Genomic DNA, 57,116 nt, shown 5'->3' on the forward strand with positions numbered 1-57,116 from the left:
ACTGTCCCTCGATCATTACCCGCATCTCACTGATCCGTTCTCTCAACGGGCGCGGCATCTTTCATGCCACCTCCTGTTCCCGGCATCTAAGCCGAAGTCAGGCAGAAATTCCACTTATCCGTCCTGTCCAAATTTCCCGAGCCAGCTCTTGCTATCGTCACGTAGTTGCCGGGCGAATACAGCCAAGACCTCACTGAATTAGAGGAGGACAGTCCTAACCTCCTCGGTCGTCGATATCCCGCGGCGAGAATTACATCCCCTGCCCTCCGTGATTGTATTTCGGATGCAAAAAGGTCGGGTGACTGTTGGCACCCGACTTTCGACTGTCGCGAAAGCACCCTAATTCAATAGAGAGCGAACTGCATTTGATAAGTGGTCGGGAACTCAATTCGAGTTTTGCACGGACGCGGGGGTAGACACTTGTCCGGAGCCCGCCGATCCGCCCGGGGTGGGTGATGTTGGGCTCAGAGGCGTGAACAGAAGAAGAACCGCGATCAGTCCAAGGAAAACGACGGCGGCGGCCAATCCCAACCGCGACCTGTCCCTGAGCCGCCGTGACACAGCTGGCTTGGTCGCCTCATACGTCGTGGCCTGATCAACAGAACCGTCGGGATCACCTCTTTTGATAGCCATAACTGCCTCCGTTACGCTAACGCCATTTTCGGACCGCAGTTCCCTTGGTGCCGCTGATCTTCGAGGTAATCGCTCCGAGGCCGGATGAGCAAAGCAAATGCGGTCGCGCGAACACCCCGAATTGGGGTCCAGTCGAGTGAAGCACCCTGTCGCTCGTGACATCGGTTCATCGAGGCGCTCAGGCTCGTCGAAAGTCCTGCTGTGCACAACTTAACGGCCGTAATTGCAGCTGCCGCGAATTGTAATATTTTTGTGAACTTAGACGGGCCTCGCTCGTTGAGTCGCATTCGATCCACGGGATAGTGCCAGCATGCCGTATGAAGATGGAATGCAGATCGTATTTGACCTGGTCGACAGAACGATCGTCGTTGCGTTCCGTGACGAGGTTAAAATGCTTGGGCCGTTCAGAGATCAGAAGACAGCCGTGCGCGCTGGCGAGCAGTACTGCCGTGATCGCGGCTGGGATGATGCTGAGACATCAAAACGGCGACCTCACTAGGTTGGTACGTCGGCGTCATTCGGAAGAAATGGCCGCAACTGCGCGGGCATGGGTCAACGCTGCTCACCGGTCGTGCCCCTACAAAAATCGACCTATGCCGCGTCCGGTAACGTCCTCAAAAGCGCGCTTTCCTCATAGGGCTTGCTCAGGAAGGTGATGCCTTCACCAATATCCGATGCGCGCAGCGAGACAAGTCCCGAGGTCACTATAACTCGCGTTTCAGGCCAGAGCTGTCGGACTTTCGCAGCGAGACCAAGTCCGTCCATCTCTCCCGGCATATTTATGTCGGTGATAACCGCATCGACCCTGTGCTTTCTGAGCCATAGCAACGCTTCCGATGCGTTCGCGGCCTCCATCGCGACATAGCCCGCATCCTCAAGCGTACTTACGGCTGCGAAACGCAAAATTGGTTCGTCATCGACGATTAGGACCTTGCGATGGAGTTCGAGCGCACCCTGGTTGGGCGCGAGGAGTTCCACTCGTGTGGTGAACCGATCCCTCCTTTCGAGTACTTCACGTCCATCCGGCGAGGCGCGGGTCATTTCCATGTGGTCTCTTTCTGAAGCGGCCTGCAGCCAGTATTCTTGATCGCGGCCCCATTGACGTCCGTTTTCTTCCCACAGCCCGTAAGCGCGTTTGCTGATCCACTCGTGACGTTCGTCAGACATGATGACCTCCGCATGTCGAATAGCGAGCGGTTTGACCTGCTCGAAATGTGAGCCCAATGCCGTGTTTGCCGGAAAGTTTCCGTACGATGGCGCACAGATGCACGTGACTGCTCATTCGAGCGAGCGCGACCATGAATGGAGAAATGTCCGGCACCGTACTACGAGCGCAACCGGCCAAAAAGAGAGTACACTCATTGCTTAATCCTCGGTAGTCGCGGCTTGGAAAAGCAATATGCTTATCCGACGCTTGAAGGCGGGAGCATCAAGATGTTGCAATCCTTAATTTCTTTGTCCGACGATGAGATCGAGCTGGTCACAGATGCTGTCAATAAGTGGTGCCGAGCGAACCATTGCGCGATCGACAGCAGCGACGGCCGGCGCGCCCTTACCGCTGCAATCGATCTCGTCCAGTTTAGGCAAGATGACTCCCTTCTCCTGGAGGAGCTCACCTCGCGTTTGCACCCCGACCAGGAATTTCTCAAAGAAACTGTCCATGGCGCAAGCCGAGTTTCGCGATAAACTCGAACTTAACACACGAGATCGCGATCTAGATCATCAAGTCTCAGCGCGACGCTGGGAATGCGAAGGCGGCTCGGCTGCGCGAAATGCGTTGCAAAACGATGCCAAGGCGGCCTCTGGCCCACGAACACGGACAACACCAGGTTTAGCTAGCGTTCGTCCGCCCTTGGCGTTCTGAAGATCTAGCCGCGGTAGCTGTAAAGCTTTCGATTACTCGGCCTGTCCCTCAGCTCTCGACGGCGCTTTTGCGACACCCGCCGCAGCCGCAGTGGAGGCAGGCTGGCATCCAGAAGAGGTCGCCGCTGCAATGATCGAGATTGCCCACGATCACATGCTCCGGTCCTTGCCAACCGCGGCCTCGAGCGCAATCTTGCGATCCTGAAGAAAAGGAGATTGTAAGCGGCATGTGCGGTAGGTTCACGTTCGAGCATGAATGGTCGGCGTTTTTCGATCTCTACAACCTCCCATGGGTTTCCGAACGCGGTCGAAACTTGGCAGCCCGGTTCAATATCGCGCCCACTCAGCATGTTCTGGTGGTTCACAACGACGCGGAAGGCCGCCGACGCCGTTTGTTCCACGATGGCCCCCCCTCCGCGCCGATACCGCACCCTTAATTAGCCTCTCCTCAAAATTCTTCCCATTGCTCTGCCCGAGTTTGCTTGGACAGCGGACGATTGGCGTCCGCCAGAAAAGGCACGCGTGAGCTCGCTGGCCAGTGCCCTGGCTGGCGACGGGACCGAGGTTTCGTTGCGGATCACTACCCTTGCTCCGGGAACTGCGCTCACGTTGACCAATCGAAACTGCTCCACCAACTCCTTGAGCTTCGCGGATTCGGAGGCTAGCGTCGCGCCAGCCGCATTGGCTTCCTCGACCATAGCGGCGTTCTGCTGGGTCACTTGATCCATCTGATTAACGGCCGTGTTCACTTCGGCCAGTCCTATAGACTGCTCACGAGCAGACGTGGCAATCGAATCCATATGGTGGTTCATCGTGACGATGTGGGCTTCGATCGTCCGCAGTGATTCACCAGTCTGGCTGACAAGCCGAACCCCGTTTTGAACTTCGTCGTTCGAGTTCCGGATCAGGTCTTTGATCTCTTTGGCAGCTTTAGCCGACCGCTGAGCAAGTTCACGGACCTCCTGGGCAACGACAGCGAAACCCTTTCCAGCATCCCCTGCGCGTGCAGCCTCGACACCCGCATTAAGGGCCAGAAGGTTTGTCTGGAAAGCGATTTCGTCGATTACGCCGATGATGTTCGATATCTCGTTGGAAGAACGTTCAATCTTGCTCATTGCGTCGACGGCATTCTGCACGACCTCCCCGGACTGGCGTGCACTCTGGTTGGCCTCCATCGCGACAGTGCGGGCTTCCTCAGCCCGTTTTGACGAATTCGAAACGTTCGCTGTAATCTCGTCAAGGGCGGCGGCAGTCTCCTCCAACGCAGCGGCCTGCTGCTCGGTGCGCTTCGAGAGATCATCGGCGCTTTGGCTAATCTCACGCGAGCCGCTCTCGATAGAACTTGTTGCTCCCGCGACTGATGTCAGCGTCGACCGCAACTGCTCAACAGCACGGTTGAAATCAGCCCTGAGTGTTTCAAAATCGTCCGCGAAACGCGCGGTGAGTTGGAAGCTGAGATCACCCGACGCGAGGTGCTTGAGACCGTCCGCAAGGCCGTTCGTTGCTTGCGCCATTTCCTCAGCACGAGTCCGATCTCGCTCGCTAGTGGCTCGCCGCTCGTCTTCCGACATTGCTCTTTGATGTGCGGCGTCTTCCTCGAGTTGGCCGGTGCGCACGGCGTTGTCTTTGAAAACCTGCACGGCGCGGGCCATCGCCCCGATCTCGTCCGAGCGGGTGCTACCTTCGACCGTCGGGCTGAGGTCGCCCGATGCAAGCTTCGCCATCGTCATCGTGATCCGGGAGATCACTCCGCCGAGAGCTCTGGCAAAGAAGAAAAAGCCCAACAGCGAAAGCAGGGACACGACGATGATACCGATAACGGTCATCCTGATCGATGCCGACGCTTCCTGGGCGACCTCACTGACATTGGAGGCAACCTCAAGGACGCCGATCGTCTTTCCGGAGAAATTCTTGAATGGCACGGCGTTGACTAGAAGAGTCTTGCCACCGTTTTCGATCTCAAGCTCCACTGCCTCTCCGTTGAAAGCTGACGTCAACTGCTCCTCAGACGTAAACGGCTTGGCAGCGGTGGATGCCTGGACTGAGAACTTCCCGTCAGCCGCGATATAAACAGTAATGTCTCCATCCAGCTTGGCGGCAATAGGTTCGAAATAAGCGTTCGTCAGCCCGGTTCCGATATCGACAACGCCGACCGCTTTACCGTCGGCGATAATTGGAGCCGACGCAAACATCGAGACGGCAGACTTACCGGGCTCGATCCCAGCAACAAGTTTTCCAGAGGCCAGCGCTTCAACGACGGTCTTGCGGCGACCAGTCATATCGTCTCCGAATTTCTCCGGTGTGTGGATACGAGCGAGAGCAACCCCCTTGGCATCGGTGAACGTAATGTTCTGAAGACCGCCGCTTTCCTTGATCGCCGGCATGGCGCTCACATAGCGAGCGATGAGTTCATCCCGAGAGTTCGAAGCGACCAATCGAGCGACATCGGTTTCACCTGCAAGTGCGAGCGCGAGTGATGAGGCCGCCTTCTGTTGTGCATCCATGTCGGTCCGAATAAGGGCAAGATCGCCGGCGGCTTCGCGTGTCATAGATTCATGCTCGGCTAGGGTCTGCCTGTAAAGGACGCTCGCGCCTATAGCGACGCTCGAGAACAGGACAGCGGCAAAGCCGCAAGCTGTTATTGTGATCCAAAGAGGTCTTTTGACTACGACGTCTTGCATTCGACTCCACCCCACCAAAATTGTGGCTACCAAGTACCGGCAGAACTTCAAATATTTTGTTAAACGTTTAAGCAATTTCCGCTAGGTGACGGCTCGTTGGTCTGTTGGTGATCACCTTTCTCTGTGAAGAATTTTGTGATCGGCCATCTGCGGATTACATGAGTAAGTTCTAAATAATGGGTTGCCGTAAGCGACGAGGATGATACCGTCGAATTGCTTGAGATGACCTCCTTCGACCCCACTGCGGCCTGCGGCGGGGTTTCTTTTGTCAGCTCGCTTTCCTGAGCTCATCCATGTCGTCCGGAAGCACATGCATGCCAGCCGCGTGAGCTGCCGTCACGAAGGCGGCACGGGCCGCTTCCGGCTCTGCCGCAAAGACCATGGCGTCAATTGATCGCGCAAGCGCACTATGGAAAGCGGGCTTCGATTTGTCCGGCCATCGATCTGTGAGGTACATGATTATCTCCTCGACGGTCTCGGCGGGAGCATATTGGCCAATACCGTTGATTTCGACTTCGAGCGGCTCGATCGGTGTGAGGGCATACCGGGTCATGACGCGCAACCTTCCTTGACGGCAGATGCGAGTCAACTGGTGACGAAGTGATTCGTTCCGAATCAAATCAGACAGTTATGGGACTGTGAGGTCTCGACCTCGCCGAAGATTTCCAGCCAGGCTTTCACCCTAATTCGTTCGTCAATGATGTCCATCGTGCTAGACCACAAGGGCGGCAGATCAATCGCCACCTTAGTGACCCATCGCCGGAGGTACTATAGTCCCTCAGCGTCAAATCCTCGAAACATCAGCCTTACGAGCGGCATGCCACGCATCATGTGCGGCCTGCATTCCAGCGGTTCGTTGCCAAACATCCTCCCGAACCGACCCGCTACGCCAGCGCTGACAGGGCGATCCTCGCAGAGAATTTGATAGAGGTGCTGTTGCGACATGCCCAGCGATTTGGCGATCTCGGCCTTAGGCTTTCCGCGCGCTGGAAGAAATCTCATCGCGAAGGAGCGAGCCTGGATGAGTTGGGCATCTCACAAGATCGCGTTTCCCAGTGAACGAGGCCATCTTCAGCTCCAATGCAAGACGCCCATCGCGACGTCGGGATTTCGGTTCGAGAGCCCCGCAAGCCTCTGGACGAGATTTTCTCGAGTCCCGCTTAGGCTGCCTGGATCGTATTATGCCAATAAATCACCTGACAGGTGAACCAAAGAGGTCCCGATACTGTCTTGGTTGGCTCCTGAGATATTGATCGGGAGCTCGCACGGTCTCCCCGAAATGGGCCGCGGCATGCCATGGCCAACGTGGATCATAAAGAATTGCCCTCGCGAGAGCGACAAGGTCAGCGTCACCGGTCGTCAGAATTCCCTCCGCTTGCTCGAACTCCGTGATCAAACCGACGGCGATGACGGGAATGTCGATGGCCTGCTTGACCGCGCGGGCGAACGGCACCTGATAGTTGGGGCCGAGAGCGATCTGCTGATGTGATGCCAACCCGCCTGTAGAAACGTGGATCGCCGAACAACCTCTCGCCTCGAGGGCCTTTGCAAACACGATCGTCTGATCGGTGTCCCAGCCACCTTGGGCCCAGTCGGTCGCCGACACTCGCATAGTCACAGGCTTGTCGGATGGGAACGCCTCCCTGACCGCATCAAATACTTCGAGCGGGAACCGCATGCGATTTTCGAGAGAACCGCCATACTCATCGCTACGCCTATTGGACAAAGGCGACAGGAATTGATGGAGAAGGTAGCCGTGCGCACCATGTAGCTGTACGGCGTCGATACCCAAAGCAGCAGCTCTTAGCGTGGCGTCGACGAACGCGTTTCTGACACGCGAGAGTCCTTCTTTGTCGAGGCTTTTCGGGTGATCGTACTCGTCCTTGAACGGGATAGCGCTCGGCGCGACGGTCTTCCAGCCGTTATCGCTGCCCGGGCTGATCTGATGGCCTCCTAGCCAGGGCTTTCCAGTCGAAGCCTTGCGCCCGGCATGACCAAGCTGGATGGCGATCGGGATGTCGGACCACCTGCGCACGCTGGTTAGCACGCGGGCCATAGCTGCCTTGCATGCGTCCGAGTAGAGGCCGACGTCACCGTATGAAATCCTTCCCTCCGGCGAGACCGCTGTCGCCTCGATAGTCAGAATGCCCGCCCCCGAGAGTGCGAGGTTGCCCAAATGGATTTGATGCCAGTCAGTCATCTCGCCCTCGACTGCGGAGTACTGGCACATCGGTGCAATCACGATGCGATTGCGAAGCTCGAGAGAACCGACACTGACGGGTGAGAATAGTCTGGTCTTCGACATTGCAGCTCCTTCAGGGTCGCTCCACGCATTGGTAATGCTTCTCGACAATATAGCAACGTGGTTCTCAAAGGCATGGCACTTGAGCAGCGTTCTCCTTGGCAGGGGTATTGAGCCCCTGCCAAACTTTACCCGCCGCAGTGGGCCGTGTTCAAGGAACCGTTACCGCGCGTGCTTGTTAAGGTCATGACCAATCCAGGAGGCTTCCATGACCTATGACAGATATCCAATCCCGCCCTACCCCGAGCAGCAGCAAGAGCCGCCCGGCTATACGGGTCAAATGCAACCCACTCCCGATCACGGCGAGCAGTCCTACCGCGGCAACGGCCTGCTCGAAGGAAAGGTTGCCTTGGTGACAGGTGGCGACTCCGGTATTGGCAAAGCTGTTGCGATCGCATTCGCTCGCGAAGGCGCGAATGTGGCGATTGCTTATCTTAACGAAGATGGCGATGCCGAGGACACAGCAAAGTGGGTACGAGAAGCCGGCCGTAAGGCCGTTCTCATTCCGGGAGACCTGACAACGGAGACCCACTGCAACGAGGTGATCCAGCGAACGGTGCGCGAGCTCGGCGGCATCGATATCCTCGTTAACAATGCAGCGTTTCAGCGAACATACGCCGACCTCGGTGACATTTCTGTCGAAGAGTGGGATCGGACGTTCCGCACGAACATCTACGCGCCTTTCTTCCTCTCAAAAGCTGCCATTCCATACATGCGATCGGGCAGCGCGATCATCAATACGACGTCTATCCAATCGCGCCAACCCTCGCCTCAACTGCTGGCCTATGCGTCGACGAAGGGCGCGATCTCGAATTTCACCGCCGGGCTTGCGGGAATGGTGGCCGAAAAAGGCATCCGGGTAAACGCTGTCGCGCCCGGCCCGATCTGGACACCGTTGATCCCTTCGACAATGCCGTCGGAAAAAGCGGCAAGGTTCGGTCAAAACACGTTGATTGGTCGGGCCGGGCAGCCGGCGGAGTTGGCGGGGGCTTACGTGCTGCTCGCCTCCGACCTTGGCAGCTACATGACGGGTGCCGTCGTTCCCGTCACAGGCGGCGAGATCATGATTTAGCGATCAGTCTGCGGCTCGATAGAGCGGAATGTCGAGATGTTAGCTTCACTCGTGCGGCGGGTTGACCGCAGGCTCACGCCCTCACCAGCACAGAGCCGCGACTAACGCCCTGACAATCCCGATTTCCCGCTCGCAACCGTTCGACGCTCACGTAAATGGACTGCGGCAGGAGGTAGCGTTTCGCCGGTGAAGCGTAAGGTAGAGACAGTTGAGCTCGCTGACTGATAGTGAATGAAGCGCCCCGGTTTCGACGACCAGAGCGGCGCGACAATTCAGACTCTATGCCAAGCTGCTGGGAGCCCGAACGACAAAAAGGCCCCGGCCGGAGCCGAGGCAGTTTCCCCTAATCACGTTGTTGCGCGAATGAAACCAACGTTGAAATACTCGCGGTGCTCCGAGCCGGGCATCAGTTGATAAAGCGCACTGCCAACATCAGGCGGTCACCTCGGGTCGGGGGTGAGGCGCGATGATAGCAGGAAGTGTCCTGAACGAACCCTGTTCCCGCCGGGCCTTCGATCGTTATTTCGTTGTCCCTTCCGAACTGCCTATACACGGCCTCTGGCGAGGCTCTCGCCGACCCGAGAAGCATTGTTAAAGGCTTAGACTTGTGCGATCGCTTCATCATGACATGAGCCCCGGAGAAGCGATCGGTATCAGTGATGTAGAAGCTCGCGTACACGAAGCTGTAGCCACCTACATCGTAGTGATAATCGATGACGCCATGTTTCAGCCGCCGGCGCTCCTCGTCGTTCATGGCCGATGCAACACTCCAGTCCAGTATGGTCACTATCTTCCGGGGCTCGTGCCCGAGATATTTCCGCACGATGGACCGAAGAATTGGGTCATCAATCACCTTCTGCACCGCCGAGCATCGCTCTGGCTTGGTGATGCCACCAATCGGCATGAGCCTCCCGTCAGCTGCGACGCCATCCTTGACGTCAGAGTATTGGAACGTCGGCCCGGTTGGATCGTAAATGGCGTGTAATGGCTCCGACAGGGCGAATTCCCTGATTTGATCAACCACGTATCCCGGCAAGTTCAGGCCGATAAAAAACGGCTTCATCACGAATTGATTGCACAATGTCAGGCACATTTGCCTGAGGAAACAAGGTCGGCATGCTCCATCGGCCTAGCGGTTTCCGTTTGAATAGCTCTGCCGCTCCTCTTGCGGAGCTGTATCCAATTCTGACTAATCTGAACCGTCCAAGCATGTAGGCTAAATCCTTGGACTTAATGCGATTAATTATGCCCCCCCCCACGCTTCCGCTCTCTCCGGTTGTTGACCCCGCATTAGCTGCCGCGCATATAGAATACCGACTTGGCGGCTCACGTACACGGGCCGAGGATCGGCATAAAGTGGTAAATCCATTTCGACATATAGCTGAGCTGTTAAAGCCCTGGTGCCAACAACGAGAGCCGCGGCTCAATCAATCACCCGCTCTGCGGCATGTCTATTTAGCGGATGGCTATCCGCGCCAGCGTTCTCAACTGCTCCGGAATTTCTTGACCCGGCTATGGACACCACAACTCTCTTCAGAGCACCAAATCCGCCGTCCTCCCTTCGATTTATCAAGGAACAGCCAGCCGCAGTTGTCGCCCTTGCATTCCTTCACTTGCCGACGCTCGGATCGTGTTGCCAATAGCTCCGCGGCGGATGAGGAAAGAACGTGCACAAGGTCGGCCGGTGTCTCGATTTTATGCGCCCAAGTCCATGCCGCGGATCGTTGCGCGAAAACCTGACGGCCACGAGCCGCCGTTGCCACTGCGCCGATATAAGCGACGTCATCCATCTTGGGTTTTCCGCGCGCGTCCTCATTCAGAAAGACACGGTACACGCATTCGCGGAGTTCCACCGAAGCTTCCAGAGCCGTTGCTGCCGCAGCAGGGTTCTCTTTTGCCATCTGCTTCAAACCAGCCGCTTGCGCGTCCGAAAGGAGATCGACCCGTCTACTGAAAGTAATCAAGTCAACGTAATCGCTGAGGAAATCAGGACCCCATCGATTTCGTCGGCTGTCGACGGTGTTCACAAAGTCGAGCGCGGGATGGCCGCCGCTCAGTCGCATATCTTTTACTGATTTTGCCATATGGAACAGGATGCAGTTGCGTTAGTTGTAACGGTATAAACGAATTATACTCGTTACATAGATCGGGTCCATACCATGTCAGCTTCAAACTATGGGAAATTCGCGATCCTCTGCGCTGTTTGGGGTTTGACCTGGATCGCTGTGAAATTCGGGGTGACGACCTTGCCACCCATGCTGTTCGCGGCCCTGCGCTTTGTTACGGCAGGGGTTGTCTTTCTGTCGATAGCAATCTGGCACCGTTGCTCGATGCGAGCATTGGCTGCCGACTGGTTCCCAATCTTCATTGCCAGCTTGCTGATGATAACCCTCTGCTACGGACCGTTGTTCTGGGGAATGACAAAGGTTCCGTCCGGCACTTCTGCCGTCTTGGAGATGTCTCTGACGCCAGTTTGCCTCTTCGTGTTTGGTATGCTTTTACGACAGGAATCATGGAGTTGGGCAGCGGCCGCCGGCCTGGCCGTCGGTTCCATTGGGCTATATCTTCTATTCGTAGGGGGAGATCGCGCGAGCTACGACGACGGGGCGTGGATAGGCATTATTGCCGTCTGCTGGGCTGCCGCATCGTCGGCACTCGGCTCGGTGTTGGCAAAACCAATTATCGCGAAGCACGGCAGCACGGCAATCGCGGGGGCAACGACCCTCTTGGGCGGATTGCTGCTTGCCGCTGCGGCCTCAATCTGCGGCGAAGATGTCACCGACCTGGCGGTCTCCAAATGGACCATGAAGGCGTTCGGTGGTTGGCTGTTTCTGGTGATCTTCGGTTCGCTGATTGGATACCGACTTTACGTGCAGCTCCTGAGGGATGCGGGGCCGACACGCGCAGGCATGTTTGCCTTCGTATCGCCAGCTATTGCTGTCGCAGTCGGCACCTTCTTGGCAAGGGAGCCGCTCACCGCCACGAACCTCGTCGGGATGGCTTTCATGCTCTTGTCGGCGGGAGTCTGCCTGTACGGTACAAAAGTGCCATCTAACAAGATGTCCAGATAATGCCGCCCCGTGCTGTATGACGGGCCGGCCGCAAATTTATCCCGACGCTTACCGTTGTGCCCCTAAACTAGGTTGTGCTCCGCCTCCCTCTCTAAGTCTCTGATCAAAGCTTCATATTCGGCAACGCGGTCTGTTGGTGAGCCGGTGGCGATCAGTTTCCGCGTGTAGAGGACCGCGAGGCTATAGTGTTCGAAGATTTCAACGGCCCAATGAGACTGAGCGTCAAGTGGCGGATGGCAGGCACTCGCATAGCCGGTAGCGCCCGCTTGGGTGGTGGCGTCGAGCGCCAGCCTAGGACAGCCTTTATGTTCGTCCGGCCTTGAGCGCGCGGACGATGCCGTGTGCGTTCCTCGAGGCGTCTCCCTCGCCACGTCACGAGATTTCATTTCACCGCTGTGGTATCGGGACAGAATTCGTATGGTGCAGACAGAGCAAGAAGCCTCGGACCGGGTTGTCCGTGAGGCCTGAGATGCGCGAAGTTCACGATCACTTGGACGAACGTTCGTCGTCCAAAAGCTGCCTGATTGCCGCCACGCCCTTTGCGGTGTCAGACCATGACTGTCGCCAAATCAGCAGTGAAACACACGCCATCGTCGCAGCCACGAATGGTAATAGGCCAAGAAACCAGAACGTGGCAGCTACCGTAAAGTAATACGATCGGACCCCGACACTGAACGATCTAAGTGCTGGATTGAGGACGAGCGTCAACGCGTGGGTCCAGGCTACAAGGTCGCGCTCCTCTTGGCGAGACGGGCTCGCGCCTATCGCTGCGAGGCAGTAGTTGATCTGACGAACTGCCCAGATGAAGTCCGAGAGCCCTCTCAAAAGCGTCGCAACAACGAGCAATACTTTGCATTGGAAGAACCAAGCGGGGTCCTGAACGGCAAACATTGCTATCAGACCGTGTCCCGATCCGTAGTTCGGCTCAACGAACAACGCGCCGCTCAAGCCCACGATGACAATAAGGTTAGCCGAGCCGAAGAACGACGCCGAGTTGATCGTATGTCAAAGAATGGCGGCGTCGCCGATAAAGTTGTTATCCCTCGTCAGCACCTCTCTCATCCAGGAAGAGCGAATGCGGACCATGTCGATCGAGAGGCTGTCGTTTCTCCTTGGCCAACCGATCGCGATAAGGGGCTCAAAAGTGATCCACACAATCAGGAAGAAAAGAAACGCGAGGGCATTCAGAAAATCCATCGGCGACCTCGAACTATTTATCGTGCCAACTGTAATCGGGGTGGCCGCTACTGCAAGGGGAGCGCGCTCCTGATTTTCAGTCCGCTGAAAAGCGCCTCGATAGCTTCGCAAACAACTTTTTCAAGCCAGGCTCGCCCACGCGATGAGCTGCTTCCGACGCCGAGACCCAAGCCAACTCCCTTTGGCCGCGCTCCGGAAAAATCGATCGGGTCTCCCTCACCTTGATAAGGTGAACCGGCGCCCCTCCCTGCCAGACTGAGTGAATGCCCTACCAACCCCTCTACCACTGGCGCCGCACAAAGCTCACGGTCTTGCCAACTGGACAGCCTGAAGCAGATATCATTGATGACCGACATCGACGCAAGATCCGCGCTCCTGACGCTGCTGAAAGAGATGAAGCTCGAACCTGGGTTTCGCTCAGCCTCTATGAGATCGGCCCGCCCCTCGGCGGCCAAGGCATCAGCCAGGACGCTATCGTCAAAGCGCTGTACGCCATCAAGGATGAAGGCGTGATTGATCTGCCGAGCGGTAATCGGCTCGTCCTGCTGAAGCCACTTACATGAGCAGAACGAGCCCCGTAACTAACTTCGCATCTTGATGTTGCGTAAAAAAGCCGAAGCACAACGCCCCGGCCCTTTGTTGGTGCAGTCAAAGCGTTGCAAAGAACGCCTCACCGGCAGCTTACTTGCGTGCGCCGCCCGGACGGCCCCTGTTCTGGCCGGCGCCACCGGAGGTCTTCGCATCGTTGGACTGGCCAAATTGGGTGCCGCCGAGGTGTCCACCGCCGCTGCTATTGGCAACGTATCGTTCCGTCCGACGCTGAAGCTCGGCTGCATTGGTCTTGCTCATAGGATCTTCCCTTTGTTGAACAGAAATCGCCTCCGGCCGGGCGGCCGGGGTGCGTCGAATCGATTTTGAGAGAAGAAGTCAGCTTGAACGCCTGAGACGTTAAACAAAGCTCGACCAGCAATTTCGATTTGAAAGCTTTGCGCGCTTATCGCACCCAAAGCAAGGGTAGCCCGTCGCCCGCTCGTGAATTTCGGCCCGCCAGCGGGCGACCGGAGCACAAAACCGACTGGTGCGACTGAGACCCGGGAACTCTCCGCCCTTCCATATGTTCGTGTGTGTCGCTGTGAACGGTCTGCAGCCAACGCAGCGGCAAGGCAAAGGGCTTTCGTTGCTGACGGCCCTTCGTCGACCTGTTGCTGGGTCGGCTTTCCGTTACAGTGGCGTTAACATGGCCGACCCAGTACGGGCCGAATGGCCTTGCCACCGTGGAACTTATCGCCGTTTCTGCGTGTTTTACACCGCCGGGATGCATCCCTTGCCGTCACCGGCACGTGGAGGGCCTTGAGCCCCTGTAACTCTCTCGGCTCTCCATATCCTCGGAACATGCGGTCGCTTACTCCGTTTTGAGTTTGACCGCGCTCGCTAGCTTGCCGGCTTTGCCCTGACGCGGTTAAAGGGTGGGGAGCCTTCCTGAGGTTCCCCACTTCCAACCGGAAAGACAGGAGCACCTGCATGTCAGGCTACGGTCCAACCCTTCGCCTTGCCCTACTTCTGCACCGTCTGAACACCGACGAGTTCAAGCCGCTCCCTCCGGGCCTAGGGCGAAAAACGGTGAAAGTTGCGGATGAAGCGGGGTTTGTCGAAGTCAGCGATAGCTCGCGGTTTCCGATGTGCCGGTTGACGGCCGCAGGTCTGGCTTACCGTAAGGCGAACCCATACCGCTTCGACTAGGATCGCAAGACGTGGCGGCCGGGACACCGCAATGACTGGTGTGACTGAGCCTCTTCAGACTTTTGGCTGCCTTGGATGACAGTGGACTTGCCGTAAACTTGCCATTGCATCCTGTGAGTGTCGCTGAGATGAAAACTGAAATCGACCACGTCGCCCATGGCTGGGCTTTGCTGGCGCTACGCAATCCCGAGATCCGCGCGCTTTCTGAGCACCGACAATCGATTGGCGAGATGTGTGAAGCCTACAGCATCGCCGTCCTCCACCTTCGCGAGTTGAGAGCACTTGGCCCCGACACCGATCACATCGCCGAGTATGAACGCCTTATTGCCGAAATCGAGCACGAGACGTCGTATTACTTGACAATGCGCGCTCGATTGTCGGCCTAGATGTGCCGGAGCGATCAGTGGTCCCTGCCAGCGCGGGGCGGCGTAATGATTTGATCGAAAGTGCTTGGCATCAACGTCAAGTCAACCCGATATGGGGGCATCACCTGAGCGTTTCGCAAAGCATTTGGCTTCGACCGGGCTGTGAGCTTGTTGGAAGTCAGAGGTCTCTGGTCGGTTCGCTTGCGAATAGACAGCGGAGGCATTTTTGTTCTCCTTCATTGGCTGTGTATCCCATGACAACAATGGCTCGACGTGTTTGTTCCGATCGGCATTTGGTCAGTCTGAGGCCACGCTCTGGATGCTTAGGACGCGGAACTTATCGCGCTCACCTGTGTTCTTTCCCGCCGAGATAGTCTCCCAACGTCTTGCTCGGCACTTTTGGCTGCCTTGGATGACAGTGGACTTGCCGTAAACTTGCCATTGCATCCTGTGAGTGTCGCTGAGATGAAAACTGAAATCGACCACGTCGCCCATGGCTGGGCCTTATTGGCACTGCGAGTTCCTGAGATCCGTGCGCTGGCGGAACATCGCCAATCGATCGAGGAGATGTGTGAAGCCTACAGCATCGCCGTCCTCCACCTTCGCGAGTTGAGAGCACTTGGCCCCGATACCGAACAAATCACCGAGTATGAAAGCCTTGTTGCCGGGATCGAGTACGAGACGTCGTATTACCTGACGATGCGCGCTCAACTGTCGCCTAACTTTGCGGGAACTGATCCCGCTCAACCGCGTTCTTCCCCGCCGAGATAGTCTCCCAACGTCTTGCTCGGCACGTGGAGGGCCTTGAGCCCCTGTAACTCTCTCGGCTCTCCACATCCCCTTCACTCCGGAACATGTAGACTTCTGGCTCGTTTCGATCCGACCGCGCTGGTTAGCTGTGCCGGCTTTGCCATTGTTGCGGTTGAAAGGTGGGGAGGCTTCCGGGGTCTCCCCCACCGCCACACGGATGGATCAAGCCGTAATGCGCATCTACTGCGTGTGTTAACGATGTCTTAAAGTGCAATTTGACGTCGTACAAATTTCTGCGATTGTCGCCCCGGGCAACTGAGGGGTTAAACCGTGACTGTAGGAATTTGGGCTCGCCGCGCTGGTGCCGTGATGATGGCGCTTGCGCTGGCAAGCTGTACGACGACACAGGCAGAATTTGCGAAGAAGCCGTCTGCCGTGAGCAAGGCAGCGCTTTGCAAAACCGCGTTGGAGACGACAGATCCCGCATTCCAGTTCCAGCTGGTATCCGAGGTGACCCGTCGCGGCATGAACATGTTGCAATGTCAGCAGATGGTCATCCAGCAGCAGCAGGCCGCAGCAGCTCTCGTTGCTATCGCTGTAGTCGGCACCGCCGTCGCGGTATGCGCGAATAACTACTGTGGTGGCGGCAGCTACTACCAGCCTCGGCGCTACCCCGGAAACTGCTATTCGCCGAATGACACGGCGGCCGATGGAACGCGCTGCGGCAACCGAAGCGCGATGTCACGACCTGGTGGGTGGTGATCACTAAGACGCCAATTTGAACACCACCGTCGAAATACAATATTAGACGACCACACTCCATGAGCCTGTCACGCCTTTTTCACGATGCCAGATATTGCGCGAATCGAACCTTGCTGACCTCTTTCAAGCAACCAAAGGAGGTGCTTCAATCTTCCACCTCGACGAAAAAAACGCAGTAGCCTTTACCGAGGGTTCCGTCTCTCGCGCCGTGAAAAAAGCAGGCGTGGAAGTCAAGACCGTCCGTGTCGAGCCTCACGGATCTGTGGTTATCAACGGGGATAACGGGGGGCTTCTGAGGGAGGACATGCCCCGCAAACGCTATGCTTTCACCGTGCAAGAATTCGACCGCTTCGGAAACGAACGCTGGTATTTTCGCATTGGCAAGGGGAAGCGCATCCGGCTCCCGGCACCGTGGGGGTCAAAGGAGTTCGAGGCCGAGTGGCGCCGCTGCATGGCAAACGAGGAGCCCGCCCCTGCTCCAACCACGCAAATGCCTGGGCTACTAATCGCCAGCCGAGGTCTTCATCGCTCATTTGCGCGAAAGCGGCTGATCCCCTACCCTGCAAACGAGGCAGGATGCACTTGGGTTGGGTTCTCCAAACTCGCACACCAGACTCCAATTGAGAAAATCACCGCCAGGACTCATGCGGAAATACACCGAGACCGAAAGGACTACCGACATGCGCGGACCGATTATCGAGAAGCTCTCTGACGAGATCGGTATCTAACCAGCGACTTTCCCCGCGCCTAGTGCTCGTGATCGTTGATCCGATGGGGACACGGCGCGGGAAGACGGTCTCGGCGCCCTTAGGCGATGGGCTTGGCGGGTGGTGCCGCCTCGTGCTTCGATCCTCGATGGGATGGAACTTTCGGCCGCCCGAAGTATTTTGACGGAATGAAACTCAATATCGCAATCGTAACAATGGTAGGCACTGTGTTGGCTGCGTGCAGCCCAGCTGGGCCATCAGGCAATTCATCCGTACCTCAGCCCGCCAAACCTGTCGAACTCAAAAAATACATGGGCCACTGGTTCGAGCTGGCGCGCTACGAGAACCAGTTTGAGCGCGGTTGCGAGGCGGTTACCGCCGACTACTCGCTCCGCGACGATGGCATGGTTCGTGTGCTGAATGCCTGTCGCGAAGGCGGGATAATCGGTAAGCGCAAAGAGTCCGAAGGTAAGGCAAAGATTGTTGCAGACAGCGGAAACGCCAAGCTCAAAGTCTCGTTCTTCGGCCCGTTTTACGGGGATTACTGGATCCTCGATCACGCCAACGACTATTCCTGGTCGATTGTCGGCGAGCCCTCAGGTCGCTATTTGTGGATCCTGACGCGGACACCAACACCCTCAGGAAAGACCAGTGACATGCTTGTCGAAAAGGCGAAGACGCTAGGTTACGATGTCGACATGCTGAGGTGGACGCATCACTGAGCGCACCATGGGCGCTTGCCGCTCTGCAGGGCGTACTTATCAGGTAACTAGGACAGGACTGCAGCGGATAATGCCGGTATAATCGAGTGATGGTCTCCCAGCCCATACCGGGTTTCTCGCCCACAGAAAGGCCGGTGCAGAACACAGCGCATACATTCGCTGAAGCAAATCTCCTTAAGGGGAGGATACTGCTCAAACAGCTGTGCGTACACCAGATCGTTGTCGTCTGGGACATTCTCCCCGAGTTCAACGTGCGAACGAGCGCGCGGCGCGTAGTTTGGAGCAGTCGCGTCAGAACCTCGGCGGCGACGACGGGCCTACGCTCAAAGACATTCGTGATGCCATCATCGTTTTTGAATGCCGTGCATCCGACAGCCGTGACACCTTCGATCGGAAGGTCCTCGTCGCCCAAGTCGGCGCGGCGGCGAGCTTCGCGAAACTACGGCGGAGGTTCACTGTGGGATGCGAGCGGATGTGCGACGTAGATGGCGACAGGTGCGAGACCAAGTTTCCTTGCCTCGACGCGGCGCCCTTGTTGGCGCCGAAGGTCTCTTAGCTCCTAACAGGGCGCGCGCCTCGCCCCGAGCCAGCCTCGGTCCTTTCTTGCAAAGCGAAACCTAACGTGCTCCGCCTGGGATACTATTGACGCGGGTGACCGCATTCAGGATCGGTGGCGCAATGGGTCGTTTCGTCGGCGACGAAGAACCTGATGGGCGCAGGATGCCGATCAGGCGTTGGTCGATGATGGTTGCGGACCGTCGGATCCCGCATTTCTTCGCGACCCGTCTCATGCAAGCCCCCACTCTGGTCGGCTGGGCTTGCGATCTCGTGCTACCTGCGGCGGCCTCCGTCCTGCTTGTAGTTTTATTCGGCGGCCTCCACGCGCTCGGTACGCTTCTACTGTTTCGCGCGATAAATCGCGGCGTAGTCATATCCTGGCACTGGTGTCAGGGTTCGTCAGAACGGAACGAGCATGGATGAGGAAGTCGATGATCTTCCCAGTCTGGAAACGCGGAGCCGCGCGGGAATAAACTCGTGGTTCTTGACCACGACCGCCCGCGCGGCAACAGGAGTTCGTGGAACGAAATCGCCGCTCGCGCATTAAGATGCGTTACCATCCAGGAATATCGATGACAGAACACAATAACAGTCGGCAGGACGCCAGAGACGCCGGTGACCGTCTTGTCGCTGATCACGCTTCGGAAGACCCGTTCGCCGCAGCGTTCAAAGCCACGCGTATGCCGATGCTGATCACCGATCCTCGTCAAGCGGACAATCCGATAATCTTTTGCAACGCGGCTTTCTGCAAGCTCACGGGCTACTCCAACGAAGAGCTCATTGGCAAGAACTGCCGCCTCCTTCAGGGCCCCGAGACCGATCCGGACGCCGTGTCCAGGCTTCGCGAAGCCATTGCTGCCGAAAAAGATCTCGCGATCGACATTCTCAATTACCGAAAAGATGGGTCTCCTTTCTGGAACGCCCTCTTCGTCAGCCCGGTCCGGGATATTTCTGGCACGGTGATCTACTTTTTTGCCTCTCAACTCGACTTCACGAATATCAAAAGCAAGGAAGCCGAACTCGCGCGCGCGCGTCACCTCGCCGAGGAAGAAGTGGGGATGCGAACGGCAGACCTGACCGACGCCCTGCGTGCAAAGACAACGCTGGTCCACGAGGTCGATCATAGGGTCAAGAATAACCTCCTTACGATCGCATCCATCGTAAAGCTCCAGGCCCGGATGACCGAAAACGACATTGTCAAGCGTACGCTGACGTCTGTTCTCAATCGCGTTGAAGCTCTTAGCACCGTCCAGCGCAAGCTTTTGAACGACGAGGAAGTGGGGCAATTCGACGTAGCCGATTTCGCGAACACCCTCATGATCGACAAGATCGGCGCACTGAAGCGCTCCGACATACACCTGACAACGGATCTACACGCGGTTGTGGTGCCTGCTACCAAGGCATCGCCCTTGGCTCTCATTATCAACGAACTAGTCGGCGACGCGATAAGAAGAGGTCTGAGCGACGGCGGTGGCGAGATCCATCTGGAGATCAGACGGCTCAACGGACACTTCCTTATCCGAGTCGTCGATACGGTCACGCCGGTTGACGTAGACAAAGAGGAAGCTGCGTTCAGCCAAGCCATGCTCGAGGCGTGCCTGAAGCAGCTTCGAGCAAAAATCGACCGAGTTGTGAAGGGCCACCGGACAGACGTTACAGTCACGCTGTCCGTTAAGGACTGAAAGGATTTGATTTGAATATTCTGATTGTGGAAGATGAAGTCCTTCTTGCCATGGAGCTGGAAAGCGAAGTGGAAGGCGCCGGGCATCTCGTTGTTGGGACGGCGACCGATAGCCGTGAGGCGATCGAGATCATTGATGCCACCTCGCCGCAATTTGCCTTTGTCGACATTCAATTGCTGGATGGCCCAACGGGTATCGACGTCGGACGCTACCTTTCGGCCAAGGCCATTCCATTCGTGTTCGTATCGGGAAATCTCAAGCGCATACCGGACGACTTTGCCGGTGCGCTCGGGGCGATCGAGAAGCCCTACACGGTTAACGGTCTGCAAAACGCCTTGCAGTTTCTGCAGATCATCATCGATGGCGGCCATGGCTCGCAGGTCGCGCCGCCTAGTCTCGTCCTCTCCCCTGCCGCGCGCGCCACCGTTGCGGCATGATCAACTCCGCGATTTCGCGGTGAAGGAAACCAGTGAGTTCACCATCGGAGCGCATCGGCGCCGTTCGGAATTCAGGTCTGCTTGGCGTTCAGGGCCAGTCCGAATTTCAGGACATTATCGAGGTCGTAAAGGCCGGGCTGGACTGTCCCGTGGCGCTTGTCTCCATTCTTGACGAGGACCGGCAGGTCTTCATCGCTCATCTCGGTCTGCCGGAGAAATGGGCCGAGGCGGCAGAGACCCCGCTGACCCATTCCTTCTGTCAACACGTGGTGCGGGACAATCAGCCCTTGATCATTGGCGACGCGACGATCCATGATCTTGTCAGAGATAACCTGGCCATCACGGATCTGGGCGTGATCTCCTACATGGGCGTCCCGGTCACAATGCCGGAGGGTCTGGTTATCGGAGCGTTGGCGGCGATTGACGGTGAGCCCAGAACATGGACAAGACGAGAGCTCGAGCTGTTGAGCCGCATCGGCAAGGTTGCCTCGAACCAGATCGCTACGTTTCTATCAGAGCGCCGGTGGAGTTCGCTTTTCGAGCAGCTCGAGGAAGGTATCATCGTCGGTTCGGTCGTCCGTGACGTCAATGGAACTATTGTCGATTGGCGACATGACAGCGTCAATCCGGCTTGGAGCAAGCTTGTGGACTGTCCCGTCAAGGACGCCACCGGTCGTATGATGCGAGAGATCTTTCCAAATTTTGGAGAGGAGTGGGTATCGGACGTCGCGCTCGTTGTCGAAAGCGGACAGAGCAGGCGTTTTACTCGGCACATTCCCACCCTCGGACGTTGGTTCGACGGCTACGTGCAGGCGACAGGGGACGACAAATTCATCATCATTTTTGTCGATGTGACAGACAGAATGGAGGCTGTGGAGGCCCTTCGGGACAGTGAGACAAGACTGCGCCTGATCGTCGAGGGCGCCAAGGATTATGTGATCGTGACCATCGATCACGAAAAGCGTATCACGAGCTGGCTTGGCGGCGCAGAGGACACCTTTGGCTGGACCGAAGCAGAGATGCATGGACGACGGTTCGAGGAGATATTCACGGAGGAGGACCGCGCGGTCGGCGTTCCAGAAACTGAAATGCGCAAAGCTGCAGCCGAAGGCGTGGCACTTGATCGAAGGTGGCACCAAGCGGCCGACGGAACACGGGTTTTCCTAGACGGGACCATACGACCGTTTCCAGGCCATTCCGGTCCGGAAGTACCAGGCTTCATCAAGGTGGCCAGAAACGCGACATCTCAGAAGATCGCCGAAAATCGGCAATTGGCATTCCTTGAGCTCGGCGACAAGATACGGGAGCTGGACGATGTGAAAGATGTTGCATTCGCCGCAGCGGAAATCATGGCCCGCAACCTGGAGGGCGCGACAAGAGCCGGTTACGGGGTCATCGATCCCATCGTCGAGACCGTGCAGATGCTACCCGATTGGTGCGCCGAAGGTATCTCGACTGTCGCCGGCTCGCACCAATTCCGGGATTATGGCTCCTATATCGAAGATCTCAAACGCGGCGAGACGGTCATTATTCCAGACGTGGCCAAGGATCCTCGGACATCGGCGTCAGCCGAGCTTTTCCATTCGATCGGGATTTCTGTGCTGGTGAATGTGCCAATCATCGAGCACGGCGCCTTCGTAGGAGTCATGTTCGTTCACTACGACAGACCTCATGATTTCTCGTCGGAGGAACGCGACTTCGTTCGGACGATCGCAGATCGCACACGAGAGGCGATTTCGAGGATTCGCGCGGAGCAGGAGCAGCAGGTTCTTAATCACGAGATCAGTCACCGACTGAAGAATACGATGGCAATGGTCCAAGCGATAGCCACGCAGACCCTTCGCCCTGTCACCGATCGGGCGCCTGTCGAAGCTTTTACGAGCCGGCTTCACGCTCTTTCGAAGGCACACGATGTTTTACTCGGCCAGGACTGGTCGTCGGCGCGGATGATCGCCGTGATCGATTCCGTTCTCGGTCAGCTCTCATTGCCAGAGCGATATTCTATCTCGGGTCCAGACCTGCAGCTTGGACCGCGCTCGGCGCTCTCTCTGGCGCTGCTGATGCACGAACTCGGGACCAACGCGCTCAAATATGGAGCCTGGTCCAACGAAGCAGGCAGTGTCGATGTCTCGTGGATGATCGAAGGAGCCAGCGATGACAGTCTGCTTGTTCTTGCGTGGGACGAGCATGAAGGCCCTCCAGTGACCGCCCCATCTGGCAAGGGGTTCGGATCGAAGCTCATACGTCTCGGCTTGACGGGAACCGGCGGTGTCGACGTTGATTATTCCCCTGATGGGCTGAAGGTTAAGATGCGCGGACTGATTTCGCAGTTGAGGCAGTCGTGATGACCGTGAGTAATATTGCCAAGGACGTCGCAATCGTTCTAGTCGTTGAAGACGAGCCGCTCCTGCGTCTTGCCGGCATAGACCTCATCGAAGCTGCTGGATATGAGGCGGTAGCGGCGTCGGACGCGACAGAGGCGATCGCGATACTTGAGTCACGCGATGACATCCGTGTAGTCTTTACAGATGTCGATATGCCGCGCGGCGTCGACGGAATGCGCCTGGCCGCGATCATTCGAGACAGATGGCCGCCAATCAAGGTGATCGTGGTCTCCGGCCACATCGAGGATCCCGGAGACGTGATCCCGGCCGAGACGGTGTTTTTCTCCAAGCCTTACCGGGAGGAACAGATCGTGGCAACCATCAGGCAGATGCTGTCATGACACGGACCGGACTGAGCCCGCGTGCTTCTGGAGTTAAATCCATCCCTGGGTGTTCGGTGCGTCCGAATTCAGCGTGGCGAAGTCGACGAATGCCCTCAATGGCGCGGGCATGAACCTGCGGGAGAAATAAAGGCGCGGCCCATCGAAAACTCATCCACCAGTCCGGTGGAACTAGCTCTAGTTCCCCCAATGCGACGTGCGGCTCGAACCAGTTATCGAACCTGTATATCACACCGCGACCCGCGCGCGCCCAATCGATGGCGGCAGCCGCCGCATCCACGCCGACGATCAGCCTGCCCTGTGGGTCGATATTGACCGACTGCCCGTCTCTCTCCAGTTCCCATGGCACGAAGGCGCCGCTCGAGAACCTGAGCTGTATGCAGGCGTGGGCAAGCAACTCGTCCAACTGCTCTGGCATGCCGACCTTTGCGAGGTATGACGGCGCTGCGAATGACTGCGGAGGTGTCGAGGAATTGGCGCGAGCACAATGTCGTTGCCGAGGCAGAACGCCGCAGGCATGCGGTATCAGGCGATACTGACGCGGTCGAAGCGGCGGGATAAGGTGAAGGCCCGCCACGCTGACGAAGTGGGCTCAGGTCTCAGTGGCTGGGATGAGTTTGAAAGCAAAGGCCTGCTGCGATAGATGTCCTTTTAAAGTAACCCGGCTAGGGCCACTCGACATCTATTCCGTGGAACTCGTCTCGAAATGATTTCAGACCTTTTTTGTCGGCTGCTGTCACGATCACAAATCGGCGGCCGTCTCCAGGTGGCTCCTGGTTTGACAAGTCGAACATCCAGATCGTTGTCGCGGTTCCCCTAGTGATCTCGATCAGCTTCTTCATGGCTGGATCTTCGACGGCGTCGACGACGAAGCTCATCTGATAAGCAAACGTCTCTTGGCCCGAGCCTCCCTGGAGCTGCTCCCTGAACCACTGCCAGACGTTGGGAAAGTCGACCGGAAACGGAGAGAGGTCCATGTTCACGTGAACAACGTCCCGCGCGAAAATGACCTCACCATCGAAGAAGGCATGAATACCTAGAAAGTATTCGGGGAGGTCCATGTGCGCGGATAGCGCGTCTTTCAGCATTCTCAAATTCGAAGTCTTTTGGAACACGTACTTCCCCATGCGATTGACAAATGCAGTCGAAAAAATCCTTTGTTCTTCTATGGGTGGCGCAGAACCGTTAAAAGTTGGCCATACGATTCAGGCGGGTATTCGTGGAGGTCTCATCGATAAAGATGAGCCGCGACAAGGCCTTGTTGAAGAACCGCTTTCGGCGGTTGATTCAAAGGTCACGGCCATTGGCGATCTCCGGCCTGCGCTGCTCGCTTGCCTTGAGGCCTTTTTTATTGCTTAGCCCAAGCCGGTGCAAAAACCGCCCGACCGTAGCGCGATGGATTTCAATTCCGCGCCCCGCGAGTGCAACGCGCAGCTCATCCTGAGTCGTTTCGTCATGCGCGGACATCCGCTCGCGAACCCAATCAGCATGAGCCATAAGCTTCGCGCCGCCAGGCGGGTGGCCCTGCTCGGCGGCGGCGAGAGAACCGGATGACCGATGCAGGATCATCATGCGGTTGAGGTTCGCTCTGCGCTTGCCAACAGGCATGACACTGCTTCGGAAGCAGGTGAGCCGAACAACACACCTCGCCCGGTCGTGCTGTCGTCCTCCATGCAATTTGTCGTAAGGTGGGTCGGTCAGCCTCCAAGCTGCCCGCCTTCACCTGCTACTGGACCTTCTCGGTTCCATTAGGCGTCGTCACTTGCGTCGGCCCTCCACCGTTCCCAGACGGTGACGGGTTGCGATCGGTAGCCTCCGGAGGGCGGCCACTACCATCGGCCGCGTTGTTGTCGAAGGTACCAGGACCCGAGGGCTGAGCATTGATCGGGTCATTCTTCGTAGCGGTTGCAGGCTGAACATCGGAATCGACGCTCTCACCCCAAATCTCGACGCCGCCCCATACCATCAGCGCGAGGACAAGGCTGCAGACCAGCACCACGAAGACTGGTTTGCCGTAGCTTCCTTGCCGAGCTTCGCTCGCGGTTTCTGTGATCTTATCAGTCTGTCTGCCGTTGAGCTGTGACATTGCGGATCTCCTGAACTTCAATAACCGCCGACGATTGGTAGGATTTCACCTGTGATGTAACTCGACATCTGCGGGGACGCGAGGAACACATAGGCGGGTGCAATCTCCTCCGGTTGCGCCGCGCGTTTCATGACCGCCCCGCTGCCAAATTTCGCGACATCCTCGGCCTGCTTGTCGGAGGGATTGAGTGGAGTCCAGACTGGCCCAGGCGCGACGGCGTTTACTCGGATGCCCTTCGGCACGAGCTGACTCGACAACGCTTTGGTGAAAGCGTGAATGCCACCCTTCGTCATCGAGTAATCGAGGAGCTCCTTGGACCCTTCGAGGCCAGTCACCGAACCAGTATTGATGATGGCGGAACCGTTGGACAGATGCGGGATCGCGGCCTTGGCCATATAGAAGTAGCCGTAGAGGTTCGTCTTCAGGGTCTCGTCGAAGTGTTCGTCGGTCAGATCTTCGATATCCGTGGTGTGGACCTGGAATGCGGCGTTGTTCACCAGGATGTCGAGCTTCGAGAATTGCATCTTCGTCTTCTCGACTGCCTTGCGGCAGAAGGCGGGATCCTTCACATCGCCGCGAATGATGAGACACTTGCGCCCTTCCTTTTCCACCGCGGACTTGGTTACCTCAGCGTCCTCGGTCTCGTCGAGATGAACAATGGCGACATCGGCGCCTTCCCGGGCGAAGAGGATTGCGACCGAACGTCCGATGCCGGAGTCCCCACCTGTGATGAGTCCGACCTTGTCCTTCAGCTTCTCGGAGCCTTTGTAAAACGGCGCGTCGTACATAGGCGCCAGCGGAAGGTCTGCCTCGGATCCGGGTTTGTCCTGATGGACGGCCGGAAACGGGGGCTCTGGATATCGACGAGCGCCCGCCTGCATGGCTCCGTCCGGCTTCGACTTCTTCTTCTCGTCGGCCTTCTTTACCTGCTGCTGGATCTCTCGCTGTTTTTTGGATGTGGCTTCTGACGACATGAGACGATCTCCTTGCTGTTGGAGGCCTAACGTCGGCCGAGGCAAAAGGTTTGCGTTCTTGAAAGAATTCGAGCGCACACGAAAACCTTGTCAAGGCAGCCTGCTGGAGACATCGACCACGCCCCCCGAATTGGCTTCCGTGAGCGTCTGTCGACCGCCCTGCCTGCGCAAAACGGGCGTCTTTTGCCCGGACATCGCTCCCCAAAGCCAAGCTGTTGGCTGGGACGGGGGCGCTTCCGTTAGAGCGCGGTATTTTGCGACGAGTCCAACGCGATTTCGGTACGGCGGTTGAAGCGTGGTGGTTGACCTGGCTGGCGTCGCCCGCTGGCCCTCCACAAAGGCATCGTCCCGGATCCGAAGGTGGCAACCTCCATCATCAATTCCCCAGCGTGATTGACGGATCCTTCATAATGAAACTCCGGGGAAGCAGCCATGCGTACCGAGATGGCTACTCAGCCCTCGCCGTTGAACTCGACTGTGACTTTCCCGTCATCCCTTTTATGACTCGAGTTCCTAACATTACAGTTGCGCGTTTTTGTGAACTCTGAATCTATGGGTCTCCATGATTGGGAGGTCATGGATGGCAGGTGCGTCAATCGAGACGACGTTGGAACTTTTTGCATCGTCGCTGCGCGACGTGAAGGCTCGTATTCGAATTGTTTACGCAGGAGCGCGTTGCGGCTTCGGCGAACCTTTTCCTGGACGGCTTGCTGGGTGACGAGCGCCGCAAGACAGGCTGGATGCGCGCCGAGGCGGCCGGTGATTCCGGTCCCTGGCGGCAACAAGCTATTCTCGGTCGCGGACGCTGGGACATCGAAACCCGCTCATGGCATGGCTGGCACCGCCACGTTTCCCTCGTCATGCTGGCCTTCGCCATGATGGCGGTGATCCGGTATCGCGCCAATGACGCGACGCCCCCAAAAAGACCACGGATTCCGACCATCAGGAGTTGATCCGCTGGTCTATCCAGGAAGTCCGGCGCATCGCCAATAAGCTCGCCCAGCGTCGCATAAAGCACGCCTACGTCATCGCATGGTCGTGTTGGAGACGCGCGCATCAGGCCGCCGCCAGGCGCGCGCATTTGGAAACAAAAATGCAACTGTAATGGTAGGCGGCAAGCGAGTTGTCGCCTAAGCACCAAAGAACCAGGTCAGCCGTTCGGTCGGATGACGACCTTCACGCAACCATCCTGCTTGTCCCGGAACGTTTGGTACGCCTCGGGACCTTCCTCCAGACCGATACGGTGTGTGATGAGGAACGAGGGATCGATTGCGCCCTCCTCAATCAGGTCCATCAGTGGCTTTAGATACCGCTGAACGTGTGTCTGGCCCGTCCTCAGCGTCAGTCCCTTGCCAACGACGGCGCCAAGTGGAGTGGGCACGGCAGGCCCGATGAACACGCCCGGCAGGGATACAACGCCGCCAGGACGGCAAGCCCTGATAGCCTGGCTCAATGCGTACGGACGTTCGGTAGAGGTAAGCTTGGTTTGCATCGTCTCCATGACACCGCCCGCGCCGTGGCTCTCCATGCCGACCGCCTCGATGACCGCATCAGGGCCCTTGCCGCCGGTTAATTCAAGGATGCGCTGTTGCAGGTCTTCGTCGGTGTAATCGAGCGCTTCGGCGCCGGATTGCCGGGCAAGCTCCAGCCGTTCCGGCACGGTGTCGATTGCGAGGACACGCTCCGCGCCGAGAAGGAAAGCGGACTTGATCGCGAAGAGACCGACAGGGCCGCAGCCGAACACGGCGATGGTCTGGCCCTGTTTGATATCGCAGTTTTCCGCCGCCATGTAGCCCGTCGGGAAGATATCCGACAGAAAGAGGACCTGCTCGTCGGAAAGTCCGTCCGGGACCTTGATCGGACCGACGTCCGCATAGGGTACGCGTAAATATTGCGCCTGCCCGCCGGGGAAACGACCGTATAGTTCGGAGTAGCCAAAGAGGCCCGCGGTCGGATAACCGACCTGCTTGGCCTGTTCGGCGCCGTTCGGGTTAGAGCGCTCGCAGAGGGAGAATTGGCCCCACTTGCACTGACGGCATTCGCCGCAGGATATTGTGAACGGAACCACGACGCGGTCCCCTACCTTCAGTTTCGAGTTGCCGCGGCCGACCTCGACCACTTCGCCCATCGTCTCATGGCCCATGACGTCGCCGGCATGCATTCCCGGCACGAAGCCGCCATAGAGATGGAGGTCGGAGCCGCAGATGGCGCAGCTCGTCACCTTGATGATTGCGTCGCGGTCGTGCTGAATGATCGGATCGTCGACTTCCTCACACCGGATGTCGCCGCTGCCGTGCCAGGTAAGTGCTTTCATGTCTTTTGTCCTTTGGATTGAGTTTCGATGATGCTGGCGGGTTACGGCTGCCACCGCCACCCGCCGCGCCGTAGACCTGCCCCGTCGCGTAGCTGGCCCGAGGATCGGCAAGTTGGACGTGGATCGATGCGAGTTCGGCGGGCTGTCCCGGGCGGTCCATTGGCGCGTCGCCCCCGAACTTCTCGAGCTTTTCCATTGTCGCGCCGCCGCTGACCTGAAGCGGCGTCCGGACGGCAGCCATCGCCTATGCCCGCGAGGGCGCGGGCGTTGCCATCAACTACCTTCCCGACGAAGAGCACGAGCGTCGCGCTCGCCGCGGAAAATATTGATCGTCGGCTGATCGAAAATTTAGATTGAAATGTCATCTTCATCCCGTCGGCATGTGGGCGGACATGCCCAACTCGCTAACCTCTACCGCCGGGTGTTGTTCCCGCTAAATCAAATCGTGGCAGGAATTGCCGTGGCGGAGGGAACAGAGGTTCAGGACGCTGCCGGCCCCAAGGGCGCCTCCGATGGAAGAGGCTCCGGTCTTTCAAAGAAGAGGCGGAAACGGTCGAAAAAAGTGGGACGGCAGCTTGCTAAACCATGATCTTGTAAAATGGGATTTTTGTCCCACTCGGGGTTAAGCAGATGATTTTCTTGGAATTCGGCAGACCCTCAAAGTATGCTCTCGCCAAGCCTTCGATCCCAGGGCCTCCCAGTATGAGATCGCTGCGGACAGATCGCGCGCTGGGCTGCCATTTCGTTAGCCATGGCGAGAAACCGGCAAAACCACCATGTTCACCATCCCTGTCGCGTCCGGTTAGCACGCTCGCGATCTCGAATTTGGAAATGCGGACCTGGCCCTGATGTTCCCCCAACCCCCGTGTACGCTAAGGTACAAAGCATGCAAGATGGGTCGGATCTTGCCTGAGAATTGGAACCTCCAGCTGCCCGACGTGTTTTCAAACGTCATTTCATAGGAGGACACGATGGCTACCACCAAGACCAACACGAAGACACTTGATGATTTGTTCCTTGATACGCTGAAGGATATCTACTTCGCCGAGAAGCAGATTTTAAAAGCTCTACCAAAGATGGCCCGCGCTGCACAGTCCGAAGAAGGCAAGGCGGGTTTCCTTCAGCATCGAGATGAGACGCAGGGTCAGATCGAACGCCTGGAACAGGTTTTCGAACTCCTTGGCAAGCCCGCCCGTGGCAAGACGTGCGAAGCGATCCAGGGGATCATCTCCGAAGGCGAGGAAATCATGGAAGAGTTCAAGGGTTCCCCTGCCCTTGACGCAGGATTGATTTCATCGGCTCAGGCTGTCGAACACTACGAGATCGCTCGTTACGGCACGCTTATAGCCTGGGCGACCCAGCTTGGCATGAAGGATGCAATCCCGCTGCTCCAGGCAAACCTCGAAGAAGAGGAAGCGACGGATCAGAAACTAACGCGGCTTGCCGAGGCGGCGGCGAACGCCAAGGCCACGAAAGCAGCCTAACGCTTGGTCAGGGCTGCCCCAAAAGGGGCAGCCCTATCGTATGTCGGCCAGTAGCCGTCCTCCGTGATGTTCATTGGGGTCGGCGAAAGTCTCGATAACGCTTCCACCGTAAACTCCACCTGCAGCATGAATGCCCGCATCGGGCTAGGCATAGCGATGCCAGTGAGTTTCTCGCGTGCCAGAAAACGGCCCACGCCCGCCTCCCGCAGACGCCTTTCCCCCTCGGCCGCGATCGACGCATTCTTGCTTTGAGCGACAGACTTGGTTTCGGTTAGGCCACCTTCGATTACCCTGAACATCCCATTGCCCTGATTACGTTTTGCAGCCTATCTCAAAACTTACCGCGATTCCTGGCAAGTCTTCCGACATTCAGCGGTAATAACTTTCATGCCGCGTGACAAATTCGCGACAACACTCGTCTCTGATAGCAGGAGCAAGAATCGGCCACGGGCTAGCTTTTGGTCTGAAGGATACGAATGCGTTACGCTGTGGTCGATATTGATCGCCGGAGCAAGGCAACTTGGGTTGTTGTACACCGACCCATTTATCGAAGACGGCGGCGCGGGGCCGAAAGTCATGATTGGAAAGCTGCCGAGGCTGTTCGCGTTGAGCCAATTGTCCTTGGCATCGAAGTTCCAATGTATGTGCCCACCAAACGCGACATCCGAGCAACGATCCAACAGCTCCCTGGCGAGGCAGGCCATGGAACGCGGGGGGCGGGCCTAGTGTCACGGCGATGGCCCTGGCCCTGGTGCTCGCGATCTTGGATGGGCTCGCATCAAACCCGCCAGGTCTCAGTGCTTGCAGGGTTGGGCTCCGAGACCTCAAAGTCTCGGCGACATACTCGTGTTTGAAGCATTCGTCGCCCTGGCGCGTCTGATGGGCACGGCGGATGACGCGACTTGCCGCTTACGCAGCACGGGAACGACTGGCCGGGGTCGATGTAACCAGCGCTCTTGGTCCGGAATCGTGCATGAGCATGCCGGGTGCCGTACTCATACATGCCGATCTTTCCGACAACCTTGAAGAGCTTCGTCGGCAATGCCTTGTGGTAAGGCTCTCCAAAACAAGAAGGCCCCCGACCGCTACTTAGCGCTTACCGCCCGAGCCGTCCTAGCATCTCACCGTCCCAAGTTCGTTACCAAAACTGACCTTGACAACGCGCCCGGGCAAGGCGGTCGGAAGTTAACCCTGCGAGCGCCGGTCAGAGACAGCTTACTTCTTCCAAGGTTCCCTATGTCGAACTAGATCGAAGTCATCATCGTTCTTTCCGTCGTCGCTGTCCCTGTATTTATAGCTATCGAGTCTCCGCTGCCCCACTTCGTCCGATTCTTAGGAACTGATGTGGGAACCGTCAGCGACCTTCTTGGTTTGCGTTGGAGCAAAACCGGAGATTGATATGACCGAAGAAGCACGTCGCCCGACGCCACCCTACCCCAAGCAGCATCAGGAACCGCCAGGCAAGACCGAGGCGATGCAACCGGTTCCTGACCACGGTGAGCAGTCATACAAGGGCAGCGGCAGGCTTGAGGGTAAGGTCGCCCTGATCACCGGCGCGGACTCAGGCATCGGCAAGGCGGTAGCAATCGCGTTTGCTCGCGAAGGAGCAGATGTCGTGATTTCCTACTTGAGCGAAGACGACGATGCCGCTGATACTGTGAAGTGGGTTGAGCAGGCAGGCCGTCGAGCAATTGCCGCCCCGGGCGATATCACCTATGAGGAGCATTGCCAGGAACTCGTCCAACGAGCTGTCCGCGAGTTGGGAGGCATCGACGTTCTCGTCAACAATGCCGCCTTCCAGCGAACCTATTCCGACATATCGGAAATACCCGTCGAGGAATGGGACCGGACGTTCCGCACGAACATCTACGCACCTTTCTTCCTGTCAAAGGCGGCAATCCCGTACATGCGTCCAGGAAGCTCGATCATCAACACGACGTCGATCCAGTCGCGGCAGCCCTCACCGCCGCTGCTGGCCTACGCGTCCACGAAGGGCGCGATCTCAAACTTCACGGCGGGTCTCGCTGAAATGGTTGCCGAGAAGGGTATCCGAGTAAACGCGGTTGCACCCGGGCCGATTTGGACACCGCTCATCCCGTCGACGATGCCAGCGGAAAAGGCTGCCAAGTTCGGCCAGCAGACCCTGATCGGTCGCGCGGGGCAACCGGCTGAGTTAGCTGGGGCTTACGTTCTGCTGGCTTCAGAACTCGGCAGTTACATGACCGGCGCCGTGGTCCCGGTGACGGGTGGCGAGATCATGATCTAGTGCTCTTCGTCGGCTTGGCTCACCACCGATTGGCAAACACCAAGTATGCGGGTCGTGCCCGCGAGTTGGCTTGCTTTTGAGATTGCGCCCAGCTTCATTGTTGAGGTGGCATGCGAGGGCCGGGCCTTCGCCGCGGGGCGGTAACCACTCACACTGTCCTGATTGCAGCTTTCCGAAGCCGTTGAACTGCATCTGGACCGCGACCAGGCTCAGTTGGATCAAACCATTCCCAGCCAAACTTCGACATGAACGTGTACGCTTCTGGCCGGGTTGCAAAACAGTGGATCCTGCAGAGGGCCTTCGTGGGTTAAGGACAGGACCTCGGCGCAGTGCGGCTTAATAACCGGTTGCAGAAGAGTGCCTGCTCTTCCGATATATTGTCATTGGAGAGGTCCATGCGGAGCACGATTTGATGAGAAATCAGCAAGAGCGGTTCGGTTGAGCGTATCTTGGCAGCTATGGGAGACGTGGCTGTCAGCAGCCAGACCCTCGACAAGCTGAAGGCCAAGCGACCGGTGGTTCCTTATCAAGGCGAGGAGCATTGTTCCGTGGTTGGACGGATGATGGCGATCCGCGCCACGCTTCATACAACGGCCTTCGTGAGGTCCAGGATAGCACTGCGATCTTCGAGATTGATAGCATCGCTTAGAGGAGATGCATCTCTCCAGCGCCGTCGGCACTGGCGCCGTTTAGCCGCGCGCCGTCGAATAATGCGGGAAACGAGCCAAGCACGGGGAGCTTAAATGCGTTAAGAGATGACCGCGTCCTTGCGCGGCCACCTCAAATCAACTGATTAAAATCTTTACATCACCAGCCTGTCGCGGAGTTCCAAGCGCGTCCTTTTGATGCGGCGTCGGCCTTTTCCAGCCCTTGCTTAATTCGATCATCGGAAAATGGCTTACCAATTATGTCGACCGCGCCATCCAGGCCATGCCCCACGTCACCCGGAGATGCCGTAACGAAGACCACGCTTACTCCAAAACGGTCCGTGAGACGACGGGCAAGGGCTGCTCCACTCATGCCATCGGCGAGCCCCAGATCCACTAACGCCACATCAACGCGGGGTGCGTGAGCAAGAGCCTGCTCCACGGTAGTGACAGGCCCAACTGCTGTGTGCCCCACTTCGGCAACAATTCGCTCAAGCTCCAAGGCAATAAGCGCTTCGTCCTCGACTATTAAAACTCGCATGACACTCTCCTAAAAAAAGCAACTATTTAAATCGCCCTCTGTGAAGTTCGAGGATTTTCACATGTTATTGAAGGCTGCCTTCCCTTGGCTGACCGAGACGAGAGGACTGTACAATTCTCCCGCGATGGACGTTGACGATGGAGCGGATCGGCCCTCTGATCCACGCCATCAAGAGGGCGTCACTCAATTTTTCCGCTAAGACCAATCAGTGGAGGACCGCCCCGACCGGGTATCGTGCATGACGGCACTGAAACGCAGTCAGCAGGCCTAGCGCACGCAGGACCACGCTCTCGGTTAGGATGATATCCGCCACAGCAAGTTCGCCCGCCGCTGAAGACATCGCGCTGCTGACGGATCGCAGTATCATCCCAAGGGCATCGTCGCCCTTTTCCGTCGCTACATCCGCATTACTTTCAATTGGCGTGGCAAGCAGCTCAATGATTGCCTGGCGCTCCGGTACGGTCATGTATCTGACGTCAAGTGTTGAAGCGATCATGATTGCCCTCCGTGGTTCCGCCTTCGAACAAAACATAGACTACGCGATCAAGCCCCGTTCGAGCCCAAGCGTACGGTGGCGAACAATGAACTTACCATTCGAGGGACGCGGGGACGCGCGCGGCATGCCTGCCAGTCATCGACCATGCCGGGGACCTTGCCGCACCTGCGCCAGCAGTTCGGCTTTCAGGCGGCTTGGGCCGCGGGGGGGGGCGGGTTTCCGTTGCCTTAGATGTCGATTTGGGTCCGGGGGAACCGGCAGTTCTTGCCGACAACTTCGAGCTTCCAGTGATCCGTGGAAGCGTCGATGACGGCAAACGCGAAATCCCCAGGTTGTCGGACCTTTTCAGTAGCCTCGAAGGCTTCTGGATCACAGCATTCAGCCGCGCGTCAATGATGGACAAATGCCAGTGACGGAAGAACTCGAATCTGTTGCTGGAACGGTGGTTGTGTCAAACTCGATCGCACACTTCAAGAATGCGCCCCCGCTCGGGCCCAACTCTGACCGTCCCACAACCCGAGCATCCATGACGGCTCTCCTGGAAACATGAAAACGTATCGACGCAGGCTGTGACGCAGCATCGTACGGCTCTTTTCCGGGGGCGGTGGCACGACGACAATCTAACCCTTAGTTGAGTGTGATGTAACTATCGTTTGCGGACTGGGAGACGTATCGCCGTGGGACGCAAGCAGACACTCGTGCAGCCGGAACCAGCCCTCCTTGTCGCCGACGCGTTATGGTAGCATTCGAGGCGCGGGAGCGCGAGACGACAAGACGTTTGGGCCACGGCGGATGCTTGGAGGCGATCCATCCTCCAGCAACAGTCCGGCGCCGCTATACCTCGCTTCGCTTCAGCAGGTAGTCCAGGCCACCTGCCCGATACCAGCGAAACCCATAGGGCTCTAGCACTATGTGATGCTCGTAAGTTCCCGTTGCCTGGCTGTCGTGTCCGTCGAGAATGTCAATCAACATTCCCGGATTGCCCTTATTGTTGAGGCTGAAACTGATTTCGACGGGCTTGTCGTGGAAATTATGGATGATGACGACGACGTTTTCGCGCCATTCGTACCGCATGATCAGAACACCTGGATCCTGGCAGTCGATCACGGTGCAAGTGCCCCATCCGATCTCTGGAGCTTCCTTGCGCATTCTTATCATTCGCTCGGTCCAGTTCAGCATCGAGTCACTATCACGGCGCTGAAAAGCCACGTTCACATTCTCGTACCCGTATGGACCCTGTGAAATCAGCGGTAATACGGGTTTCTGACCTTTCGTGAAGCCACCTTGGGGCTCGTTTGACCACTGCATTGGAGTACGCGCGCAGTTACGCTCGGGCAGCGATAAGTCATCGCCCATGCCAATCTCATCGCCGTAGCGAAGAACCGGTGTGCCGGGCAAAGAGTACATGAGGCTGTAGGCGAGCTTGAGACGACGGATGTCTCCTCCCAGCATCGGAGCTAGGCGTCTGCGAATTCCGCGATCGTATAGCTGCATGTCCTCGTCTGGCCCAAAGGCGGAGAAGACTGCTTCCCTTTCATTCTTTGATAGCCGCCCAAGATCAAGTTCGTCATGGTTGCGTAGAAATACGCCCCATTGGCCAGTACGCGGGAGCTTCTCCGTGTCCCGCATTGCCCTTGCAAGCGGACGGGTGTCCGCGCTCGCTAGCGCATAGAAGAGCGACTGGTTAACGTGGAAATTGAACATCATCTGCAGGCGCTCGCCGTCGTGCCCGAAGTACTGCATATTTTCCCTCGGGACGACGTTGGCTTCCGCCAGGATGATGCTATCGCCCTTTCGCCACTGAAGAAATTCGCGAAAAGCGCGCAGCATGTCGAAGTATTCCTTGGGCTTTTTCACGTCCGCGCCCTTTTCGGCGATTACGAAAGGCACGGCGTCCATTCGAAACCCGGAAACCCCGAGTTGGATCCAGAAGCCCATGATTTTAAGGATCTCGGCCTGAACAAGCGGGTTGGCGGTATTAAGGTCAGGCTGGAAATCGTAGAAGCGGTGGAAGTAATATTCGCCGGAATGCGTGTCGCGCGTCCAAGTGGATTTTTGTACACCGGGGAAGACCATGCCCTCGCTTGCGTTTTTCGGCTTTGTCCTGGACCAGACATACCAGTCCCGGTACTTTGAGGTTTTGTCAGCCCTGGCCTCCTTGAACCAGGGATGTTCGTCTGAGGTATGGTTGACAACAAGGTCGATGAGAACTCGGATTCCGCGCTGCTTTGCGCCATGCGTGAACTCGACGAAATCCCCCAAGGTCCCATAGCGCGGATCAACGTTATAATAGTCGGAGACGTCGTAGCCGTCATCGCGACCAGGCGATGCCTGGAATGGCATCAACCAAATCGCGGTGACGCCAAGCCCAGCCAAGTAGTCCAAGCGACGTTGCAGGCCTTGGAAATCGCCGATTCCGTCTCCGTTGGAATCCATGAACGTCTCCACCGATAGGCAGTAGACGACCGCGTTCTTGTACCAAAGGTCGTTGATCAAGGCGTTGCTCCCATCAGCAGATTGATGATGGTGGTGGAAGGCATCGGCAACGGAAAGGTTCCAGGGTGTGAGCTGCCCGCGAGATTTTGGCAGCGGTTTCGACGAGGTTCTGGGAGCCAGTGTAGTTGCCGCTACATACCAGGGACGTGCAATCTCCCGCGGGCCTTGACCCTCGTGCGTCCTTCAGGGCCGACCGATGCCTTATCTGCGCGCAACAATCTGGTGGGCTCTTCCCACGCCGAACAGGAGCGCCAGGAGTAACCGGGGCGAAGACTTCGCGTCACCGCGGGTGCCACGTCATGGGAGGCAGAACACGTGAAGAGTGAAACCACCTCGCGGTTTGCGTGGAAGCGTGATCGGCGGGCGTCGAAGTCGATGACATCTCGAGTCCCACCACTTGAAATTAGAGACGATGGCGATAGTTATGTCCGCTAACGTACAAAGCTCGCGCTAAGTCTCGGGAGCATACTCTTTCAGAGAAGCGAGCCCCGCATGCCCACGGACCAGATAGTCGTGCTTGTCGTGGACGACGAGCTTATTCTTCGCCTGTCGATCTCGGCCGAGTTGGAAGACGAGGGCTTCGTCGTGTTTGAAGCTGGCACGGCGGACGAGGCGATAGCGACCCTCGAGCGGCATCCGGAAATCCGGCTCGTGTTCACGGACGTCGACATGCCAGGAAGCATGGACGGGCTGAAACTCGCAGCGTTCGTACGCGATCGTTGGCCGCCGATCAAAATCATCGTGACGTCGGGCTACCGCCAGCCGGAAATTGGCCAGCTTCCGCAGGGCTCGCCCTTCTTGACAAAGCCTTATGCTTCCACCGACGTCGCGACTATGATCCGTGGGCTATTAATGGGTTGACACGGGCTTGGCCGTAGAAAAGCCATCAAGCCATCAAGCCATCAAGCCATCCAGCCGCTATTCGCGCTGGTCAAGCGTCGTCGATGTGACCCGCGTTTTCAGTGAACTCTCGTTCCTTGGCTAACCGCACGTCAACGGACATCTTTTCGCTCTTGTATGGTCCGAGTGACCCGGTGGCGCCGTCGTTGTTCCATTCCACCCAATGACCCTTGTAATCGGATCGAACGACTACGGATAGTGAGTGCTTCTCTTCTGACATGACTAGGTCCCCTACTGTCGCTACCACAGCTGGAATGATGGCAATGCGCCGCTGGAATTCGCGATCGAAGCTAGCTCAGCGAGTTTGATCGCTGGCCTCGTCACGCGCGATCCGCGCTTCGCGAAGCCGTTGAGTCTTAGCTTGTCGCGCCTGTTCCTCGGTCTGAAGTTCCTCGACGGCTTGACCGTGTGCGAAGAATTGGGATTGGACGCGGTCGAATGCGGCTTCGGCCTGCTGCCTGGACTTGCTGTGGGTCATGAAACCTCCTTGGGTTTCGGGGCTATGAAGCGAAAAGGCCGGACAACATTGCCCGGCCCTTCAGACGCGCTGCCCCATTGCCAGTACATCCGTGGTCAATGGGGCGGCCCGTTCAATCATGCAGCTTGCAGGTTGCAGGCAGACATCTTGCCGGACTTGGCGTCGCGCTCGAGATCATAGCCGATCTTCTGGCCCTCGACGATTTCGCGCATTCCCGCACGCTCGACGGCGGAGATATGGACGAACGCATCAGCGCCGCCGTTATCCGGCTGAATGAAGCCGAAGCCCTTTGTGGAATTGAACCATTTTACTGTGCCCGTGGTCATAATGAACCCTTTCAAAGCATAGAGTGAGGGACCGCGGAAGCGACGCTTCGCGGACGGTGATACGACTATTTTTGAGAGAGAAGGTTCGAATAGAGCGCGGTGCCAATCGCGCGGTAGACAAAGCTCGGCAAGCAAAAGATCGATGAAGTCATAGTTAGAGGCTTTACGCCGAAAGTCAACCGATAGTTTTCCAGGGACCGGTCGCTTCTCTTTTTTCGATTTGGCCTCGATTGATGGTGTGGATGGCTCCTTCTTCCGCCGGCGTATTCCGGCATGGTTTCGGTGTCATTGCCTGAAGCAAAGGAGCGATCCATGTCAGAACTTGCCACAGTCGGTATCGACCTCGCAAAGAGCGTCTTCCAGATCCATGGTGTAGACGAAACGGTCTGGTCCTTGTGCGACGGCAGCTTCGCCGCAGCCAATTGCTTGCGTTTTTCCAGAACCGTCCCCGGTGCCTCATCGGCATGGAGGCTTGCGCTGGTGCTCATGACTGGGCACGCAAGCTTCAGTAACTGGGACATGATGTCCGGCTGATGCCGCCATCGTAATGTAAAGCCCTACGTCGCGGAAAGACCGACGCCGCGGACGCGGCCGCCATCTGCGAGGCTGTGACGCGGTCCTCGATGCGGTTCGTCGCCATCAAGAGCGAGGCCTGCTCGTGGGTAATGGTTCTTCACCGCACGCGGGACTTTCTGGTTCGCCAGCGCACGCAAATCGGCAATGCGATCCGAGCGCATATGACAGAATTCGGCATCATAACCGCGAAGGGCGTGCAAAATGTCGAGCGGCTGAAGGAACAAGTGGATCAATTACCGCAAGCGGTTCGGATGCCCTTGATCTTACTATTAGACCAAACGTCCGAGACGAACACGCGGATCGAGCGGCTGACCGACGAGATCGAAGAGACCCATTCGCAAAGCGAGACAAGTCAGCGTCTGGCGACGATCCCCGGTGTGGGGGTACTGTCGGCGACGATTATCGCGGCAACGACCTCTGATGTCGACAATTTCGACTGCGCGAGGGATTATGCCGCTTGGCTCGGCCTCGCGCCCAAGCCTCATTCCGCCGGAGGCAAGCAAAGAGTGGGCGCTGTATCGAAGATGGGTAATCGGTACATGGGGCGCCTGCTGTATCTCGGCGCCATGGCGCGGATCATGCTCCGACGTCGCCTCAAGCGGGAGCCAGGAGCGGACTGGCTGTCGGGCATGCTCATGCGCAAGAAGACGAAGATTGTCGCGATTGCCTTGGCGCATCGCATGGCACGAATGATTTTTGCCGTCCTCGGGGACGGGTCTCGATACGAGCCGCGGGTCGCCTGACGGCTCCTGGAATGGTCAGGGCAACGTGAGGTGATGGCAAACAAGCGGAGAAGAAGAACCAGGACACCCCGATGAATCCGAAGCTCTTCGAGAGCGCTCGATTGAGTGGGACCTGTTCTCCAAGCGGATATTCATCAGGGCTCGCAGCGGTTTCGCTGCATATCAGACGCCGTATACATGGCCGGAACCGACCTATTTACCGGAACCGATCTTGTCCTTTGCTCGCAGGAGCCATCCATACAGGGATTCAGGTCGGCGCCGATGCGATCGCTGTATTTCTTACGCGAGGTTACCAACGCTATCCTATATCGGTCGTACGAAGAGATGACCTATATTTTCATTCGGCACGAGGTTTCGAGACTGACAGGCACACGCACGGCTGCCGGCTTAGGGGGTGTTCCCTGCCGTCGGCCGAGCAAGGCGAGACATGACGTGATGGTCTTGCGACTATTTCCGGGCCCGAGCGTCCACAACAACCTGGAATTAGGGCGGCCGAGGACAGCCGAATTCGCATCAATAACTACGGTTGCCTACAACATGTGACGGTTTCGGGGAATGCGATCCGCCCCGATTTCTCGACGGGCCACTTCTCTCGAAACCTGGAAACAGGAGAGGCCGCGCCCGGAGGTTTACCTTTTACGTTTTCGATCCAAGGATGGTGGAGGATCTGCTGGATCGAGGAGCCGTGGACGAATGGCGCGAGGAGGATGCGGTGACAAAGGCCGAAAAACGCAGACAGGCGGCCTACAAGGCAAAGCTTCCTCTGTCGCTTAAGCAAGTTAGGGAAGCTCTGAAATCGGCGAGTGAGAAGACGGATGACGCGCGGCCACGAAGCTGCGCGGATGGGAGGAAGTCGATCTCGCTGGCTTGCTCCATTGACGGAGTTGGATTGATAAACCGCGTATCCCGGAACACATCGGCGTTGGAGACGTTTTCTAGAAAATTTGTCGAGGTTTGATCATGAGAAGCTTGATCATGAAAACCATAGCGATCGTCATCACCGCGCTGTTGGCGACTTCTCCCGCGGTCGCGATCTCACGCCTGAGCCCGCTCAAGATGACGTGCGAACAGGCGCGCGCAACCGTTCACAACCAAGGCGCCGTGATTTTTCGCTGGTCGTCGCCCAGGGGACTTCCGCTGTATGACCGCTTCGTGCGGAACAGCCGCTATTGCGACGCGAACGAGTATGCCGAATGGAAGCGGATTCCGACGCGCGACCAATCATGCCCGGTTTTGTTTTGCGAGAACCTTGATCGTCTGGACGGCGACTTTATTATCCCGGACAACTCGCTCTGACGGGGTCGAACGCGCGTGCCCCACAAGGGCTTTTGTTGACGGGCTACGATCCACACATCATTCCGGGCCAACTCGCGGATATCGTGAGGAAGCCGATCGCGCTCCGCGATATCGTTGATGCGGTGAGCAAAGCTCTGAATGGCCCGCGGCGATAGCCCCGACCACTCATTCAGCGTCTGGCGGGGCGCGCCAGCCTAGGCTGCTGGCCGACTCCACCCGCGTCAGTCCGCCAAGCCGCCCGCGCGAAACCGCCGATCAGATAAGATCCCGCGCCGCGCCCTCGCGCGCCCTCGCAATCCCGCGGCGCTGCAACGCATCACGAAACACCGCTTCGACCTGATTGGCTGCCGGTGTCAACACTGGCGGCGGCGGCTAGAAGAGCTTCAAGAAATGGCAGGCGGTCTTCAAACCCGGTCCTCAAGTCAAATAGAATCCGCTTGCCCTTAGCGGTTGCTCTCGCTAACTTTTTCCACTCCGCAAGTATCGCTGCGCTAGCGCGCTCATGAAATTCGACCGCGGCGCCGTCTGGCCCCACTCGCAGCGACGCGATGCCGAGAAGACCTGCCCACGCTCGAATGCGGGCCGTTCGAAGCAACGCCGCCACTGGGTGGGGGAGGTCACCGAAGCGATCCAACATCTCCTCCTCCAACTCATCGAACTCTTCCTTCAACCTCATCTTCGACAGACGTGTGTAAAAGCCTAGTCTAACGGTTGGATCCGGGACGAAATCGGAGGGAATGAAGCCGGTTACGCCGACCTCGAAGTCAGGAAGATCAGGGAAAGCGGCTTTTCGGCCGCGAAGCGAGCTGACCGCCTTTGCGAGAAGCTCCTGGTAGAGACCAGTTCCGAGAACCTTTATGTGTCCCGCCTGTTCCTCGCCCACCACGCTACCGCCGCCACGCAGTTCAAGGTCATTCATCGCCACGTCGGCTCCCGATCCCAGACGATCGAACTTGAGCAGTAAGGATAGGCGCTGACGACTATCATCGCTTTCCTTCTCACCTGGCTCGGTCAGCATGTAGGCGAGCCCTTGCGATCGGCCCCTTCCAACGCGGCCCCGCAACTGGTGAAGCTGCGCCAGGCCGAATTGATCGGAACGCCAGACAAAAATCGTGTTCGCGCGAGGGACATCGAGACCGCTTTCAACGATATTGGTTGACAGCAGAATGTCGGCCTCGCCTTCTGAAAAGCGGACAACCGCGTCATCCATCTTGTCCACCGACATCTTGCCATGCGCCACCAGGACCGAGAGTTCCGGCACTATCTCCGCGAGCATTGCCTGGAGCGGATCGATGTCGGCGACCCGTGGGGCGACGAAAAAGGACTGCCCGCCACGACGTCTCTCGCGCAGCAAGGCCGCGCGGATCGTTGCCGCGTCGATTTGGAGGATCGAGGTCCTGATGGGGCGGCGCCGAGATGGTGCGGTGGTAAGCAGGCTCACGTCTGGAACGCCGATGAGAGCGGATTGCAATGTGCGCGGGATAGGCGTCGCGGACAGCGCCAGGACGTGGACGTTCGGCGAAAGCGCTCGCATGGCGGCCTTGTCAGCGGCGCCGAAACGATGCTCCTCGTCGATGACGACCAGTCCCAGTCTCTGGAAGCTCACGTTCTTTCCAAGGATTGCGTGGGTCGCGATAACAATATCGACGGTCCCTGCACTTATCTCATCGCGCGTGCGCGTGACCTCGTCGTTCCTCACCGCGCGAGACAGCAGGCCGACCGAGAGCCCAGACTTCTCAAATCGCTTCTTGAACACGTCATGATGTTGTCTGGCCAGAACAGTTGTAGGCGCCACGACCGTCACCTGCAGATTGGACATCGCGACGGCCGCCGCTGCTCTCAGGGCGATCTCGGTCTTTCCGAACCCGACATCCCCGCAAATCAGGCGATCCATGGGACGGCCACTCGCCATGTCGGCGAGACATTCATCTATCGCGCTCATTTGATCGGTGGTGAGACCGTAGGGGAAGCGCGCGCAGAATTTCCGATACTCGTCTTGCGGCGGCACTATCGGTTTCGTTTTAGTTTCCGAACGTCGACGGGCAACGTCAACGAGATGCTTGGCCGCGGAGCGGATATCCCGCTGGAGGTCATTTCGCTTGCGTGCCCATCCATTTGTATTGAGCCGGTCCAGGGTAACGGATGAGGCTTCGGCGCCGTATCGCCAAAGGAGGCCAAAATCCTTCATCGGAACGATGATCGAGGCGCCCCCGTGATACTCAAGCCGCGCGGAGTCAAATTCCACGCCTTCGACAACGGTGGTTTCGATCGCCCGCAAGATCGCGACCCCATGTTCTTCATGGACAACAACATCCCCGATCTGGAGATCCGGCGCCCGCAGCGTCGACCGGGTATGGTCGCGTTGGTCGCCGATGGGCGGCCCAAGAATGTCCTGGCAAGCCACAACAACAAGATTTCGTCCACGATCCACATACCCTTCCGTCCACGGGATCCTTCCGCTTCGAACGCTCGATCCCGTCTCCAACAGCTCTTGCCAAGTCGTGGCTGGCACGACGTTCGTGTTCAGCGATTTGCTCACCCGATCCGTCAATCGGCTCAACTGGGGTTCGTCTCCCACTATCGCGAGATGGGTGCCATTTGTGGCGACATTGTTGACAAGCTCCGTTAGAGCTCCGAACCCTTTCCGACCCGCTTCCAGCGGCAGGTATCCATCCGTATCAAGCAGTGACCAGCCGGGCCCCGAGCGCGCGTCGTCCCAAGCCTCGCGATCGAGGTAGAGTGAGCGCTGCGTCAAGGGCGCCCCGGAGGATATTCGCGCGTCCTCCATGATGTCGAGATACTCGTCCACTCTCCGGTCGACGTCGTCCTCGATAAGGAAGGTGGCGGGTTTAAGCACGTCAAACACTGTTTCGAGCGCGCTGTAATTTCTCAACATCCGTGTGTATACCGCCTGGCCATCGGAGGGTTCGTCGAGCTCGCCAGGGGCAAGGATTATTTCTGAAGCTGGTCCGAACAGCATCTCTTTGACACTCGCTTGCGTGCGCTGTGTCGCCGGATCGTAAAACCAGAGTTCCTCGACGATGCCGTCCTCGTTCAGATAGCATCGCATGGGGAGGTTGCCGCCGGCGGGAAATATATCAACGACGCCGTTAAGGATAGCGACCTCACCTGGTTCATCGACAACACCGTCCACCGCGTAGCCTGTCCGCGAAAGGAAGGCTTCAAACGACGACAGATCAAACCGGCCGCCGACAGCGACTTCGAAGCATGCAGACTGGATGACGTCCGCGGGTGGAATTCGCTGAAGCAAGGCTTCAAGTGATGTCACACACAATCGTCCGCCCGGCCGCGTCGCCAGCCACTCGCGCAAGGCATCCATTCTCATTCCCATTGAAGCTCGCGATGGCGGTACCCTATCAAATGGAAGACAGTCCCACGCGGGCAGATAAAAGAGTTTGCTCCCGAGCGAGAGGCATTCGCACGCCTCGATGATGCGCTTCGCACGTCCGTCCGAGCGTGCGACGAAGACGATGTCGTCGCCGTGCTCAGCGCCGACCTGGCGCGCGAGCTCGCTAGCGATAAATGATGAATTCGCGGCGCTATGTTGGTTTTGAGGGGCTACTGGCATCGATCCTTACCATGTATCTTGGAGGCGGGCGAAAAGGCGATAGTCAACGATGATCACGCGGCTAGGTTCCGGATGGATGGATGCTGGTTGCTTTCGCGAGATCGCGCCATTGGACAGAGCCTTTTGCCCCGGCATGCCCTGTCTACTCCCGCAAGCGGGCGCGTGGCGCGTGGCGGGAGTGGCCATGGACCGTGGGATACGTCTTCCAAACCCCGGCCACGGATTCCATCCCGGACACTGGCTATCCGCGCCCGCGGCTCTTGGATTTTGGCACCGATCTGGCCTCGCTGTTCGCTCAGACGCCTGCACCGGTCCCGGACGAGTTTCCAATGGCGGCGCCGAGGCAACAAAGCCCGCTTTCGAGCGTTAATCCAAAGGTGAAAGGGAGGACGTTCATGTCTAACGTGTCAAAAGCAGGTGGCGACGACCACAACAATGCCACAACTCGCAACACATTCGGTTCATCAGTCGAGAGCCAGGCGCAGATTTCGGACGCGGCGGCCGCGGGAGCATCGGGGGGTGAAGCGGAAAAGCTTTCAATATATCGGCTGGAGCCAATCGCGGCACCGGGTGATCCGCGGTGGGTGAACTCGCCCGGCCACGGGGTCGTCATGGTCGCGGCCCGAACGTCGGGGGACGCTAGGATCGTGGCCGCGAGTCGCGAACTCGACTTCATGGAAGTGGATGCCGCGCCCGCTGAGGATGTGACGACGTTCAACGCAAGCGCTTTTCGCGACGATAAGCTCTACACCGTGATCGAGGTCGAGCGAGGGCGGACCGATATCGCCCGCGGAGTGATCAAGGGCGAGATCTCGGTTGATACCATCAGGCCGGTGCAACCAGACTGAGACGCGGTTCGCAACCTCGCTCATCCATGCCAGAAGCAACACGGGATCGGAAGATGTAGATGTCGGTCCCGTCAGTGTCCAACATATGCCGAAGGCGGGAGGCGCCCCCACCGAACGCAAGTGCGCGATATCAGGCGCCCTCCCCCCGGAGAGGCTCGATCGGATAAGCGCTACCGACGGCCAAGCTCGGAAGCCTACTTCACGGGGGCTCGGCGGCGGAAAATCCGTCCCGTCATTGGAAGCTGAATTCGGGTCGTGGCGGCTTTTTGCTCGAGGAGGCCCGCATATTCAATCTGATCAACGAGACCGCGATATAAGGTTGATAAGCTCAAGGCGGGTCGTGGGTTCAGACATGAACGCCATTTCATTGCGCGGATCTCGGCGCGCGAACTTGATTAGCCCCGACGTCACGATGATCCGAATGCTCGGCCACCGGCTCCGCACGGTGGCGACGAGTCCCAGCCCGTCCATCGATCCGGGCATGTCAGTGTCCGTGAACAGCGTGTCGACGATGTTGGTCTCAAGAAGAACAAGTGCCTCGGCAGCGTTGGCGAGCTTCAAGCGTTCGGAAGCCGGCTCTGTCCAGGAAGTCCACCGTGTCGCGGCGTATCCGCGGCTCGTCCTCGACAATCAGAATGTTTCTGTTTTTGGCATCGCTCCGGTTGTCTTGGCAAGCAAATTCGCCACGCAGTTTTACGAGGACCTCGCGCCCATCACTTGATGCGCGCGTCGCCTCCAATAAATCGTACTCGGCGGATGCCTGATCCCAGTGATATTTATCCTGTCCGAAGGGCCGGCCGGCCTCCTCCCACAAAGCATAGGCACGCCTGGCGATCCATTCGCCACGATTTTCCATTCCAACCTCCCCATGATCCGGATTGCGCGAACTATTAGCCAAACCTCCTCGGATCAAAGCAGCTCCGGCCTGGACAGAGCCGAACCCGCGTTTCCATCGACGGCCTTCGTTTGTCTCTCGGCGGCTCAAACCTCGTTAATGTCGCGAGGTTCCCGTCGCGAACATGGCGAAGCGACATTCTCGTGAGATATTGATTTGATGCTGATCGATTGGCGCGCGAGCCGACAGCTGGCGATGGTGACCGGTGCCCGACGAGGCTAGGCCTGCTCCAACCCGCAACACCCAAGTACGCCCCGCTTGAAGCGATTTAGCGCGGTAACGGGAACGAACACTCACCCTTGGAGTTTCAAAATGGAAAAATTCCTTCGAGGGCTGACATGACGAATTCTCACGGCGGTAAGCAAATTGTAGCCGGCGACTGGACGCGTCTCGGCGCGAACTTCGATGGCGATGGAGTGAACTTCGCGATATTCAGTGCGCACGCCGAGCGCGTCGAGCTGTGCCTATTTGACGAGACGGGAATAATAGAGACCGACCGCGTCGTGCTTCCGGAATTCACGAACGAGGTTTGGCACGGCTACGTGCCGGGTCTGAAGCCCGGAGCACTTTACGCGTACAGGGTCCACGGGCCTTACGACCCGGAGAGCGGCCATCGTTTCAACCCGAACAAGTTGCTGATCGATCCATATGCGCGCGAGCTGGTGGGGGACGTCGAATGGAGCCAAGCGCAGTTCGCGTATAAGTTGGACGCCGAGGAAAAGGACATGTCGTTCGATGAGACCGACAGCGCCCAGTCAATGCCTAAATGCCGCGTGATTGACCCGTCCAGTTACGACTGGCAAGGGGACACGAAGCCGCGGGTTGCCTGGTCGAACACGATCTTCTACGAGACCCACGTGAAAGGTTTCACCAAGCTCCACCCCGCCGTTCCCGAGGAGCTGCGCGGATCCTTCGAAGGATTGGGGCACCGAGAGGTCGTGGACTACATCCGCAACCTCGGGGTCACGTCCGTCGAGCTTCTCCCCGTCCACTGGTTTCCAGATGACGCGCACCTGCTCGACAAGGGTCTTAAAAACTATTGGGGATACAATTCCCTAGGCTTCTTCGCGCCAACTGCCCGTTACTACGGCCCGAAGGGCATTGTTGGCTTCCGGGACATGGTCCGCGCCTTCCATGACGCCGGCGTCGAGGTTATTCTCGACGTGGTCTACAACCATACCGCTGAAGGCAACGAACTCGGTCCCACGCTGTCGTTCAAGGGGATCGACAACTTTTCCTATTACCGCACGATGCCTGAGCAGCCTCGCTACTACATCAACGACACAGGAACTGGAAACACTGTTAACACCTCCCATCCTCGCGTCCTGCAGTTGATAACCGACAGCCTCCGATATTGGGCTGAAGAGATGCATGTGGATGGCTTCCGTTTTGATCTCGGTACTATCCTCGGCCGTGAACCGGAAGGCTTTGATCAACGAGGCGGATTTTTTGACGCGGTCGGGCAGGACCCCGTTCTGTCTCGATTGAAGCTTATCGGGGAGCCGTGGGACATCGGTCCAGGGGGGTATCAGGTTGGTGGCTTTCCGCCGGGGTGGGCCGAATGGAATGACAAGTATCGGGATACGGCGCGCGATTACTGGAAGGACACCGATGGCACCACGGGGGATTTCGCGGCGCGTGTGCTTGGGTCTGGAGACGTGTACGACCTTCGTGGTCGCAGACCGTGGGCCAGTGTGAATTTCATCACGGCGCATGATGGTTTCACGTTGAATGACGTCGTTTCCTACGATGAGAAGCACAATGACGATAATGGCGAAGACAACAAGGATGGTCATGGCGACAACCGAAGCCATAATCACGGCGTCGAGGGTCCAACGGATGACCAAGACGTGATAGATGTTCGAGAACGACAAAAGCGCAACTTCCTGGCAACCCTGTTCCTATCCCATGGCACGCCTATGCTGCTCGCTGGCGACGAATTCGGTCGCAGCCAGATGGGCAACAACAATGGTTATTGCCAAGACAGCGAGCTTAGTTGGGTCCATTGGGAAAACCTCCCGGTCTCCGCCGATAGCCTTCGGGGCTTCGTGAAGAGGTTGATCAGCCTGCGTCAGTCCAATCGAATTCTTCGGCGGGAGAGCTGGCGCGATGGCATCCTGGTGACGTGGCTTAATCCAGGCGGCGGCGAACAGACGCAAGAGCATTGGGCCGATCAAGGGAGCACGACCATAGGCTTGCGTCTGACGGCAAGTTCGGACACGGAAGGGATGAATGACGTCATCATTCTGTTCAACCCGCATGATGGTGACGTGGAGTTCAGCCTGCCCGAGAGTTCGGGCAAGGGCTGGGTGGTTACTTTGACGACCGCCGATCCGATCATTGGGGAACAAGATATCGGCGAGACGGAGTCCTATCTACTCTCTCCGCGCAGCCTTGTGCTGCTATCCGCCAAGGGGTGAACCCGGCAAAAAGGGTGAGTGATTGGTTGACGGATGGAAACCACAATGGCCGTCAGCATGTTACGCCCTGTTCTCGCCGAAGCTTTACCGGTGACGGTTTAGCATCCTTGATCCCCTACGCCAGCGAAGATAAGGGAACTATTGCTCGAAGCAAAGGTTCGGGTGACAGGCTTTATCTATAATCCATACTCTTTCCTCGAGATTTCTCCGATCAAGCCTTTCGACACGCAACCCCCATGGAGACAACCATGTCCGACGGAAATCAAGGCCCTGCCTGGTGGTTCGCCTGGGTGGGCCATACCAACACCAATCTCGGCATGGCCCGATTTCTCGCGGTCCCCGTTAGCTTTGTTGTCATCCTCGGGCTCGTGGCATGGTCAATATGCCCGTGAAGCCTTGGAGGATTCGGGCAAGACCGGTTCGCGCTATATCGACGTAGCCACGGGCAACTTGCGTCATCACGTCATCTGGTGGCGACAGGTGATCGACCCTTCACCAGCCGTCACCAAGCGTGGCTGCTTGAAAACCGATTGGTGTTTTTCCGAGTTCGATGGCAGTAAGTAAGCACCGTATTCGGCGGCTTGCGAGAGCCTCGGATCGCGGTGGAAACGGTGCTCGCGGGAGCCTGTCAAACCAGGCCCCGTGGGCAGTGCCCTGGTCCTATCGCATCTTTCCCTCATTTTCCTCCGCGGGATCGAAGTTGATGTCCCAATCCTTGACCGGCTTTCTTCCTGGAGGTGTCTTATGTTCGGTCGCGTCCTCGGAGCCTGTTATCACGGTGGGCTTAGCGCTGTGCACCCCCGTGGCCTTGCGATCAGCGACGGACTTGGCAAATTGACCCTTGGCGTCCTTCTCGATGTCCGACATGTCATTCGCCTTTCTGCTTAAGGCCATCGGAGATCTTCTTGACCTCGGGATCGGCGTTGGTTTCACCGTTGGCATCCTTGGCCGTGTCGGGATTGTCCTCGGCGGGAAGGTAGCCAGGCGGGATATTTTCCCGCGGTCCTTCCCATCGGGGCGATTGGTCGGTGGTGCCGGGAGCACCTTCACTTTGCTTGCTCATACCCATTGTAAAACTCCTTGTGGTGAATGGGTAACCTCGCAAAACATCACTTGTTCCGGGTTGATCATGATGTTTGGTTTGATCCGAGAGAGACAATCTAGTGTCTCGTTCCTTTTCCAAAAGCGATTGAGAGTGTCGCGGCCTTCCAGGTTTTCCACGATGGCGACAAGGCCATTTTGGTCGCGGGAGCGGATGGGGACTTGGCGGGGGGCGGGGCTCGCTCGCGCCATCAACCAATCTCCCCGCTTACGCGATGGCCACGAACCGAACGTCCCCAATTAAAGACGCCAGGACAGGAACGATCAGGCGACCAATAAGTTTAGTGGTCTCAACTCGCCAAAGGAGCACCATCAAAATGAGAACCGCCCTCGCCCTCGCTGGACTTGCAATCCTATTTACTTCGCCCGTCCTCGCCCAATCCGCGGCCGAAAAGACTGGGGTCAACTCGGTCATGGGCGTTGCTCCAAGGACCGAGGACTTCGTCACCGAGGTGGCGAGCTCCGACATGTTCGAAATCGAATCCAGCAAGCTTGCCGTCGAACGCTCGCAGGACGCCGCGACGAAGACATTCGCGCAGCAGATGATCAGCGATCACATGAAGACGTCCGCGGAGCTGAAGGCGATGATCGATGGTGGCAAGGTCAAGGCCGCGATCCCGAGCGCGATGAGCTCCGCGCAACAGAGCATGCTGGACGATCTGAAGAAGCTCAACGGGGACGATTTCACCAAGCGGTACCACTCGGATCAGGAAGATGCCCATGAAGACGCCGTCGATCTTTTCAAACGGTACGGCGATGAAGGCGAGAACGCGGAGTTGAAGGCATGGGCCGCGAAAACCCGACCCGCGTTGGAACATCATCTGACGATGGCCAAGGACTTGAATAAGTAGTCTCGGATATCGGATTCAAAACGCCGTGGACCAGGAAATCCACGGCGTTTTGGTATCGACGCATTCGAGCGTGTCATTCGTTCCATCGCGACGTAGCGTTCGATGGTACAGTTTAACCTTCGCCTCCAGGCTCGACGCCGTTGGAACCGGTCCCTGGGATGCCAGACGTGACGATGTGCACTCCGTCGCACGCGTGCCAATGATGTAGGTCCCGTTGAAGGCGAACGACTTCACGGAGGGCGGGTTGTCACCAGGACGCAAGCGGCCAGCGCGACGGCGATCCGGGCATTTCGATTGGGCAAGCAGTCACTGGCTCCCTGGGCCCTCGCCGTCTTCGACGGCTCCTTTCGCGGGAGTACCCAGCGCTTCCGACGACGGAGTTTTCCTCAAATCGCCCGTGGCCGAAGGCGCATCCGGATCGGCATCGTCTCCACGCATTGCCGAACGCAGTCCTTTCGCGGCTTTTTTCGCCAGCTCCTCACGCCGCTCGTCGGCGCCATCCGAGACGCGGCGATCGTCGGTTCCGGCCTGTTTCGATCCAGTCATCCTATGCCTCTCGTCTGTTTGAGGAGGGATGCATTGCAAACCGCGCTGGCACCCAAAGGTTCCGTCAGGCGTGGTCCGGCGCGCTTGCCCCTTCCCAATCGAGCCCCGAGAGCGGCAGCGACCAGGCCGGGCTCGGCCTCAGTATTACCATGGTCCGGTCAAGACCACTGACGTTGAACGCCGTCGACACTCGGACCGCGACGAATCCTCCTCGGAAGGGCGCACTCGGCACGAAAGTTCATTCGATGTCAGATTCGGATGGCCCCGGTTTCAAAAGCCTGCCCGACGATTAGCGCGATAGGCGTCTTTTATTGGGAACAACACGAGGTTTTCGAGGTTCATGGGTTCCACAACGAAAGGAAACACCCTGTGCTCGGGGAGCCGGCTCCGGTGAAGGGCGACCCCGGCGGCAAGTCCCACCGATCGTTGTGAGCGACTTTTCCAACCCGCCTAGAAATGTATAGGAAAGCTAATGAAAAAGGTTCGAAATCCGATTAACGCATCGCGGCAGCGTTCTGGCCTGGAACGGCCGACAGAGGATCCCGGCGCGCGGGAAGGCCTGGCCCCCGCGCCCAATGAAGGGGAGATGACGTCACCTAGCGAGCCTAGCGTGTTCAAGAGCGAGGATGAAACGGTATCTGTCCACGAGCGAGAGCGCGACGAGTGGATTAGCAAGCGAGCTTACTCGTTGTGGGAGCAAGCGGGCCGGCCCGAAGGGCGCCACGTCGAGCATTGGGAGCGGGCAGTTAGCGATTTCAAGGAAAAAGGAAACGTTGACGGGGAAGACGCTCCAGACGGGGTTGGCGCGCCCGGCTCGTCAGGGACGTCGCGCGCCACATAGCAGCGACCGCCCGGCGGACCTTGCCCGGTCCGCGCCACCTTTTGCCTTGCGAGCGGCGCAACACCGGAGCCCACGTCGTTCAACTGGCGCGACGATGATCGCATCGCAAAGGATCGGGAGCGCTCCTCCCTCGGTGTCAAACGTATTGGAGAGTATCCTTGAACCATATCTGGCTTATCGCCGTCGCGGGAGGTGCCGCCCTACTGGGATTCGCGCTCGCGTTTGGAATGATGAAAGAGGATCCGAGACGTACGGCGTTTTCGATCGGCGTCGCGGTCCTCTTCGCGGTGGTTGCGCTTGGAGTTGCCCTTTTCGTGTCATCCTTCGCGACAGCACCGATCCGCGCCGCCGACAGGGAGCATTCCGAGGAAAAGCTGCCGGCCGGCCCCACCCATACCAAGGAGTTGCCTGGGAAGTAACGGTCTTTCCTCAATTAGGTCCTCGCGCCGCCCGCTCTTCATCCGGCTCAAGGCGCCGGGGGCGGGAGGTCGCTCACGAAGGTGTCGGCAATGAGGGTGCTTGGTGTTTTGGTATTGATTGCATGCTGCGCGGGCCTGTGTACGACAGCCGCGTGGATCGCGACCGCACCCCAAGGGGAGTTTCTTCCTGGAGACCCTCGACTGGCCGGCCCAGGGGATATCCGTCGAGGAGAACAGATCTTCACGGCCGCGGATTGCTCCTCTTGCCACGCCACTCCCGGTCAAACCGACCGCCTTCACCTTGGAGGCGGGCTAGCCTTGGCATCGACCTTCGGTACATTCAGGCCTCCGAACATATCGGCCGACCCGATTGATGGAATCGGAAATTGGGACGTCTCGGATTTGGCGAACGCACTGGTGGCGGGGATCTCCCCCACCGGCGCCCATTACTATCCGGCCTTCCCCTACACCAGCTATACTTCGATGACACCGGGCGACATACGCGACCTTCATGCCTATCTCAGGACTGTTCCCTGGGTTAAGGGCCGCGCTCCACCGCATCATCCCAGCCTTCTCTTCGCGATCAGGAGGTCCGTCGGAGCATGGAAGCTTCTTTTTTTCAGTAAGGGTCGCTCCGCCGCCCCGCCAGCCAAGGCGGACAAGCTGCTTGCCCGCGGCTATTATCTCGTCGAGACGCTGGCGCACTGCGCGGAGTGTCATTCCAGTCGAAACGTCGTGGGCGCGATAATCCCGGAAACACGATTTGCGGGCGGAATTGATCCCCAAGGCACGGGCTACGTTCCGAACATCACGGCCGCTCGTATCGCGGATTGGAGCGAGGAGGATCTCGTGCGGATGTTGACGACGGGCGAGACGCCCAACCATGGCCGGGTCGGTTCCTCAATGTCCGACGTCGTGGAGAACACAGCTCGCCTCCCGGAAAGCGATCGCGAAGCGATAGCTCATTACATTAAAACGTTGGGAGCGATTCCCTCGCCGCGACCTTGAGCTTAGTGGGTATAAAGATAGGCGACCAGGTCACTGGCTTCGTCGGGACTTATGCCACTCGCCGGCATCGCCGTTCCTTGAGCGTACTGCTCTGGCCCAACAATCCAGCGCCGCGCGTTTTCCGCGTTGTTGGGCAGGGTCCCGGCTATGTAAACGCGCGCCCGCAACCCCGACAGCGCCGGCCCAACCTGACCATCGGCGCCAGGCACGCCAGGGATCGTATGACAGCCAGCGCAACCGTAACGTCGAAAAATGGCGGGTGCCCGGTCCAGCTTTCCTCCGGTCATCAAAGCCGCGGTCTCGCCTATTTCATGGCGCGTCTTGATGCGATTGACCGTCAGGAACGACACTGCCAGCGCCGTGCACAGAAGGCATGTCAGCAAAGCGGGGTAACCCGTCAACCTACGCATTTTCGATCCTTGTGCTCGATTGCTTGATCCAAGCCGATAGGAGAAAAATCGCGGCTCCCGCATAGACCGTGCCCGCCGGGATCCACATTAAAAGCCCCGCCATTTGCTGATCTTGCAGGGGCGAAATTCCCCACTCGCGGGCGTCGGCGGTCTGAGCGACATAAAGAACACGCGGCGAGAGCGCGATCAACGCGCCCAACACGCTCGTATGCATCATCGTGACGAAGAGATGCCAAGCCGCGACACCCCGTTCGCTGCGCCAAATCATCGCCCACCAGAAGAAGATCGCCGTAATGAAAAACGTCAGATGCTGGGCCCGATGCGCCGTCGTGTCCGCGATGGAGGTGTCCAGCAGCACGGGTGCGTGCCAGACCCATATCGCCGCGCCGTGCAGCAGCGTCGCTAGCAAGCCGCCAGTTAGCGACGTCCATGCGACACGAAGCGGGGCAGCGTTGAACATCCGGCTCGCCGCCAGACGCCCGGCTCGCGGAAGCGACCACACCATAAATGCCGCCGGCCGCGAAAGGACGATAAGAGGCGCCGATACGGCCATCACGATCTCGTGCTCGATCATGTGCACGGCGAAAAGATGTTCTCCCAGCCAATGGATCGGCGATATCAAGGCGGCGGCCAGGGAGATGAGGCCGGCATGGAATGCCAGGATTCGAAGAACCGGCGAGCGCCTGTTGACGCAAACGCGTTTTAGCAATCGGCGGCTACCTATGATGGACGCTGTCGCGGCCACGCAGATGGGGACGATGACCAGGGGGTCGAAGGTCCACGGATATGAGCGCGCGTGCGTTTCTCCACCATGTGCGAAGGCATTGCCGGACACGGCGATCAGAACGGCGAAGGCAATCAACGTGCGCATGGGTCGACCAACATTATCGCGGCTCCCTGTAGACTGATCGCGAACATGAACATGGCCTCGAGAAGCTGGAGCGCGCGACCAACCTTTTCGCCAGGGGTTCCCAATTCTTGCCTACGCCCTAGACCGAAAATCGATCCGGAGGCGCTCAGGGCAATCGCCGCGGCGAACGAGACGAGCGTCCAGCTCGAACGCGCGGCGCAGTCGCGCCACGGAAGTATCTGTCCGAGCTGCGTCGTGGCGGCCCAGGCTATCGGCGCGACGGCAAGGCCAACAAATCGAATGGAGCTTGGGGTCATAGGCGTGGGACCCAATAGATGCAGCCGTAGATTGGCAGCCAAGCCACGACAACGAAGTTCCAGTACATGGCGTTGTCCGCCACGTCGTCATGGCGACGCGCGTTGTCCGAGTGCCTTGTGAACATCAAGCAAGTGAGAACCAAGGTTTCGGCGAGATCGGTTAGAACATGGCTGGTATGAAGACCTAGCAGCAACCAGACGATAGAGCCGTAGGCATTGCGATCCCATCCCACGTGCAGTGCTGGAAACTCATGAATTCTTATGAGAAGTGGCGCTATGCCGAGGCAAGACATAACCAAGAGACCAGCTCTTGCCTTCGGCAGGTCCCGCCGCTTTGCCCAGCGTGACACCAGGAAATTTGGAACGAGGCTGGCCAACAACAAGACGGTGATGGCGGTTCCCGCCCAAAGATCCGGTCGCGGCGCGTCAATGGGCCATGCGGGGGCAATGCTCATCAAATAGAGATACATGACGATGGCGAGCGCGAAGCCCGTGCCCTCGATCACCATGAATGCCAGGGTACCCCACCATGCGGGGCTAGCGGCTCCGCTTGCGTGCGACGTGAGCGTGGAAACGTCACAAACCACTCTCTCCTTCATCACCCGTCCTCCGGCACGCCTTTTGGCCAGAACCAGCCTATCAAGGCAATCGCGATGGGGATCGAGCCCCACACAACCGCCCACGGGGTGAATATCGACCAAACCAGAACCATGGATGCGGCCACCGCGGCAAGGAGCGGCCAAATGGAATCGCGCGGCGATGACTCCCTTGCTTGCGGCGTCGATGACGCCACGGTGGTGACGAGCAACTCGCGTCGATCGACACAAAGGCCCGTGGCGACACAAAGTTCCTCATCGTCCCAGAGGGGCTCGCCTGAACGCACGACCGGAATCCGCGCGAAGTTGTAAGGCGCCGGCGGAGAGGCCGTCGCCCATTCCAGCGTCGGGGCTCCCCATGGATTTGGGCCGGCGACCGGGCCGGTTCGCGCGCTTCGAACGACATCGATCGCAAACAGGAGAAAGCCGGACGCCAGGACCAGCGCGCTAAGGCTGATCATGAGGTTCAGACCACTCCAGGCAAGCTCGGGTTGGTAGGTGTATACGCGACGAGGCATCCCGGCCAGTCCAAGGACGTGCATGGGAAAGAAGGTGAGATGAAATCCCGTGAACACGAGCGCGAAGACCCAACGGCCTAAATTCTCGCTCATTGTCCGACCAGTGAATTTTGGAAACCAATAGTAGATCGCGCCGAGCAGGGGAAACACCGCGCCGCCCACGAGCACGTAGTGGAAATGCGCCACGACGAAATACGTGTCGTGAACCTGCGTGTCGAACGGCACCGAGGCGACCATCACTCCGGTCATCCCGCCGATCACGAAGGTTATGATGAAGCCGAAAACAAAAAGCAGCGGCGTTTTGCAGACGGGCCGACCCAGCCAGATTGTCGCCAGCCAACAGAATATTTGCAATCCCGCGGGAACGGCGATCGCCATGCTGGAAGCGGTGAAAAAGCTCTCCCCTAACCGTGGCAATCCGGCAACGAACATATGATGAACCCATAGGCCGAAGGCCAGGACGCCTGTTGAAACCAGTGCCATCACCATTGACAGGTAACCGAAAACCGGCCGCCGCGTGAAAGTCGTCACGATGGTCGATACCATTCCGACCGCCGGAAGAAATATGATGTAGACTTCGGGGTGACCGAAGAACCAGAAGAGATGCTGCCACAGCAGGACGTCGCCACCCTCGGCGGGATTGAAAAACTGCGTTCCCACCAGTCTGTCGAGGATCAGCGAGGTACTGGCGATCATCACTGCCGGCATGGCGAGGATCACCATGAACGACGTCACCAGCATCGACCATACGAACAGCGGAACGCGGTCGAGAGACATGCCAGGGGCGCGCTGCTTGAGGATAGTGACAACGAGTTCAACGGAAACGGCAAGTGCCGACACTTCGGTGAAGGTAATCATCTGCGCCCAGATGTCAGCCCGCTTTCCAACGCCATATTGGGGGCCCGACAGCGGCACGTAGGCGAACCATCCCACGTCGGGACCGGCATCGATTATGAATGCAGCCCATAAAACAATTCCGCCGGCCAGGAACATCCAGTACGAGAACGCATTGAGCCG

General features: G+C 58.1%; 52 protein-coding genes and 5 pseudogenes (1 of these 57 running past the window's edge). 27 read left to right on the plus strand and 30 right to left on the minus strand.

The annotated features are described in order from the left end of the window. Positions 1-943 precede the first annotated feature (943 nt). A complete protein-coding gene (locus ACCD05_RS19325) occupies positions 944-1,132 on the plus strand; it encodes a hypothetical protein (RefSeq protein WP_111564502.1) in 189 nt (62 codons plus the stop codon). Positions 1,133-1,224: 92 nt separating this feature from the next. Here the strand turns inward: ACCD05_RS19325 and ACCD05_RS19330 are convergent, their stop codons facing one another. Next, positions 1,225-1,800, minus strand: a complete 576-nt coding sequence (locus tag ACCD05_RS19330) for a response regulator (protein ID WP_111564501.1) — start codon at positions 1,798-1,800, stop codon at positions 1,225-1,227. A gap of 267 nt (positions 1,801-2,067) precedes the next feature. Between ACCD05_RS19330 and ACCD05_RS19335 the strand changes: the two genes are divergently transcribed. After that, complete coding sequence (locus ACCD05_RS19335) at positions 2,068-2,319, plus strand: hypothetical protein (RefSeq protein ID WP_111564500.1); 252 nt, start codon at positions 2,068-2,070, stop codon at positions 2,317-2,319. A gap of 614 nt (positions 2,320-2,933) precedes the next feature. Here the strand turns inward: ACCD05_RS19335 and ACCD05_RS19340 are convergent. From ACCD05_RS19340 to ACCD05_RS19350, 3 genes are all read right to left on the minus strand, one after another. Then, positions 2,934-5,177, minus strand: coding sequence for a methyl-accepting chemotaxis protein (locus tag ACCD05_RS19340; RefSeq protein WP_112989030.1), 2,244 nt, complete (start codon positions 5,175-5,177; stop codon positions 2,934-2,936). 268 nt (positions 5,178-5,445) lie between these two features. Next, entirely contained in the window at positions 5,446-5,730 is a 285-nt protein-coding gene (locus ACCD05_RS19345) for a DUF982 domain-containing protein (RefSeq protein ID WP_111564498.1), read from the minus strand. Between the two features lie 639 nt (positions 5,731-6,369). Further along, positions 6,370-7,482 (minus strand): NADH:flavin oxidoreductase/NADH oxidase, encoded by a 1,113-nt coding sequence (locus ACCD05_RS19350; RefSeq protein WP_413394717.1) that lies wholly within the window; start codon positions 7,480-7,482, stop codon positions 6,370-6,372. Positions 7,483-7,687: 205 nt separating this feature from the next. On the opposite strand from ACCD05_RS19350, the gene ACCD05_RS19355 reads away from it, so the two are divergent. Continuing rightward, a complete protein-coding gene (locus ACCD05_RS19355; RefSeq protein ID WP_413394720.1) occupies positions 7,688-8,551 on the plus strand; it encodes an SDR family oxidoreductase in 864 nt (287 codons plus the stop codon). A 406-nt stretch (positions 8,552-8,957) separates the two neighbouring features. Here the strand turns inward: ACCD05_RS19355 and ACCD05_RS19360 are convergent, their stop codons facing one another. Together ACCD05_RS19360 and ACCD05_RS19365 are read right to left on the minus strand one after the other, a co-directional pair. Beyond that, complete coding sequence (locus ACCD05_RS19360; RefSeq protein WP_413394722.1) at positions 8,958-9,617, minus strand: hypothetical protein; 660 nt, start codon at positions 9,615-9,617, stop codon at positions 8,958-8,960. A 418-nt stretch (positions 9,618-10,035) separates the two neighbouring features. Further along, positions 10,036-10,635: an ABATE domain-containing protein gene (locus tag ACCD05_RS19365; protein WP_112989034.1), complete on the minus strand. Its 600-nt coding sequence runs from the start codon at positions 10,633-10,635 to the stop codon at positions 10,036-10,038. Positions 10,636-10,710: 75 nt separating this feature from the next. Here ACCD05_RS19365 and ACCD05_RS19370 point away from each other — a divergent pair, with 75 nt between their 5' ends. Next, entirely contained in the window at positions 10,711-11,622 is a 912-nt protein-coding gene (locus ACCD05_RS19370) for an EamA family transporter (RefSeq protein ID WP_112989036.1), read from the plus strand. Between the two features lie 486 nt (positions 11,623-12,108). On the opposite strand, the pseudogene ACCD05_RS19375 reads toward ACCD05_RS19370, so the two are convergent. After that, positions 12,109-12,819, minus strand: a pseudogene (locus ACCD05_RS19375) (DUF599 domain-containing protein). A 263-nt stretch (positions 12,820-13,082) separates the two neighbouring features. Between ACCD05_RS19375 and ACCD05_RS19380 the strand changes: the two are divergent. Beyond that, positions 13,083-13,382, plus strand: coding sequence for a hypothetical protein (locus ACCD05_RS19380; protein ID WP_111564493.1), 300 nt, complete (start codon positions 13,083-13,085; stop codon positions 13,380-13,382). Positions 13,383-13,500: 118 nt separating this feature from the next. Here ACCD05_RS19380 and ACCD05_RS19385 read toward each other — a convergent pair whose 3' ends face one another. After that, positions 13,501-13,668 carry a hypothetical protein gene (locus ACCD05_RS19385; protein WP_181459322.1) on the minus strand — a complete coding sequence of 56 codons (168 nt, stop codon included), beginning with the start codon at positions 13,666-13,668 and terminating at the stop codon, positions 13,501-13,503. Positions 13,669-14,687: 1,019 nt separating this feature from the next. Here ACCD05_RS19385 and ACCD05_RS19390 point away from each other — a divergent pair. From ACCD05_RS19390 to ACCD05_RS19425, 8 genes are all read left to right on the plus strand, one after another. Beyond that, complete coding sequence (locus ACCD05_RS19390; protein WP_112435633.1) at positions 14,688-14,945, plus strand: hypothetical protein; 258 nt, start codon at positions 14,688-14,690, stop codon at positions 14,943-14,945. A 444-nt stretch (positions 14,946-15,389) separates the two neighbouring features. After that, positions 15,390-15,695, plus strand: a complete 306-nt coding sequence (locus ACCD05_RS19395; RefSeq protein ID WP_112991041.1) for a hypothetical protein — start codon at positions 15,390-15,392, stop codon at positions 15,693-15,695. Between the two features lie 309 nt (positions 15,696-16,004). Beyond that, positions 16,005-16,436 (plus strand): hypothetical protein, encoded by a 432-nt coding sequence (locus ACCD05_RS19400; protein WP_162725548.1) that lies wholly within the window; start codon positions 16,005-16,007, stop codon positions 16,434-16,436. 820 nt (positions 16,437-17,256) lie between these two features. Then, entirely contained in the window at positions 17,257-17,865 is a 609-nt protein-coding gene (locus tag ACCD05_RS19405; RefSeq protein WP_413394727.1) for a lipocalin family protein, read from the plus strand. A gap of 1,130 nt (positions 17,866-18,995) precedes the next feature. Beyond that, on the plus strand, positions 18,996-20,105 hold the full coding sequence (locus ACCD05_RS19410) for a PAS domain-containing protein (protein ID WP_112989292.1): 1,110 nt from the start codon (positions 18,996-18,998) through the stop codon (positions 20,103-20,105). A gap of 11 nt (positions 20,106-20,116) precedes the next feature. Continuing rightward, positions 20,117-20,542, plus strand: coding sequence for a response regulator (locus tag ACCD05_RS19415; RefSeq protein ID WP_111564486.1), 426 nt, complete (start codon positions 20,117-20,119; stop codon positions 20,540-20,542). Positions 20,543-20,574: 32 nt separating this feature from the next. Then, complete coding sequence (locus ACCD05_RS19420; protein WP_112989289.1) at positions 20,575-22,887, plus strand: GAF domain-containing protein; 2,313 nt, start codon at positions 20,575-20,577, stop codon at positions 22,885-22,887. Next, complete coding sequence (locus ACCD05_RS19425; RefSeq protein ID WP_181459321.1) at positions 22,887-23,267, plus strand: response regulator; 381 nt, start codon at positions 22,887-22,889, stop codon at positions 23,265-23,267. The genes ACCD05_RS19420 and ACCD05_RS19425 overlap by 1 nt, the downstream gene beginning before the upstream one ends. Here ACCD05_RS19425 and ACCD05_RS19430 read toward each other — a convergent pair. The 5 genes from ACCD05_RS19430 to ACCD05_RS19450 all read right to left on the minus strand — a co-directional run bounded on the left by ACCD05_RS19430 (position 23,248) and on the right by ACCD05_RS19450 (position 26,327). Beyond that, positions 23,248-23,844: a LysR substrate-binding domain-containing protein gene (locus ACCD05_RS19430; protein WP_413394730.1), complete on the minus strand. Its 597-nt coding sequence runs from the start codon at positions 23,842-23,844 to the stop codon at positions 23,248-23,250. The two genes, ACCD05_RS19425 and ACCD05_RS19430, sit on opposite strands and share 20 nt — an antisense overlap. 88 nt (positions 23,845-23,932) lie before the next feature. Further along, positions 23,933-24,355, minus strand: a complete 423-nt coding sequence (locus ACCD05_RS19435) for a hypothetical protein (RefSeq protein ID WP_413394732.1) — start codon at positions 24,353-24,355, stop codon at positions 23,933-23,935. Between the two features lie 199 nt (positions 24,356-24,554). After that, on the minus strand, positions 24,555-24,875 hold the full coding sequence (locus ACCD05_RS19440) for a transposase (RefSeq protein ID WP_283193697.1): 321 nt from the start codon (positions 24,873-24,875) through the stop codon (positions 24,555-24,557). A gap of 118 nt (positions 24,876-24,993) precedes the next feature. Further along, positions 24,994-25,353 carry a hypothetical protein gene (locus tag ACCD05_RS19445; RefSeq protein ID WP_413394734.1) on the minus strand — a complete coding sequence of 120 codons (360 nt, stop codon included), beginning with the start codon at positions 25,351-25,353 and terminating at the stop codon, positions 24,994-24,996. Positions 25,354-25,370: 17 nt separating this feature from the next. Next, a complete protein-coding gene (locus ACCD05_RS19450; RefSeq protein ID WP_111564482.1) occupies positions 25,371-26,327 on the minus strand; it encodes an SDR family oxidoreductase in 957 nt (318 codons plus the stop codon). A gap of 562 nt (positions 26,328-26,889) precedes the next feature. Between ACCD05_RS19450 and ACCD05_RS19455 the strand changes: the two are divergent. Continuing rightward, positions 26,890-27,145 (plus strand): annotated as a pseudogene (locus ACCD05_RS19455) (IS701 family transposase); the annotation flags it as partial. After that, a pseudogene (locus tag ACCD05_RS19460) lies at positions 27,143-27,280 on the plus strand (IS701 family transposase); the annotation flags it as partial. The pseudogenes ACCD05_RS19455 and ACCD05_RS19460, both read left to right, overlap by 3 nt. 197 nt (positions 27,281-27,477) lie before the next feature. Here the strand turns inward: ACCD05_RS19460 and ACCD05_RS19465 are convergent. Next, positions 27,478-28,641 carry a zinc-dependent alcohol dehydrogenase gene (locus tag ACCD05_RS19465; RefSeq protein WP_111564481.1) on the minus strand — a complete coding sequence of 388 codons (1,164 nt, stop codon included), beginning with the start codon at positions 28,639-28,641 and terminating at the stop codon, positions 27,478-27,480. Between the two features lie 49 nt (positions 28,642-28,690). After that, a pseudogene (locus tag ACCD05_RS19470) lies at positions 28,691-28,870 on the minus strand (NAD(P)-dependent oxidoreductase); the annotation flags it as partial. Positions 28,871-29,612: 742 nt separating this feature from the next. Between ACCD05_RS19470 and ACCD05_RS19475 the strand changes: the two are divergent. Continuing rightward, a complete protein-coding gene (locus ACCD05_RS19475; protein WP_111564479.1) occupies positions 29,613-30,125 on the plus strand; it encodes a ferritin-like domain-containing protein in 513 nt (170 codons plus the stop codon). A 1,399-nt stretch (positions 30,126-31,524) separates the two neighbouring features. Beyond that, on the plus strand, positions 31,525-32,391 hold the full coding sequence (locus tag ACCD05_RS19480; RefSeq protein ID WP_162718026.1) for an SDR family oxidoreductase: 867 nt from the start codon (positions 31,525-31,527) through the stop codon (positions 32,389-32,391). Between the two features lie 807 nt (positions 32,392-33,198). Here ACCD05_RS19480 and ACCD05_RS19485 read toward each other — a convergent pair. The 3 genes from ACCD05_RS19485 to ACCD05_RS19495 form a co-directional block, all read right to left on the minus strand. Next, positions 33,199-33,579 carry a response regulator gene (locus tag ACCD05_RS19485; protein ID WP_413394736.1) on the minus strand — a complete coding sequence of 127 codons (381 nt, stop codon included), beginning with the start codon at positions 33,577-33,579 and terminating at the stop codon, positions 33,199-33,201. 205 nt (positions 33,580-33,784) lie between these two features. After that, positions 33,785-34,075 carry a hypothetical protein gene (locus ACCD05_RS19490; RefSeq protein ID WP_413394738.1) on the minus strand — a complete coding sequence of 97 codons (291 nt, stop codon included), beginning with the start codon at positions 34,073-34,075 and terminating at the stop codon, positions 33,785-33,787. Between the two features lie 834 nt (positions 34,076-34,909). After that, positions 34,910-36,571: an alpha-amylase family protein gene (locus tag ACCD05_RS19495; RefSeq protein WP_413394740.1), complete on the minus strand. Its 1,662-nt coding sequence runs from the start codon at positions 36,569-36,571 to the stop codon at positions 34,910-34,912. A 492-nt stretch (positions 36,572-37,063) separates the two neighbouring features. Between ACCD05_RS19495 and ACCD05_RS19500 the strand changes: the two genes are divergently transcribed. Next, positions 37,064-37,432 (plus strand): response regulator, encoded by a 369-nt coding sequence (locus ACCD05_RS19500; protein WP_111565447.1) that lies wholly within the window; start codon positions 37,064-37,066, stop codon positions 37,430-37,432. A 334-nt stretch (positions 37,433-37,766) separates the two neighbouring features. Here the strand turns inward: ACCD05_RS19500 and ACCD05_RS19505 are convergent, their stop codons facing one another. Beyond that, positions 37,767-37,949 (minus strand): hypothetical protein, encoded by a 183-nt coding sequence (locus ACCD05_RS19505; RefSeq protein ID WP_413394742.1) that lies wholly within the window; start codon positions 37,947-37,949, stop codon positions 37,767-37,769. A gap of 116 nt (positions 37,950-38,065) precedes the next feature. Next, the gene (locus tag ACCD05_RS19510; RefSeq protein WP_047514662.1) at positions 38,066-38,275 is read right to left on the minus strand and encodes a cold-shock protein; all 210 of its coding nucleotides are present in this window, start codon (positions 38,273-38,275) and stop codon (positions 38,066-38,068) included. A gap of 312 nt (positions 38,276-38,587) precedes the next feature. Between ACCD05_RS19510 and ACCD05_RS19515 the strand changes: the two are divergent. From ACCD05_RS19515 to ACCD05_RS19525, 3 genes and pseudogenes are all read left to right on the plus strand, one after another. Beyond that, positions 38,588-39,594: pseudogene (locus ACCD05_RS19515) on the plus strand (IS110 family transposase). A 655-nt stretch (positions 39,595-40,249) separates the two neighbouring features. Then, a complete protein-coding gene (locus ACCD05_RS19520) occupies positions 40,250-40,552 on the plus strand; it encodes a hypothetical protein (RefSeq protein WP_413394744.1) in 303 nt (100 codons plus the stop codon). Between the two features lie 17 nt (positions 40,553-40,569). Next, on the plus strand, positions 40,570-40,890 hold the full coding sequence (locus tag ACCD05_RS19525) for a hypothetical protein (RefSeq protein ID WP_283193700.1): 321 nt from the start codon (positions 40,570-40,572) through the stop codon (positions 40,888-40,890). Positions 40,891-41,206: 316 nt separating this feature from the next. Here the strand turns inward: ACCD05_RS19525 and ACCD05_RS19530 are convergent, their stop codons facing one another. After that, complete coding sequence (locus ACCD05_RS19530; protein WP_413394746.1) at positions 41,207-44,479, minus strand: DEAD/DEAH box helicase; 3,273 nt, start codon at positions 44,477-44,479, stop codon at positions 41,207-41,209. A 395-nt stretch (positions 44,480-44,874) separates the two neighbouring features. Here ACCD05_RS19530 and ACCD05_RS19535 point away from each other — a divergent pair, with 395 nt between their 5' ends. Then, entirely contained in the window at positions 44,875-45,327 is a 453-nt protein-coding gene (locus ACCD05_RS19535; protein WP_111564045.1) for a hypothetical protein, read from the plus strand. A gap of 297 nt (positions 45,328-45,624) precedes the next feature. On the opposite strand, the gene ACCD05_RS19540 is transcribed toward ACCD05_RS19535, so the two are convergent. Both ACCD05_RS19540 and ACCD05_RS19545 read right to left on the minus strand, forming a co-directional pair. Next, positions 45,625-45,957, minus strand: coding sequence for a response regulator transcription factor (locus ACCD05_RS19540; RefSeq protein ID WP_413394748.1), 333 nt, complete (start codon positions 45,955-45,957; stop codon positions 45,625-45,627). Beyond that, a complete protein-coding gene (locus tag ACCD05_RS19545) occupies positions 45,848-46,183 on the minus strand; it encodes a DUF2934 domain-containing protein (RefSeq protein ID WP_112437176.1) in 336 nt (111 codons plus the stop codon). The genes ACCD05_RS19540 and ACCD05_RS19545 overlap by 110 nt, the downstream gene beginning before the upstream one ends. A 377-nt stretch (positions 46,184-46,560) precedes the next feature. On the opposite strand from ACCD05_RS19545, the gene glgX reads away from it, so the two are divergent. Continuing rightward, positions 46,561-48,642: a glycogen debranching protein GlgX gene (glgX, locus tag ACCD05_RS19550; RefSeq protein ID WP_413394750.1), complete on the plus strand. Its 2,082-nt coding sequence runs from the start codon at positions 46,561-46,563 to the stop codon at positions 48,640-48,642. A gap of 660 nt (positions 48,643-49,302) precedes the next feature. On the opposite strand, the gene ACCD05_RS19555 is transcribed toward glgX, so the two are convergent. Both ACCD05_RS19555 and ACCD05_RS19560 read right to left on the minus strand, forming a co-directional pair. Continuing rightward, a complete protein-coding gene (locus tag ACCD05_RS19555) occupies positions 49,303-49,509 on the minus strand; it encodes a hypothetical protein (protein WP_111564018.1) in 207 nt (68 codons plus the stop codon). 1 nt (position 49,510) lies between these two features. Further along, positions 49,511-49,711 (minus strand): hypothetical protein, encoded by a 201-nt coding sequence (locus ACCD05_RS19560; RefSeq protein WP_111564017.1) that lies wholly within the window; start codon positions 49,709-49,711, stop codon positions 49,511-49,513. A 349-nt stretch (positions 49,712-50,060) separates the two neighbouring features. Between ACCD05_RS19560 and ACCD05_RS19565 the strand changes: the two genes are divergently transcribed. After that, a complete protein-coding gene (locus tag ACCD05_RS19565; RefSeq protein ID WP_413394753.1) occupies positions 50,061-50,594 on the plus strand; it encodes a DUF4142 domain-containing protein in 534 nt (177 codons plus the stop codon). Between the two features lie 306 nt (positions 50,595-50,900). Here the strand turns inward: ACCD05_RS19565 and ACCD05_RS19570 are convergent, their stop codons facing one another. Further along, complete coding sequence (locus tag ACCD05_RS19570; protein ID WP_413394755.1) at positions 50,901-51,140, minus strand: hypothetical protein; 240 nt, start codon at positions 51,138-51,140, stop codon at positions 50,901-50,903. Between the two features lie 586 nt (positions 51,141-51,726). Here ACCD05_RS19570 and ACCD05_RS19575 point away from each other — a divergent pair. From ACCD05_RS19575 to ACCD05_RS19585, 3 genes are all read left to right on the plus strand, one after another. Beyond that, entirely contained in the window at positions 51,727-51,981 is a 255-nt protein-coding gene (locus tag ACCD05_RS19575; protein ID WP_413394801.1) for a DUF2934 domain-containing protein, read from the plus strand. Between the two features lie 158 nt (positions 51,982-52,139). Next, positions 52,140-52,400 carry a hypothetical protein gene (locus ACCD05_RS19580; protein ID WP_111564013.1) on the plus strand — a complete coding sequence of 87 codons (261 nt, stop codon included), beginning with the start codon at positions 52,140-52,142 and terminating at the stop codon, positions 52,398-52,400. Between the two features lie 90 nt (positions 52,401-52,490). Then, a complete protein-coding gene (locus ACCD05_RS19585) occupies positions 52,491-53,408 on the plus strand; it encodes a c-type cytochrome (RefSeq protein WP_413394757.1) in 918 nt (305 codons plus the stop codon). Positions 53,409-53,410: 2 nt separating this feature from the next. Here the strand turns inward: ACCD05_RS19585 and ACCD05_RS19590 are convergent, their stop codons facing one another. The 4 genes from ACCD05_RS19590 to ctaD all read right to left on the minus strand — a co-directional run. Beyond that, the gene (locus ACCD05_RS19590; RefSeq protein ID WP_413394759.1) at positions 53,411-53,758 is read right to left on the minus strand and encodes a c-type cytochrome; all 348 of its coding nucleotides are present in this window, start codon (positions 53,756-53,758) and stop codon (positions 53,411-53,413) included. A 52-nt stretch (positions 53,759-53,810) separates the two neighbouring features. After that, positions 53,811-54,689 carry a cytochrome c oxidase assembly protein gene (locus ACCD05_RS19595; protein WP_413394761.1) on the minus strand — a complete coding sequence of 293 codons (879 nt, stop codon included), beginning with the start codon at positions 54,687-54,689 and terminating at the stop codon, positions 53,811-53,813. Between the two features lie 292 nt (positions 54,690-54,981). Then, a complete protein-coding gene (locus ACCD05_RS19600; RefSeq protein ID WP_112436702.1) occupies positions 54,982-55,584 on the minus strand; it encodes a heme-copper oxidase subunit III in 603 nt (200 codons plus the stop codon). Next, a protein-coding gene (gene ctaD / locus ACCD05_RS19605) for a cytochrome c oxidase subunit I (protein ID WP_413394763.1) crosses the window boundary here: on the minus strand, positions 55,584-57,116 show its 3' portion. It continues 375 nt past the right edge of the window; 1,533 of the gene's 1,908 nt are visible here — the last part of the coding sequence; its start codon lies off the right edge, out of view; its stop codon occupies positions 55,584-55,586. Before ctaD ends, ACCD05_RS19600 begins: the two co-directional genes overlap by 1 nt.

Origin of the sequence: Rhizobium sp. Rhizsp42 (genome assembly GCF_047304155.1) — a bacterium.
Lineage (GTDB): Bacteria > Pseudomonadota > Alphaproteobacteria > Rhizobiales > Rhizobiaceae > Rhizobium.

Bases quoted from the DNA above. Each gene is read 5' to 3' on its own strand.
- ACCD05_RS19325 (WP_111564502.1), top strand. From the start codon at position 944: ATGCCGTATGAAGATGGAATGCAGATCGTATTTGACCTGGTCGACAGA.
- ACCD05_RS19330 (WP_111564501.1), bottom strand. From the start codon at position 1,800: ATGTCTGACGAACGTCACGAGTGGATCAGCAAACGCGCTTACGGGCTG.
- ACCD05_RS19335 (WP_111564500.1), top strand. From the start codon at position 2,068: ATGTTGCAATCCTTAATTTCTTTGTCCGACGATGAGATCGAGCTGGTC.
- ACCD05_RS19340 (WP_112989030.1), bottom strand. From the start codon at position 5,177: ATGCAAGACGTCGTAGTCAAAAGACCTCTTTGGATCACAATAACAGCT.
- ACCD05_RS19345 (WP_111564498.1), bottom strand. From the start codon at position 5,730: ATGACCCGGTATGCCCTCACACCGATCGAGCCGCTCGAAGTCGAAATC.
- ACCD05_RS19350 (WP_413394717.1), bottom strand. From the start codon at position 7,482: ATGTCGAAGACCAGACTATTCTCACCCGTCAGTGTCGGTTCTCTCGAG.
- ACCD05_RS19355 (WP_413394720.1), top strand. From the start codon at position 7,688: ATGACCTATGACAGATATCCAATCCCGCCCTACCCCGAGCAGCAGCAA.
- ACCD05_RS19365 (WP_112989034.1), bottom strand. From the start codon at position 10,635: ATGGCAAAATCAGTAAAAGATATGCGACTGAGCGGCGGCCATCCCGCG.
- ACCD05_RS19370 (WP_112989036.1), top strand. From the start codon at position 10,711: ATGTCAGCTTCAAACTATGGGAAATTCGCGATCCTCTGCGCTGTTTGG.
- ACCD05_RS19380 (WP_111564493.1), top strand. From the start codon at position 13,083: ATGCCCTACCAACCCCTCTACCACTGGCGCCGCACAAAGCTCACGGTC.
- ACCD05_RS19385 (WP_181459322.1), bottom strand. From the start codon at position 13,668: ATGAGCAAGACCAATGCAGCCGAGCTTCAGCGTCGGACGGAACGATAC.
- ACCD05_RS19390 (WP_112435633.1), top strand. From the start codon at position 14,688: ATGAAAACTGAAATCGACCACGTCGCCCATGGCTGGGCTTTGCTGGCG.
- ACCD05_RS19395 (WP_112991041.1), top strand. From the start codon at position 15,390: ATGAAAACTGAAATCGACCACGTCGCCCATGGCTGGGCCTTATTGGCA.
- ACCD05_RS19410 (WP_112989292.1), top strand. From the start codon at position 18,996: ATGACAGAACACAATAACAGTCGGCAGGACGCCAGAGACGCCGGTGAC.
- ACCD05_RS19425 (WP_181459321.1), top strand. From the start codon at position 22,887: ATGACCGTGAGTAATATTGCCAAGGACGTCGCAATCGTTCTAGTCGTT.
- ACCD05_RS19435 (WP_413394732.1), bottom strand. From the start codon at position 24,355: ATGCTGAAAGACGCGCTATCCGCGCACATGGACCTCCCCGAATACTTT.
- ACCD05_RS19440 (WP_283193697.1), bottom strand. From the start codon at position 24,875: ATGCCTGTTGGCAAGCGCAGAGCGAACCTCAACCGCATGATGATCCTG.
- ACCD05_RS19445 (WP_413394734.1), bottom strand. From the start codon at position 25,353: ATGTCACAGCTCAACGGCAGACAGACTGATAAGATCACAGAAACCGCG.
- ACCD05_RS19450 (WP_111564482.1), bottom strand. From the start codon at position 26,327: ATGTCGTCAGAAGCCACATCCAAAAAACAGCGAGAGATCCAGCAGCAG.
- ACCD05_RS19465 (WP_111564481.1), bottom strand. From the start codon at position 28,641: ATGAAAGCACTTACCTGGCACGGCAGCGGCGACATCCGGTGTGAGGAA.
- ACCD05_RS19475 (WP_111564479.1), top strand. From the start codon at position 29,613: ATGGCTACCACCAAGACCAACACGAAGACACTTGATGATTTGTTCCTT.
- ACCD05_RS19480 (WP_162718026.1), top strand. From the start codon at position 31,525: ATGACCGAAGAAGCACGTCGCCCGACGCCACCCTACCCCAAGCAGCAT.
- ACCD05_RS19485 (WP_413394736.1), bottom strand. From the start codon at position 33,579: ATGCGAGTTTTAATAGTCGAGGACGAAGCGCTTATTGCCTTGGAGCTT.
- ACCD05_RS19490 (WP_413394738.1), bottom strand. From the start codon at position 34,075: ATGATCGCTTCAACACTTGACGTCAGATACATGACCGTACCGGAGCGC.
- ACCD05_RS19500 (WP_111565447.1), top strand. From the start codon at position 37,064: ATGCCCACGGACCAGATAGTCGTGCTTGTCGTGGACGACGAGCTTATT.
- ACCD05_RS19505 (WP_413394742.1), bottom strand. From the start codon at position 37,949: ATGACCCACAGCAAGTCCAGGCAGCAGGCCGAAGCCGCATTCGACCGC.
- ACCD05_RS19510 (WP_047514662.1), bottom strand. From the start codon at position 38,275: ATGACCACGGGCACAGTAAAATGGTTCAATTCCACAAAGGGCTTCGGC.
- ACCD05_RS19520 (WP_413394744.1), top strand. From the start codon at position 40,250: ATGGTGGAGGATCTGCTGGATCGAGGAGCCGTGGACGAATGGCGCGAG.
- ACCD05_RS19525 (WP_283193700.1), top strand. From the start codon at position 40,570: ATGAAAACCATAGCGATCGTCATCACCGCGCTGTTGGCGACTTCTCCC.
- ACCD05_RS19530 (WP_413394746.1), bottom strand. From the start codon at position 44,479: ATGCCAGTAGCCCCTCAAAACCAACATAGCGCCGCGAATTCATCATTT.
- ACCD05_RS19535 (WP_111564045.1), top strand. From the start codon at position 44,875: ATGTCTAACGTGTCAAAAGCAGGTGGCGACGACCACAACAATGCCACA.
- ACCD05_RS19545 (WP_112437176.1), bottom strand. From the start codon at position 46,183: ATGGAAAATCGTGGCGAATGGATCGCCAGGCGTGCCTATGCTTTGTGG.
- glgX (WP_413394750.1), top strand. From the start codon at position 46,561: ATGACGAATTCTCACGGCGGTAAGCAAATTGTAGCCGGCGACTGGACG.
- ACCD05_RS19555 (WP_111564018.1), bottom strand. From the start codon at position 49,509: ATGTCGGACATCGAGAAGGACGCCAAGGGTCAATTTGCCAAGTCCGTC.
- ACCD05_RS19560 (WP_111564017.1), bottom strand. From the start codon at position 49,711: ATGGGTATGAGCAAGCAAAGTGAAGGTGCTCCCGGCACCACCGACCAA.
- ACCD05_RS19565 (WP_413394753.1), top strand. From the start codon at position 50,061: ATGAGAACCGCCCTCGCCCTCGCTGGACTTGCAATCCTATTTACTTCG.
- ACCD05_RS19570 (WP_413394755.1), bottom strand. From the start codon at position 51,140: ATGACTGGATCGAAACAGGCCGGAACCGACGATCGCCGCGTCTCGGAT.
- ACCD05_RS19575 (WP_413394801.1), top strand. From the start codon at position 51,727: ATGACGTCACCTAGCGAGCCTAGCGTGTTCAAGAGCGAGGATGAAACG.
- ACCD05_RS19585 (WP_413394757.1), top strand. From the start codon at position 52,491: ATGAGGGTGCTTGGTGTTTTGGTATTGATTGCATGCTGCGCGGGCCTG.
- ACCD05_RS19595 (WP_413394761.1), bottom strand. From the start codon at position 54,689: ATGCGCACGTTGATTGCCTTCGCCGTTCTGATCGCCGTGTCCGGCAAT.
- ACCD05_RS19600 (WP_112436702.1), bottom strand. From the start codon at position 55,584: ATGAAGGAGAGAGTGGTTTGTGACGTTTCCACGCTCACGTCGCACGCA.